Below are 57671 nucleotides of genomic sequence, written 5' to 3'. Positions count from 1 at the left end.
ACGTTGTAACTTGTTACCGTTATTGTCTAAGTTAACAGTCAACGCATCTGCATATCCTAACGCGGGACTATGGCAAGTGACACAAGCCATGCTGTTATTAGCAGATAGTTGTGTGTCAAAAAAAAGTTTTTCACCTAACGCGATTTGTTTGTCACTAGGATTTCTGTTTGTTGTTGTTGTAAAATAGTTTAAGTTGAAACTGTTGCTTTCAAAAAAAGTAGGCGCATCAAAATTAAAAGGCTCTGTATTGGTAGGCTTCCAAATATCTGCTGTTTTACGGATAGAAACCCAATGACGTGTGATTGGATTCAGGTAATCGCGTGTAAATGTAAACCTATCAAAACTATCAAAATCTTGATTTTGTTTGATGTAATTAATAGCCTTTAAAATTGAATTATTAAACGTGTCATCTAAGGTTTTGTTTTTTTTTAGAATAGAGGATTTAATGGTGTTATTATAAACGGTTTGTAGGCTTTTTAATGAAATAGCACTCTCTTTTATACCTAAATGGCTAACAGGTGTATCAAAACCCGACATACCTAAGCTTACAATGCGTAATAATTGTTGGTGTGTAGCTATAAAGAAGCGTTGTGGTGTTAACGCTCTGTTTTGCATATTTCCTTTTAGGATGGCAAATAAGCCTTGGGTAACATAAATTTCTTGATTAAAATCGGTGATGGATGTGTCTTGGTTATAAATGCTTTCTTCTATTTTTTGAAGACCAATTGGTTTTAAAATTTTACCAGTATCTTCTTTATAAACAGGAAGCGCAGGTCCATTAGTTCTGTGTCCAACTTCAGGATTTAAATATGACGCAAAAGGCTCTGCTTTTTTAAAAGCTTCTCTTGCTAATGTAAAGTAGTGTTTTGTGTTTTTACCCTTTAGACCTTCGACTTTTAAGCTATCTAAGTATTTGGAAGCAAGGTCTATATTTTCTATATAGTAATTTTGAGCTACCTTCCAATTAATGACATCTATGGTTTCGGTTTTATCGGTTTTACAAGCAGAAAGGCTTAATAGTAATGTTAGAATAATTAAAAACGAATGGTGTGATTTCATGTTAAGATTGTAATAAACAAAATGAATCTCCATTATAAAACGGAGATTCATTATTAATAATAAAAGACGTTGTCTTATCTAGGTAATCCTTGTAATAAAACGATTTGTCCACCTTGATTGTGTGGTAAGTTATTTGAGATAAACTCGTCACTTTTCCAGTAATGTGGTTGTAGGTTTAAGATAAAGGTATCAGGTACACCAACTTTGTCAGAAATATCAATTAATGCTCCAAACTCTCCTGATAAAGAAGTGCTTCCAGTAGGGGATAAGTTGCTTTCAATTTTTAAATCTAAAACGGCAGTTGGGTTGTTTCCTTCTAAATCTGTTTGGTAGATTCTAGCAGCATGTCCTCTAGAAAAAGAGTTAGGATCTTCTTGGATATAAATATAGTTTTCTGTCACACAAATATTATCTGGGCTTTGTAAGCTAGATAAGTTTCCGTCTTGATTGTTAGTGTCTGTATTACCACTTACCACTTGTGTTAATTGACCTTGTAAAGGGTTAGTGGCATCTAAGTTAAGTTTGTAAACTGTACCCCAATCATTGTAAGTTCCTGCTCCAGGACCTCTTCCAGTTACCGCAAAATAGACGTTTCTACCATTGGCATCGCTACCTTTTTGATAATCTACATCTTCTACACGCATAAATTGTGAAGCAAAGACACCAGTGCAAGCTGTTTCCATTTCGTTTTTGGTCATCGATGCACCATTTTCGATTTCTACAAACTCAACATCGTAAGTCATTCCAAAATCTAAGCTTCCTTCGTTATAAACTGTATTCGCAGTGACTGTTTGAACACCATTTGCGCCATCAGAAATTTCTTTTAAACGCAACACATATATTTTACCATTAGTTAAATCTGCATCGCCATTTTCTGATAAGTACATGATGACTTGACCTTCAGACCCACTAGAATCGTCGTCTCCACCAATAATTACCGTTTTACCAGCAAATGAGTTTTGAGGTAATGGCACTGCGTTTTCCCAAGAGAATTCGCCTAAAGCATCTAAACCAAAATCGGCAGTAGGCGTAGGCGTTTCTATCCAAGGATCGATAGCTTTAACATCGTATGCGATACTTTCTGAAGCAGATAAAAAGAAATCTTGAGATCCACCATGTATTGCAGCTTCCCACATTGTTCCCGAGCATTGTCTTGCAAAATCTGCAACTCCAGCGTTTAATAACCATTCTCCTTTAATGGGTCTCATGTTTTCGTCAAATCTGATTCTAGAGACACTATAATCGTCTTCTGCATTAACAACATAAATATATTCGTTACCATCTTTTAATAAACCCGCACCATCTTGTGCACCAACTAAACGGAATCCATTTGGTAAATAATCTGTTGAGCTAATTAATGAGTAAGCATTTACGTTACTAAAATTAGAGCTAATATTTACCAACGGATCTAATACAGATTTGTTAGTGAATAAGCCTTCTGGCGGTGTGTAATCTTGTCCATCTTGACCATCAATTCCGTCTAGACCGTTTGTTCCATCTAATCCATCTTCGCCTTCACAACCCAAAAGTCCAAATCCAAGACTTGTTAGGATACATAATTGAAAAAAACGTTGTTTAAATAATTTCATTTTGATTAATATTTTTAGTGGTTAATTTTAAGCAAAACTACAGTCAAGAGACTAATTGTATGTTACGTTAAAATGAATGAAATTTTAAGAAAACTTTACGCTAATGTTACTATGTAAACACTATGTTAAGTGTTGTTTTTGTGTGTTTAAAATACTGATAGTATGAGTGTTATGTTGTTTTTGATACGATTTTAGTGTTTACGTTTTAATTAAGATTAGTTAATGCTTTGGTAACTTTTATACTTTATAAAATCACGGAATTTGCAGAAAAAACAATGGAATTATTTTTAGTCGTATTTGGTGCTTTATTTTCAATAATGAATCCCTTAGGAACTGTCCCAGTATTTGTAGGTTTAACAGAAGAACTGAGCAAAAAAGAACGGTCTGTCACTGCTTTTTGGACAGCAATAGATGTTTTAGTGATTTTAGTACTTTCGTTTTTTGCAGGTCAATATATATTGTCTTTTTTTGGAATTAGTCTAAATGCTTTGAAGATAGCAGGAGGGCTGATAATTACCTCGTCTGGATTTGCTTTGTTAACGGGTAAGTTTAGAGAGCACAAAGGGATGAAGCGCAAAAAAGTGCAGGAGGATATACATACGCGTGATGCTATTAGTTTAACGCCCTTAGCTATACCTATGTTAGCGGGACCAGGGACCATCTCTTTATTAATAACTTATAATCAAGAATTTGTACTAACCTCTGAAATATTAATTATCGTAGGTGCAATTCTCTTGGCAACACTTGCGATATATATCATATTAAAAAGCGCTTATTTTATAGTTCGGTTTTTAGGTGCATCCGGTATAAATGCACTGTCCAGAATTATAGGTTTTATAGTAATAGCAATAGGTGTAGAGTATATTATATCTTCGGTTGTAGATATACTAACTTTAATTAAAGGATAGCTTCCTGACGTGCTTTTCGTTTTCTAGTGGATTTTATGTAAGTAAATATCATTAATGATAAGGTTCCAAATATGGTAAAACCAATAAATAATGGTAGCGCTGTATCTTTAACATAACTACCAATAAAGTTAGCAATTGGCACCGCCATTATTGTTGATACAAATCCCGTTATAGCAGCGCCAATTCCTGCAATATGACCAATAGGCTCCATTGCAATGGCTCTTAAATTCCCAAAAATAAAACCAATAGTAAAAAACTGAATAGCCATAAACAATAGTATTACAGTTAATGATGGGTTTGTAGCAGCATTCCAGAATAATAACACATATAATAAAGCATTGACACTAAATATTATAATAGCTAAATAAGATAATCGCCACATTCCTAAACGCATCACAAAGCTTCCGTTTAAAAAGGTTGATAAACCGACGCCACAAGCCAATCCTGCAAAGATGTATGGAAACTCATCTATTAAACCGTATTGGTTTTCAAAAATAACTTGAGACGCACTTAAATAAACAATAAAAGCACCAGAGATAAACCCAGAAATAATAGTAAATCCAATGGTTTCTTTATACTTTATTAACTCTTTTAAACCATCAATAAACTCATGGCTACTAAACTTTATTTTGTATTCAGGTTTAAGGGTTTCTGGTTGTCTTTTCCAAAACCAAATGCTGACTATAAATGCCATAACTAATTGGACATAAAATATACCAGTCCAATTATAATGGTTTAATATAAATTTTCCCATTACGGGCGCAATAACAGGAACTAAAATAAAAAACGTCGTTACAAAAGACATGATTTTGGCCATATAATCACCTTTAAACATATCTCTAATAATAGCAATTGCAATAGTTCTTGGTGCTGCTAAACCTATCCCTTGAAGGATACGACCAGCAACCATCATTTCTAAACTGTGCGAAAGTACACAAACAATACTACCTACTGCAAACACAGCAAAACCAATATATACGATTGGTTTTCGACCAAAACTATCGGATAAAGGTCCAAATAATAATTGCCCAAAACCTAAGCCTAAAAAGATCATGGTAATTAGTAACTGATTATTACCCGTATCAAAACTATTAATAGAGATACCAATTGCTGACATTGCAGGTAAAATGGCATCTATTGCTAAAGCTACAATAGACATTAGCGACGCCATTAATATGATAAATTCTAGTTTTACAGTCTGTTTTTCTTGCATGCAGCAAAAGTAGGATAAAAAAGAATTATCCTTGGTTTAATTAGTGTGAAATAGGTGTTAAAATAGACCCAATTAATTAGATTATTATCAAACTTTTATAACAACTTTGCAAAACTATATTTTTAGTGATAAAATTTATATTACTATCTTGTATATTGTAATAAACCTTTGATTATCAATGAGAAATAATGTTCTATTTTGCTTAGTGTTTTTGTTGTTTTCAACACAAATAATTGCGCAACAAATTGCTCCAGAAAAGATAAAAGAGCAAATCAGTATTTATAAGAATGATTTACGTGGTCCTTATAAAGATATCCGTTGGTTTTGTACGGATGGTAGTTTACATCAACCTAAAGATCCTTGTCCTGATAATATTGGACCAGGGAATCAACATGCGCGCTATAAAGATGACGTTGAAAAATTAGCAAAAAGTAACCATATTTATTTAGGGCAAATTTTAACTAACACAACAAATGACGCTTTTTTAGATGTTGATAATGACAATTCTAGGTTAAAACAATACCAAATTGATAAGTATTTAAGAGCTATTGATAATGGTTGGGTTAATCAAAAAAGTCAGTTTTATAGAGGTGCAATCCAGTCGGAAGATGAGGAAGCATGGGGGATTGATTTCTATAAGTGGTTATTGTCTAAGGATAAATTACTTGTTGAAAATTACTTTCTAATCAGACAATCTTTAAAAGACATTCCGCATAGTGGTGATGATAATCTTGCACAATTAATGCGTAGTCAATCTAAAGTGTTATCTGATTTATATCCTTCATTTATGGATTTACGCGTTAAGATACATGCACAACCAGAAATTAATGATATTGAAAAAGTAAAAGCTTTTAAAATAAAGCATGAAGCGAAGTTAAGTGCGAGCCAAATTAAGGTTTTAGATGAATTATTAGTAACCATGACTACTTTTTTTAAACCGATAGATTTGGTGTCATTACAAGCTAAAGCAAGTATAATAAAGTCAACAACGTTTGGCGAAACTTTTAAAAATTATGCCATTCAGAATAATCATTCTAATAATGCGTCGGATTTAATTCAGAATACAGCTGAATTATTAACCACTTTAAGAGCAAGTCTTCTTGAAGAAAAAAGACCTCTTGCGCGTTTACAACTATTAGATATTTCTATTGTACTTGAAGATCTTATCTTTAAAAACGCACCATTATGGCAACCTGAAACAGTAGAGCAGTTAGTTAGTAAGGTGTGTTATTTAGGAATGGCAACAGCTGCAACCGGTTATATTGAACAACATGAATGGGACGCTTTAAACCTAACATTATCAGCTAACAAAGCCAATGAAGCTACTTTAGGAGAGTTAACGTCTGTTTTACAAAATGGAAGAAGTTTGGTAGAATGGAGTTCTGGGATGGTTAAAGCTAATTATCAAAATGAAGTAAATACGTATACTGCTTTTGAACCTTTAGCCTATGGTTTTATAGATGATAAAATTAGAGGATCAATTGCTTTGCATTTAGGTAAAGCGGTAGGAGAATTGGGTGATTTTATAGCTGAAGAATCAGCGTTGACTAATAAAGTATTAAGCATACCAAACCAAAGTACAGTGCGTGGTTTAAACCCAGGGTACGCTTTTGGAGAACTTGTTGTTGTTGCAGGATCACCAGATGCTATTGAGGTGTCTTCAAATAAAATTTATATTTTCCAACGTCCACCAGCAGATTTAAAACCAATAGCAGGTATTGCAACGGTTTCAGAAGGGAACATGGTGTCTCACGTGCAATTATTAGCGCGTAATCTAGGGATTCCAAATGCAGCGTTGTCTGATCAAAATTTAGATGATTTAAAACCTTTTAATGGACAAAAAGTGTTTTATGCAGTGTCTAATAATGGAAATGTAATTATTAAGGCAGAAAAAGACATGTCCGCAGAAGAACGTGCCTTATTTACAAAAACAGAACGTAAAAGCGAAAAGATAGAAGTACCGGTAGAATCTATTATATTAAATGAATCTAAAGTGCTTAATTTACGAAATGTAAACGCTAGTAATTCTGGTAAGATTTGCGGACCAAAAGCAGCCAATTTAGGTCAGCTTAAACAAATGTTTCCGGAGCAAGTTGTGGAAGGGTTAGTTATTCCGTTTGGGATATTTAGAGATCACATGAATCAGGATATGCCAGAACAAAATCAATCGTATTGGCAGTTTTTAGAAGCTATGTTTAAGGAAGCTACCGCAATGGAAGCCAAAGGGATTGTAGAAGGTGAGATTGAACATTACCAATTACGTCAATTAGAAACATTAAGAGCAGCAATAAAAAAGATGCCTTTAAAAGCTGATTTTATTGATCAGATGGAAGCTGATTTTAAATCGGTTTTAGGTCAAGATTTAGGTGCTATTCCAGTCTTTTTAAGAAGTGATACTAATATGGAAGACCTAAAAGAGTTTACAGGTGCTGGTTTAAATCTAACCCTATTTAATGTGGTTGATAAAACTAAAATATTAGAAGGGATTAAAGATGTTTGGGCATCTCCGTACACAGAACGTAGTTTTAAATGGAGACAAAAATATTTATTGAATCCAGAAAATGTGTTTCCTTCGATATTGGTAATTCCGAGTGTAGATGTCGATTATTCGGGTGTTTTAATTACTAAAGGATTAACTTCTGGTAATGATAACGACTTGACTATTGCTTTTAGTAGAGGTGCGGGAGGCGCAGTGGATGGACAATCTTCAGAAACGTATTTATTAAAAGACGATGGCGGATTACAATTCTTAGCACCATCAAGAGAGCGTTTTTACAATAGTTTGCCAATTACAGGCGGAACATTTAAAAAGTCATCAACCTTTGATAAACCAATATTAAATACGCAAAATATTAGTGATATAAGAGCACTGGCTAAAACAATTAGAGCAACCATGTCTCAAGCCACTAATTCTGATTATCAAGGCGCTTATGATGTAGAATTAGGGTTTAAGGATAATAAATTATGGTTGTTTCAAATTAGACCATTTGTAGAAAATAAAAAGGCATTAAGTTCTACATACTTACAATCCATAACACCAGTAATTGATAATAATAAAGTGATAGCACTTTCAAAAAAGATATAAATGAAAAAAATAGTAATTGTTTTAGTCTTAGTACTGATTTGTTCTGCGTTTACAACCGCAACCTTTTATCCTATTGATGGTTATGAGCATACAGGCATTAAACGTTTAAAGCGTTTAGAGTTAATTAAAAGTGGCGAAATTGTTGAAAAACAAACCTTACCAGAAGGTGCTTTTAAATCGTATTTAGATATTAAATTGAATCTAAAAGAAAAGGCATCCGATAGTCTACATTGTTTTTTCAAGGAAAATGACGCTTTTCAAAAGGAAATTAGTAGCCTTTTTAGAGGTTTGGATAAAAGTTACTCGTTAACTGTAATGGATATTACCGATTTAAACAATATTAGATACGCGCACCGAAATGAAACCTCAGGGTATCAGCCAGGAAGTGTTGGTAAATTAGCTGTTTTGATTGGGTTGTTTAATCAGTTATCTAAAATTTATCCTGATGATTTTGATAAACGTATTCAATTATTAAAAACAAAAGTGGTTAAAGCTGGAGTTTGGGGTTTAACGGATGAGCACACAATACCAATTTATAATATAGAAACAAAAAAACTAGTGAAACGCCAGGTGATTGCTAGTGACACGTTTACTTTATTTGAATGGGCAGATCATATGTTATCTGTAAGTAATAACGGAGCAGCAAGTATTGTTTGGCGTGAAGTATTGTTAATGCAAGCTTTTGGAGAGAAATACCCAGAGTTAACAGAGGAAGACGCGTTAACCTATTTTAAAACCACAGAAAAAAAGGTGTTAACTGACCTAGGAAATGACGTTGTGAATTTACCACTACGTGATTTAGGGATTACTGCAGACGAATGGCGTTTGGGGAGTTTTTTTACTAGAGGTGCAAATACCTATGTTGGAGATAAAGGTGGAAGTATTGGAACGCCTTTTGGTGTCATGAAATTTTTAGTACAACTAGAACAAGGTAATGTAATTGATGCTGAGTCTAGTTTAGAGATGAAACGCTTGATGTACATGACGGACAGACGTATTAGATATGCACAAGCACCAGCTTTAAAAGAGGCAGCAGTCTATTTTAAATCAGGTAGTTTATATAAATGTGATAGAAGTAATGGACAGGTTTGTGGCAAGTATATGGGTAATGTTCAAAATTTCATGAACTCTGTAGCAATTGTGGAGCATCCAAATAAAACGACGTATATGGTTGTTTTGATGACTAATGTATTAGGCAAAAACTCAGCAACTGACCATATGAACTTAGCAGCCAATATTGATAAGTTAATTAAGAAATAAGACGTAATAAGTTTTCAGTTTGTGTCCTGATTTTTTTATTAGTTTCATTAATTAAAACCAATTCTAAAAGAGGCTTATAATTTGCAGTATTAGACTTTTCAATAAGGTATAATACTGCAAATTTTAGTTTAATATCTTTTCGTTTTAGTAACTCATTATAGCATTCTAATTCACTTAAAACCTTAAGATTAAGTTTTTTTATTTTTTCTTCAGAATTAGAATCTAATAACATTGATTCTGCTACCGGAATTAGTTCTTTTTTAAGTTGACTGTTTAAAATATTATCTAAAAACTCAATAGCATGTAAGCGTTGTTCTTCCTGACCGTGTATCATGGTATTAAATATTGGATCCACATCGTTTGGTGGATATTTAATTCCTAAAAACCTAAATATACGTTGTAATTGTCTGTCTAATCGCTGCTCTAAAAGGTGTATAAGTCCATTTCTAGCTTCGGTTTCGTCTTTAGACTCAGTAACACCAGATTTCTTTTTATACTGCAGTACAATTTGAGTATGAATAACCGCTAAGGTGTTTTGGTACAATTGACATTCGTCTAGAATTTTATCGACTATAAATCGATCCTTGATTTTTAAGTGTGGATATTTCCATTTTAAACGTTTTAATGCTTCAATTGCCTCGATTTTAACAGCATGCTCAGTATCGTTAGTTAGAAGAATTAACGTGTTTATTGCTTTTTGAGATTTAAATTTTTCGATTACTAAAATAACATAGGCTGCATCTTCAAAATCAATTGTTTCTTTTATGACCTTTTGATAGAGTACATCTATAACAGGTTCTTTGTAAAAAAACAAAGCATCTACAGCGGTCTGTCTGGTTTCTTTTACCGATAAATGCGATATAATAGCATCAATAAATTCAGAATCTAAGGTCTTGGCAGCACTAGTTATCGCTGTTTTTAAAATGTCTAAATCTTTAGATAATAGTTGTGTTTTTAGCACATTATAATAAGCACTTATTTTAGCATTACCTATACTTTCTAGAATTGCTGTAATCTTGTTGGTTTTTAACTCAGGATCCGCTAACTCTAAATATTTACTTAAAGCAGCGTCTATTTTTGAGTCTAAGTTAAATCTGTTTTGGAGTAATTGATTATGACTAGATTCTAAAGATAATCCTACTAGAGCAGCATTAGCAATGGTGTTATCGTCACTGTTTATATACTTTTCAAATAAAACAATAGTATTTTGCTTGTAGTTTTTTAATAGATATCTAAATGCTGACGTGGTAACATCTTGATCTTTATCGTAAACCATGGTTTCAATTTGAGACGATAGGTTTTCAGACTTTAGAAAATATAAATTATCTATAGCCAATGTTTTTATCCTTGGCGATTCATTATTCAGAAGATTTTTAATACTATTAAAAAAACGTTCGTCTTTTACGTCTAACGTTCTTTCTAACATATTAATAATTTGGTTCTCTTTTCCTGTATTTAAAACTCTTAAAACACTATCTATAATTGATGTTACTTTAATAACCTCTTTATGATGCTTATCTTTTTTAATTCCAGAATTATCAAGTAAATCTTTAAAAGCAACGATGTATTCTTTTCTAAGGAAATAAATTAAAACCAACCAAACAGCGATTAATATGATAATAATTACACTGATGTAAGTAGAAGAAATATTTAAACCGTTTATAAAAAATATTAGAATAAAACCAGCAAGACCTGTAGCGATACTGTCTACAACAACATCTGTAAAGGTTTTTGTTTTCTTTTTAATTTCTATAGGAATAGGGATTGATAACAACTCTGTAGATGCTTTATTAACGGATTGTTTTAAACTACCGTCCACAATTTTAATAAATACAATCACCCATAATTGTGGCAGTAATAGTAGAATTATTGAACCAATTAAAATCCCGGTTGGAAGCCATAATAAAGCTTTTCCAACACCAAAAGTACCAACAATTCGCTTGGTTAAAAATAGTTGTACCAATAATGAAATAACACTTAAGGTAGAAAACCAAAATCCAAAAAAGGAGGTCAATTCATCTTGGTTATCAATAAGTCTTGACGCATAGTCACTATATTGGTAATCTACTAATTTGGCAACAAGTACGCTTAAACCTATTACTAAAGCGATAAGACTAAGTAATTTTGATTGTTTTATTAGTTTTAAAGGCGACTCTCCTTTAGCATTACTTTTTAAAGTGAGCTGAAAGGTATTAAGTTTTGCTATTTCGGTTTTCCATATGTATCGTGTAATAAAAACACAGATACAAAGTAGTAAAGCTGCAATAAATAATAAGTTTACAGAGTCAATAAAAGTAGTTAGTAAAGACGTTAAATACCCACCAAAGATACCTCCAGCAATAGCGCCAGCACCTATAAAACCAAACACACGTTTGGCTTCTCTAATATTATAAACTAGGTTGGCTAAAATCCAAAATTGTGAGGCTGTAAGCAATCCAAAAATAGCCACCCAGATGTATGGAATGTATAATAAAAAACCAGTAATTAAATTAAAGTTTAAACCAACACCAAAGAGTATTAGTGATATTACAGAACCAATAATGGTTTTGTCTATTATAATATTTAACGGGTATTTTTCTAAGGCTTTGTCATAAAAGTAAGAGCCTACAATTGCCATGATAGCAGTTAAAACATAGCCTAATGGAAGTGCATCTGATGTTAACTCTGATAAAAACAACGAGTTAATTGTAGGTTTTACAATTAATAGTGTTGTAATAATTATAAAAATATTTAATTGTAATAGAAGGGTCTTTTTAAGCTCTTCTTCCTTTAAATCAAATGCTTTTAAAAGTATGGTTTTTATAGGTTTTAATACCGAATTTGTTAAGTCCAATGTTTTGTGTCTAATGCGTAATGATTAATAGTTTACAAATGTAAGGTATAAACTATCTTTTATATTTATTGAAAAGGGTAATAAATAATATCAAAACTTAATTAGCTCTTAAGACTTTCTCTACTGGTTTTATCAAGTCTCTAATAATTTGTTCTCCTGAAGCGTCTTCTATTAAAGCTACTAATATATAACGTCTGTTAAGGTCTTTTCCCCAAACTAAAACAGAGTCTGAATGATAGTTTTTCCAAGAGCCCGATTTTCTAAATATTCTTGCATCAGGTGCTATTTTGTCAAGTGTATTTACAAATTTATGATGCAACGCTGTGTTTTCCATAATATCTAACATTTGCTTAGAGCGTTTTTGATTAACCAATTTACCATTAGCTAACAGGTAATAGTATCTACAAACTTGTGTAACAGTAGCTGCATGACTTAAGTTTTTTAAAGGTTCTCTGTTTGTGTTTCCACCACCACCGTAGCGTTTTCCTACCCACAGACCACCACCAATAGCTTCGTCATAAAACTTATATTTTTTACTCCTCATTACCGACTCAATCTTATCATAACCAACACGATCAATCATTCTAGTGGTTGCCGCATTATTAGATTTACTAATCATAAGGCGCATATCTTTTCTAATGTCTGCAGTCTCAGTTAATTCTTTTTTATCAATAGCATCCATCGCAGCTAATAATACTGCAATTTTTGGTAAACTGGCAGCATACATCATGTGGTTGCCATTTATTCTAGCAAACTTTACATTATTGGTATCTCTAAGGTCTACTAAGCCAATCGACATCTTTTTTTGATTGATTAGTTTTTTCCAAAGGGGATTTTTATTAATCTCTGATTCTAGTGTTTTTTGAAGATCACTATCTGCTAAAGAGGTTAACATCGCAATTTTGCCATCACTAGTTGGTAATGGAAGCTCATTTTGAGCAAAGCTTTTAGTTACAAATAGAGTAACTATGGCGATAAAAACAAGGTGTAATTTCATTAAAATAAACGCGTTAAATATAATTAAGCAAATGTAGTTAAATAACTAGTTATTAAAGTGTTAAAATTTTATTTTTGAAAGAAATAAAATTATGAGCAATTGTAATGGTTTTGTGATTGTTACACTAAATTTTAGTTAATATTTTAGCTTTAGATTTTAAAATAGTATTAATAATCTAGTTGCTATTTAGTAAAAATCATAATCCATTAGTAAAGCTGTAATATTTTTATAAATTTGTTTTAAACTTATCCCTTAAGTCTAATTTTAATGATAAAAAAACAAAGCATTACGGTTGTTAATGCTCTATTTTATAGTGTAATCTTTTTATGTGTAGGTCTTGTATCTGCTCAAAATTATCGTACACCTAACTTTTATAGTTTAATAGACTCTGCTGATGTTTATATAGATGATTTCCCAAAAAAAGCAGAACAATTTTTAGATAGTATTCCAAAGCCAATCACATCTACAATTAAAGGGCGTTTAGCTTCCTATTATCAGTTGCGTGGATTAATTAATGATAAGTATGAAGAGCCTATTAAGGAGTTTCAAAACTTCTCTTTAGCTTTAAAATATGCCAAATTAGAAAATGAATATGATATTGCTGGCATGGTGTCTTTGGAGTTGTTTTTTAATACTTATATAATTAAAAGGGATGCAACAGCATTTAAATACTTAGACGATGCCAAAGCATTTTACGCCTTAGCAAAAAACACAAATGGTTTAGCAGAAGTTAGTCAAATGTATGCTTATGTACAGTTTAATCAAAATAACTATGCCAAAAGTAATGCCTTACTTTTACCAAATTTAGAGCGCTATAAAAACATAAAAGACGATCAGTATTATTATATGTATGCGTTGTTTATGTTGTCTTCAAATTATGCGCATCTTAATAATTTAGACAAAGGACATTACTATTTTAATTCGCTTAAAGCACTACAAAACGACAGTACACTTTCTCCATCATTATACGCATCTCATGTAGTAACTATTAATACGTGTTTTGCAGAAGTGCACTTACAGCATAAAAATTTAGATTCGACGTTGTATTATCTTGAAGCTTCAGGTAAAATGCGTCCAGCTATGAATGTGTCTGACACTAAGCAGTATTTTAATTTGTATGCCGATTATTATAAGCAACTAGGAAACAGTGCATTTAAAAATAGTTATTTAGATTCTTTGCGCGTCTTTAACGACCAACAATTTGATAAAGCATTAAAGGCTAGTCTAGATATTAATACAGCTTTAGTAAGCAAGGATGAAGCTTTAGTAGATGCAACAGATAAAAGAAACACTAATAGATTATGGATTATAATTTTAGCAATTATTTTAGTGGCTTTAGGTATTGTTATAACAATGCGTTACAAAAAGATTAGATTAAAGATTGTTGAGTTTTCAAAACGAAAAGACGAATACCAGTTTATGCAAACCAATCATGAAAAGCTTAAAGTTAAGGTAAGAGGGTTGGAGGATTATATTAAGGAGCTTAAAAAGGAATTGAGGGCAATTTCAACCATAGATAACTCAAGAGAGCAGAAAGAAAAAACGAAGGCGTTATATAAAAATTTACATCATCAATCATCTACATTTTTAGCAAAAGAAGAAAATTATTTAGAGTTAATCAATGATGTAAATATTGAATTTTTCACACAAATAAAAACATTACATCCTACGTTAACTGATTCGGAAATCATCATTTGTTATTATTTGTTTTTAGGATTTAAAAATAAGGAAATCGCAGCTTTTTTAAATACGTCTACGCGATCTGTAGAAAGTAAACGCTATCGACTTTCAAAAAAAATAGAGGCTTTGGATAGTAATCTAACTTTAATCGATTATTTAAATGTGACTTTTAAGAATTCTAAAATCAGTGCTTTTTAGTCTCCTAACGTCCCATTAGGTCTTAGTTTTTAATAGTGCGTAGTCAATGCGTAGTCTTTGTTTACAATAGTATATATAGGTTAATTGATATTTGTGTTGTTCTAATAATTAAATAGAAAAACATGAAAAAAACAATTACTTTTTTATTCTTGGTCTTCACGATTGTATCCTATTCTCAATCTATAGACTACAAAAAGACACCTTATTTAAAAGGTAGTAATTATTACCAAATCATAAAACAAGTTAGAGAGGATTTGGGAGCATTCAATAAAAATGCATCTAAAACCGAAATTAAAAAGCATAAGCAATTTGAACGTTGGGCTTATTTTTGGAAAGATAGAGTGGACCTAAACGGAAACTTTCCTAATGCCTTTTCAGGTTATTATAATGCTGGTATTATTGATGCTAATGGTAAATTTAAAGACAATATAAGTTTAGCAAGTCAGACTAGTAGAGCTTCAAATACAGGACAAACATGGACAAATATTGGACCACAAGAAGTACCTGATGCTAACGGTTACCCTAATCAACCACAATTAGGACGATTGACTAACTTTTTAAGGTACACACATGCTACTGATCCAAGTCAAAATGTATTGTTTGTAAGTGCTCCAGTTGGAGGTGTATGGAAATCTACAGATAACGGAACCTCTTGGACACCTAAATTAGATCATTTAGCAGGTATTGGTGTTACAGATATTAAAAGTAGTAGTGCAGATATTAATAATCCAGGCACTATTTATATCTCCACTGGAGATTTTGATGCAGGACATATCAAATCCATAGGTGTGTATAAGTCAACTGATTTTGGAGAAACCTATCAGCCTACAAACTTGACTTTCAATTTAAATCAACAAGAATCAACTTCTAATTTAATTGTACTTGATGCTAACACAGTAATTGTTGGAACAAACAAGAACATTAAAAAAACAACAGATGGTGGGGCAACATGGACCAATGTTTATGCTCATAATTATGACGATGCTGTTTTAGGTAAGTTTCATAGAAACGGTAATAATATTATGTGTTCTGATAGTTGGGGTGGATTATTTTTCTCTTCTAATAGTGGAAGTACATGGAGTGTTTTAGTGTCAGAAGGCACAAGTAGCCAGCGTCACGCTATTACATCAGATCAATCAGGGGTGTTTTATGTACAAAATGATAATGGACAAGTGTCTACATATAATACAACATTAGCATCACCAGTGTTAACGACTATTGGTGTGCCAGCAGTTGGTTATAGTACACAAGGCTCTTATAACCAATGTTTAGCAGTAAAAGATGGTTTAATTATTAGCGGAGTAGTAGACGGAATAAATTCTGATGACTCAGGAAACACATGGTATGTAACTTTAAACAATTCTTGGTCAGATAACACTTCTGCTGGTTCTTATGGACATGCAGATATACATGAAATGGGACCTTTAGATGATGGGTATTCTTTTTGGAATGTAAACGATGGTGGTTTAAATTTTGTTACTTACAGTAGTATTGCGGACGAAAAACCTACCGTAGAATATAAATCTAACGGAGTGATTGTAACACAATTATATTCGGTAGCAATAACACCACAAACTAGTACAGATAACATTATTATGGGAAACCAAGATAATGATGGTTATAGTTTAGAATTAGTTGGTGGTACACCAACATGGGTAACAGCAGGAGCAGGAGACGGTACGTGTACAGCAGTAGATTATACTAATCCTCAAATTAGATATTTAGGGTCGCAAAATGGTGGATTGACAAGAGCAGATAATGGCTTTTTAGGTGATGTTTGGGGGACAAGTTTAACAACGCCAACAGCTGGAGCGCCTTTTGTTTGGACATTAAAAATGCACTCCACAAATTCTTCAATATTATATGGTGGTTTTGCAGATGTTTATAAATCGGCTAATAAAGGTGATACTTGGACCAACTTAAACTCTGGAGCAGGAGCAATAGAGTATATCGAAACTTTTGGAAATAATTTAATTGTTATTGGAGAAACTTCGGTTAGAAAATCAAGTAATGATGGAAGTACATGGACTACAGTTAATCAACCTGAAGCTGGTGCTAAAATGAATTCTGTTGCATTAAACCAAAATAACACTAATATTTTATATGCAACAGTAAATGGTTATGTAGACGGATCAAAGGTTTTTAAATCTATAGATGGTGGAGCTACTTGGACTAATATTTCAGCAGGACTACCTAATATAGTTGCCAAGCAAGTTGTTTTAAAACAAAATCAAGGTCAAGAGATTTTGTTTTTAGGTACAGAAATAGGCGTGTATTTTAAAACAGGAACTGAAGATTGGGCTAAGTTAGGCGAAGGATTACCAAATGTGGTTATTAATGATTTAGAAATTAACTACACGCAAGACAAATTAGTAGTTGGAACATATGGTAGAGGACTTTGGGAAGTTAGTATTTTAAATGAAACCTTAGGTGTAGAAGAAGTTCAATTATCAAGTAAAACCGCACCTTTAGTGTATCCAAACCCAGTAAAAACTGGAGTTCTTAATATTAAAATGAATACGACTAATACCAATTTTAAATATCAAATGTACAATGTTATTGGAGGTTTGGTTAAAAAAGGAAGCTTAGCCACAGGACTAAATACGCTAGATGTTAGCACTATTGCATCAGGTATTTATGTTGTAAGAATGACAGATGGAACCACGGTATCTGCTCAAAAAGTGATTATTGAATAGAGTATAGCTAGTAATCTCTAATTTTTTTAGGGAAACTAAAAAGAGCCTCAATTGAGGCTCTTTTTTTATGCTTTCTTTATGTATTATTTTTTTCTATAAAGGAATATTACCATGTTTTCTATTTGGTAAAACTTCTTCCTTATGTTCTAACATTTTAAACGCTTTTATTAATTTACGTCTTGTGTTTTCAGGAAGAATAACTTCATCTATAAAACCGCGTTCTGCAGCTTTATAAGGATTAGCAAACAGCTCAGCATATTCGGCTTCTTTTTCTAAAAGTTTGTCTTCAGGATTATCTGCTGCTTTTATTTCTTTTCTAAAAATAATTTCACTGGCACCTTTTGCTCCCATAACAGCAATCTCAGCACTTGGCCAAGCGTAATTTAAGTCCGCTCCAATGTGTTTAGAGTTCATAACGTCGTAAGCACCACCATAAGCTTTTCTTGTAATTACAGTTACTTTAGGCACTGTAGCTTCGCTTAAAGCATATAATAGTTTTGCACCATGCACTATAATTCCGTTCCATTCTTGATCTGTTCCTGGTAAAAATCCTGGTACATCTACTAACACTAATAACGGAATATTAAAGGCGTCACAAAATCGTGTAAATCGTGCTGCTTTACGCGAACTATTTACATCTAAAACACCTGCTAAAATCAATGGTTGGTTAGCTACAATACCAACACTTTTTCCACCAATTCTTGCAAATCCAACAATAATGTTTTGGGCAAAATCTTTATGGATTTCAAAAAAGCTATCCACATCAATTATGCCTTTTATAACATTATGCATGTCATATGGCTTGTTGGCATTTAAAGGAATGATTGTTTTAAGTTCGTCTCTAATTTCATCACCTAACTTAAATGGTAAATCTTTTGGTTTTTCTAAGTTGCTTTGTGGTAAATAGCTAAGTAAACGTTTAACATCTTCTAGACATTCTATATCGTTAGACGATGTGACGTGGGCTACACCAGATTTAGTGGAGTGTGTACTTGCACCACCAAGCTCTTCGCTGGTAACTTCCTCGTTAGTTACTGTTTTAACAACGTTTGGACCTGTAACAAACATGTAACTGGTGTCCTCTACCATCATTGTAAAATCCGTCATTGCAGGACTATAAACAGCTCCTCCAGCACATGGACCCATAATAGCTGATAGTTGTGGTATTACACCAGATGCTTTTACATTTCTATGAAAAATATCAGCATATCCACCTAAGGATCTAACACCTTCTTGGATACGTGCACCACCAGAATCATTAAGACCAATAAAAGGCGCACCAACTTTAAGTGCTAAGTCCATTATTTTACAAATTTTTTCGGCATGTGTTTCAGACAAAGCACCTCCAAATACTGTAAAATCTTGTGCAAAAACATACACTAATCTTCCGTTTATTGTTCCGTAACCTGTAATAACACCATCACCATAAAATTTTTGATTTTGCATTCCAAAATCAACCGTTCTATGTGTTACTAGTGCACCAATTTCTTCAAAAGAACCTTCGTCCATTAAATAGGTAACACGTTCTCTTGCGGTTAATTTTTTCTTTTGGTGTTGTTTATCTATTCTATCTTGACCACCACCTAATTTGGATAGCTCAAGTTTTTCGTTTAGGGTTTTTATTTTAGATTCCATATCTCTATTTTAATCACGTATGGTCGTAAACGCTATACGTTATGTAATTATCTAATTAGTTGGTAGTCTTAATTGCTTTTGGTCCTCTAGATACTGTTTTACAGCAAAAAGAGCAGCTAATTTAGCTTCGTGTTCTGCATCTTGTTTTAAAGCTTCAGGAGAATAGTACTTTTTTACAAAATGGGTGTCAAAGTTTCCTGATTTAAACGCCTCATGATTAAATACAAACGTCCCAAAAGGCAACGTGGTTGCGATACCTTTAACATCGTAATCTGCAATAGCTTGACGCATTAATTGCATGGCTTCTTCACGTGTTTTACCGTAAGTAATTAGCTTGGCTAACATTGGATCGTAGTAGATAGGAATATCCATACCTTGTTCAAAACCATTATCCACTCTTATCCCTTTTCCTTCTGGAAGTTTATAAACGTCTAAATGTCCAACACTAGGTAGAAAATCGTTTAAAGGATCTTCAGCATAAATACGTAATTCTAAAGCGTGACCATTAATTTTTAAATCAGATTGTTTTATGTCTAAAGCTTCGCCACGAGCCACTTTTATTTGTAATTCTACTAAGTCAACACCAGCGATAATTTCTGATACAGGATGCTCTACTTGTAGTCGTGTATTCATTTCAAGGAAATAGAAGTTTTTGTTTTCATCTAATAAAAACTCGACCGTTCCAGCACCAACATAATCACACGCTTTTGCTACTTTAATAGCAGCTTGTCCCATTTCTTCTCTTAACTCTGGCGTTAAAACAACACTTGGCGCTTCTTCGACTACTTTTTGATGGCGACGTTGTATACTACATTCACGCTCAAAAAGATGTATCACATTACCATGCGTGTCTGCCATGACTTGAATTTCGATATGACGAGGCGATCCAACGTATTTTTCAATAAAAACAGAACCATCTCCAAAAGCATTAACGGCTTCACTGATAGCACGGTTCATTTGAGATTCAAATTCGTCTTCGTTTTCCACAACACGCATTCCTTTTCCACCACCTCCAGCAGAGGCTTTTATTAAAATAGGAAAGCCAATAGTCTTAGCTATTTTTTTAGCTTCAGGAATATCTGTAATAGCTTGATCTGTTCCTGGTACCATTGGTATATCATAACCTTTAACAGCATCTTTAGCTGCAAGTTTACTACCCATGACTCTAATAGCATGCGATTTTGGTCCAATAAAGGAGATGTTGTTTTTTTCGCAAAGCTCTGCAAAATCTGCATTTTCACTTAAAAAACCATAACCAGGATGTATACCGTCAACATTTAAGCTTTTGGCTACTTCTATAATTTTATCGCCTAATAAATACGACTGATTAGAAGGTGCTTCTCCAATTAAAACAGCTTCGTCAGCAAATTTTACGTGAGGCGCATTACGATCTGCAGTAGAGTATACTGCTACGGTTTTAATTCCCATTTTCTGGGCTGTACTCATAACTCTTATTGCGATTTCGCCACGATTGGCGACTAGTATTTTTTTCATTTTATTCGAATTCAATTAACAATTCACCTTTGTCTACAGTACTTCCCTTTGTTCCTGTAACAGACTTTATAACACCATCTCTAGGTGATACAATGCTGTTTTCCATTTTCATAGCTTCAAGGATAAGTAAAGGTGTATTTACAGAGACTTCGTCACCAGGCTTTACCATAATATCCAAGATTAATCCGGGCATTGGCGCTTTTATATTATCAATAACTTTGGAAGCACCAACTTCAAATCCCATTGCCTTTATTAAAGCATCCAATTGGTCTTCGATTTGGACTGTATATAGGTTATTGTTAACTTTTACGGTGTACGCTTTTTTTAGAAAATCACTTTCCGTGATTTCGATTTTAAAAGGTTTGTTATTATCTAAAAGATGAAATGTATTCTGTTTAACTTCAACAGAATCAATGCTATTTATAACATCTGAATCTATCTCAAATTGATTAAGACCATTTGTTTTTACATTAAATTTTTGGCTCATTTTGTCTAAAATTATGAGGTATAAAGATAAGTAACTATATCGTTTTAGTAAAACAGAAACTCATTATATTATTCTATATTAGTTAACAATTACATCCATTAGGTTTATTTTTACGTACTTAAGTTATAAACAACATAGATTATGAAAATAAAATTACTTCTTTTAATATGTTTATTATTTCAGGTTAGTTACGCTCAGGACTTGTCTTTAGGATATAGTGCAAACGACTTAGCACAGCATCCAATGCAAGATTTAGCTAAACCAGGTTACTTGCAATCTGCAGCAGATCCATCTTTTCCAGCAACACAAATACGACGTATTACAAATGCAGGAACAGGTAACTCTATTAAACCCATGTATAGCACAATACAGGCTTGGAATGCAGATGAAAGTTTAATGATAGTTTATGGCGGAGGTACGCACCAATTATTAAATGGTCAAGATTATACTTTTATAAGAAACTTAACGGATGTCAATCCTGATGATATTGAGACTATTTTCTGGTCTTTTTTAAATCCTGATATATTTTTTTATATGGACGGCGCTACGGATGATTTGATTAGTTACAATGTGCAAACCCAAGTAAAAACGGTATTGGTTAATATTAGAACAATTAGTAGTTGTGTTTCTAGTAACGGTTTAACAGGAGGTAATGATATCCAAATGATGTCTTGGGATGATGATGTATTTGCTTTTAGATGCGGAAATACTGCTGCATATTATTACAGAATCTCTACAGGAACGCTAACACAATTTAATATATCAGACGTTGCTTATACAGCACCAATGCCTTTTCCTAGTGGTAATTTGTTTTTTCATAGAGGAGATGTTTATGATGCTGATGGTGATTTTGTAAGAAGTTTAAATATAGCAGGCGTACAGCATTCTTGCTTAGGAAAACTAAGTAATGGAGACGATGCTTATTACAATGTTAATTTTGAAGAAGGTGTAAATGGTGGTTGTCAAGGGACTTTAGTGGCGCACAATGCGACAACAGGAGACTGTTTTGCTGTTACAACTTATAGTGATTATGCATATCCAAAATCAGGAACACATATATCGTCTTTAGCGCATAAAAACACAGGAGATGGTTGGGTTGCAGTTTCTTGTTTAGGTTTTCAGCGTGATGGTATACAGATTTTAGATCAAGAATTATTTATCGCGAAGGTCAATGAGTTTGATGCCGATGTTTATAGAGTAGCACATCATAGAAGTGATCCTGATGAGTTTGGTTATTTTGCAGAGCCACATGTGACTATCAGCCCAACAGGGACCAGATTATTATTTGGTAGTGATTGGAGTGGAACAGAAGACGGAGACTCTGTAGATAGTTATGTAGCTGAACTAAATAGTTATACGCTATCAACAGCGCAGGCTGTAACCACTACTAAGTCAATAGATTTATTTCCAAATCCAGTTAATAATACGCTACAATTACAGTCTACTTTAAATAGAACCATACAATTTTCTATTACTGATATTACAGGAAAGCAAGTTTATGATGCTAGCTTTTATAACGATGTATCAATAGACGTTAGTGCCTTAGCTAATGGTTTGTATTTTGTTACTTTTAATAATGAAAGTACTTTGGATGCGATAAAATTTGTTAAGAAATAGAATTTAAATCGTCTTTAAAAACAGAACTATTTTGATGGTATCTAATGGCTCTTCTAGATAAGAAAATTCCAATTGCTAGAGATACAAAAGCACCAACCCAAATACCTGGGACAAAATCTATAAATAAGAAAAAGTCATAGGCTCCATGAAATAAAACAGCAAAAAATAAGCCTAATAAATTTAAGTATAATTTGTTAGGTGCAAATTTTGCTTTACCCATAAAGTATCCCATTAAAATTCCAAAGGTAGCGTGAGCAGGCACTGCGGTAAATGCTCTGGCAATTGCTGTTGCTGGCCCACTTTGCATGACGTACATGATGTTTTCGGTTGCTGCAAACCCCATAGATACCATAACAGCATATACAATACCGTCAAAGGGCTCATTAAACTCTTTATGGCGTTGCGCAAAAAGCAATACGATTAAAAACTTACTTAATTCTTCAGAAAAACCAACCACGAAAAAGGCTTGTTTAAATTGTTCCCAAATGCTTAGTTTATTCTCTAAAGGGACTAGTATATTAAATACAGAGTAGAGTAGTGTGGTAATAATAATACTAACAATAGCACCCAATAAAAACGAAATTATTAATAAACGTTTAGGTTCTTTCTCGTACTTATCTTTTAGATAAATGTAAAATATGATAATAACAATTGGCGCTAAAGCCATCAATAGTAGTTGCATAGTTCAAAAGTAATTAAAAAAGGGAAACTAATTCCTTTCTGCTTTTAGGGTCTAAAAAAATATACCCAATATTAGTTATAAAATGACTTATTAAAACAGCAATTGCAGCTCCAGAAACTTGCCAAATAGGAATCAATAGATAACACAACACGACATTAAATGTGCAACCAATTATAAAGCGATAAACATTTTTTTGTAGTTGATTTGTGTTAATTAAGTGCTTTTCATATATCATTCCTATAAATATAATAAGCGGTGCCCAACAAAATATTAATAACGGACTTTTTGCTTCGGCATAGCTTTCTGAAAAATAGGCGTTTAATATTGCGCTGCCAAATAGCGTATAAAGTATACCAATTAATACCCCTAAAAAACACATGATTTTAAATAGCTTTTTTAACTTTCTGGCATATAGTATACTGTCGTCTTTATATGATTCTGCTAAAGAAGGATATAGTGCATTAATTATCGAAAACCCGATATTCCAACTTAAAGCAATCACTAAAAATTGAACAGTTGCAAAAATTCCGTTAGCATGATCGCCTAAAAAATGTTTCAAAAACAGCTCGTCAATAGAGATATAAAACATAATTAAAGCACTGGACACTATAAGCGGAAAAGACATTTTTAATAAAGACTTTCCTAAAGGCCATGAAAAGCGCCATTGCTTAAACAAAAATTGTTTTTTATATTTTAAAATGAAGTAATAAATAACGCCTTGAATTAGAAAATCTAAAGCAATAAGCTTCGCAAAATAATTAACATTCAAATTGTTTTTAACTCCATAATATTGCAAAGACACAATAATAATCAGACTGGATATTTTACTAATAAATATAATCTTAGTCCATTTTTTTGCGAGCAAATAGTATTCAAAAACGTCTGTGAGTTTAAAAAAATAACTGACAGCAATAATTAGATACAAACTGTTTAATGGACTATTTTCAGTACTATAAAAGTAGATTACAATACCAATAAATATTGCAATCCAACTTGCAAGTCTTAAATAAAAGGCAGTGGCTAAAATTTGCTCGCTTCGCTTTGGGTTAAAGACTATTTCTCTGATGCATATAGCAGAAAGACCTAGAAAAAATAAAGGTGTTAATAGTCCTAAAACGGACTCGACAAACTTAAGTTTTCCGATGTCAATCGTACCTAAAGTGCTAAATATTTGTGGTACAATAAATACACCTGTTACAAACTGAATAAGTTTTTCTAGTGTAAACCATTTGGTGGCGATAAAGTCTTTTTTGCTAAAAACGTTGGTCATGAATTGTCTATAATTTTCAAATATATAAAACGGTTTCCATTAGCTGTTTGATAGATTAGTATTACTTTCGTTTTCATTATTTTAATATGACACCAGAGTTTTTAAGACGCTATTATATTTTACGTGTTATTTCAAATCCTAAGGTTTATGGAATTGAAAAAAATGGCTATGTCCCGTTAGAAGATTTACAAAATGCGTTAGACCAATTACGTGTAAATAATATTGATGATCCGCTATATGATAAACTCAATCAGTTTTCTCAAAAAACGATTAAGCGTGATTTAGAGAAAATAAAATCCTATTTTCAAACTATAATTTTACACAAACGTAATTATGGCTATTTTTTAGAAGGCTATGAAATGACTGATGGTTTAAAGGAAGTTTATGAAAAAACAGAACTTTATCTTTTACATCATCATGCCCATTCTTGGAAAGATCATGTTACGACTGCTCGAAGTTCTTTAAGTGCCTATATAGATTTAGTCCCTTTAATACAAGCTATTGAATTGCAGGTTTTAGTGGAAATTACTTATCATGGTTGGTATGATGATAATGGTTTTGAAACCATTACAGGTTTTTTTCAACCATTGCATATTAAAGAGATTAATAAGGCTTGGTATTTAATTGCACATAATGACAAATATGGTATTTATGCCTTTTGTTTAGATGATAGAATTAAGTCTTTAAATATAACCAACCATCAGGTTAAAAACCCTATAAGTTTTAATCCTAAACAGTATTTTAAAAATGCTATTGGTATTTTAAAAACAGATATAAAAGCAGAATGGATATATATCCAAGTAGCTAATCATCATTTTAAATATTTAGAGAGTAATCCTTTGCATCATTCTCAAGAGATAGTAAAACGTCCTAAAGCAGCTGAAACAGAGTCATTAGACTACAAAAACGCTAATATTTGGGGAGAAATAAGGATTTATATTGAACCTAACTACGAGTTTTTAATGGAGATTTTAAAGTATAATCTTTGGGTTAAAGTGGTTAGCCCTGCGCACGTCAAGTCTTATGTTAAGAAGCATTTGGAATATATGATAAACTATTATTAATTAAAAACGGGTCTTATTGTTTTCTGAGGTATCTGTGGTTTTTAATGTTTTTTTTATAATTTCTAAACTAAATTTAAAACGGACACATTTTGTCTGTTTGATAAGTAAGTTTGCTGTAGGAAAGATAGGGAACAGATAAATTTAACCAAATTAACTGATTTTTTCTAAATATTCATGGTGTAAAAAATAACAGTAGATAGGGAAGCTATTAATCTAAAGGGACTTGTTATTTTATTATGGATGGCATATAAAAACCTCAACTTGTAAAAGTTGAGGTTTTTGCTTTTAGGTACTATTTTTAAATAGTATTATTTAAGTTATTCTATTTAAAATAGCTTCTGAGACTTTTATGTAATAGTCGTAATTACTTGCTACAAAATGCCCATTAGTTTTACTATTTTCTAAAAGATCTAAAAAATCGTACATACTAACTAGTTTTAAAGCGTTGACCTCTTCCTCTTGAGGTATTAGAGACACAATAGGGAGGTGTAACGGAACAATGTAAGTATTATGAAACTCGTTGTCCTTTATCCCATTTGGATAGCTTTGAAAGCACTCAAAAACACCAATTTTTTCTAAATCAGTCTGTTTTATTTTTAAACCAATTTCTTCCTTAATTTCTCTTATGGCCCCATTCTCGATAGATTCTCCTGCATCAATGTGCCCAGCAACAGATACATCCCAAAGTAATGGATAGATTGATTTTGATGCTGCACGTTGTGCGAGTAATATTTGACCCTCATCAGTATAAAACCAAATGTGTGCGGTATTATGTAAATAACCTTTAGTATGAATGACAGATTTTAAAGCGGTCTCTCCAGTTGGAAGTCCATTTTTGTCAACAATATCAATTGTTTCGTCCATGTTAAGTTGTTTTAATTAAAGCTGAAAAGCAAGCGATTAATGTTTTAAAATCTTCAGTTGTATTAAAAACATGACTAGACAATCTAATGTAGTTTCCCCGGAAGGAAACATAAATATTATGATTAGCCAATGTTTGTTTTACACGTTCTGGCGTTATGTTTTCTGGTAATTTAATGCCGAATAAATGATGCGTTCTAAAATCATCATCTTCAATCTGAAATCCTAATGCTCTTAATTCTTGAACAGCTTTTTGTGTTATTGTTTTACAATAGTGTTGGATGGCTTCAGGTGTCCATTCTAAAACTTGCTGTAGTGCTGCGATTTGCATTTTTACGTTTAAAAAGCTGGCACTTTCTCCTGCAGAATAGCGATTGGCTAATGGTTTATATTGTTCTTGGTAGTTTGTTAAGCCTGAAAAGTTGTCGCTATCTAAGCGATTAGTCCAATTTTCTTCAAGCGGAATTCCGTTATCAAACGTTTCACTAAAATAAGCATAACCACAACCATACGGACCAAATAACCATTTGTAGCCTGCACAAATCAATGCATCGGGTTGTAACTCTTTAACAGAGAATGGTAAAGCGCCAATACTCTGGCTACCGTCAATAATTAATAAGGCTTCGTGTTGTTTAGATTTTTCTCGTATTTTTTTTAAATCGAATAACGTTCCGTTAGACCAATGGATATGTCCCATGGCTACCACAGCGGTATTAGTATTTATAGCTTTTATGATATCTAAATTCCATTGTTGACCAATGTTTTCTTCATCTAAAGGTGCTTTTACAACTCTAATAGTTGCTTGATATTGATCTGCTAATCTTTTCCAGGAATAGTAATTACTAGGAAACTGCTCGTCAATAATCAAAATTTCGTCGGTTGGTTTTAAAACAATATTATTTGTCACTGTTGCAATACCATAGGATGCTGACGGAATTAAAGCAATACGGTTATAATTGTCTTCATCAATAAGTTGTGCAAATAAGGATTTAAGTTGTTTAACGGGTTCAAAATAATCAGAGCCCGTTATTAAGTAAGGCCTTCTTTTTTGTAGTAATCCATCTAATCCGGCTTGATGCATCGTGTTAAATGCAGGCGATTGCGACGCGATATTTAAATACGTGACGTCTTCTGGTAAATCAAATAAGTGTTTTTGTTGTTTTAAATGCATAGTATAAAGATAAAAAAAAGCCTCAAAAAGAGGCTTTAATTGTTTTATGTTATTTGTATTTAAATGATCAAAACTGATTATTTAAAATAAGAAAATGTTTCACCATCTTCAATTTTAAGTAATGTTTCATAAATTAATTTAATAACGTTTTCTACATCATCTTGGTGTACCATTTCTACAGTCGTGTGCATGTAGCGTAATGGTAAAGAGATTAATGCCGATGCAACACCACCATTACTGTATGCAAATGCATCAGTATCAGTTCCTGTTGCTCTACTTAAAGCAGCACGTTGAAACGGTATTTTATTATCATCTGCAGTATCCGTAATTAAATCACGTAATTTTTGTTGTACAGCAGGCGCATAGGCAACTACAGGACCTTTACCAATTTCGACATGACCTTGTACTTTCATGTCAATCATTGGAGTAGTAGTATCATGCGTTACATCTGTAACTATTGCTACGTTTGGTTTGATTGTTTCCGCAATCATTTGTGCACCACGTAAACCAATTTCTTCTTGAACCGAGTTGGTTATGTAAAGTCCAAATGGTAATGTTTTCTTATTTTCTTTAAGCAAACGTGCTACTTCAGCAATCATAAAACCACCCATACGGTTATCTAAAGCACGACAAACAAATTTGTCTCCGTTTAAAATATGAAACTCATCTGGATAAGTAATGACACATCCCACGTGCACACCCATTTTTTCAACTTCTTCTTTGTCTTTAGCACCAACATCAATAGTAATGTTATTAGGCTTTGGTGCTTCTTCTTTAGCTTTATTACGTGTGTGTATTGCTGGCCATCCAAAGACACCTTTTACAATACCGTTTTTAGTATGTATATTAACTATTTTACTAGGTGCAATTTGATGATCACTACCACCATTTCTTACCACATAAATTAATCCGTTATCAGAAATATAGTTTACGTACCATGAGATTTCGTCTGCATGACCTTCAATTACAACTTTAAATTTAGCATCAGGATTAATAACCCCAACAGCTGTTCCGTAGGTGTCAGTAAAAAACTCATCTACATATGGTTTAAGGTAATCCATCCATATTTTTTGACCATCCCATTCGTATCCTGTTGGAGACGCATTATTTAAATATGTTTCTAAAAAGTCCATTGACTTTTTATTAAGTATGCTTTTTGTTGCCATTTGATTTAATTTTTGTCTAAAATAAGAATATTCACACTTTTTAATCGTTAGCAAGACGTTAATTATTAATTTTGTGCAATAAAATGTTCTATTTTGGAATAGTTTTAGCAGTTAAGTCACTATGAAGTATATTATTTGCCTTTTTTTATGTCTCCCTTTTGGACTTTTTGCACAGGAAGTTAATGAGGTTGTAAAAGATTCCACAGAGGTAGAGTACATTATTATTGCTGGAGATTCTATCCCACATACTTCTATTTATTTAGATGAAGTTATGCTTTTGGATAAGCTAAGTTTTAAAGATAAAGCAGACAGAAGACGTTATTATATTTTAAGACGAAAAACAATAAAAGTGTATCCATATGCTAAGTTGGCAGCAGACCGTTTAAACGCATTAAATACTAAATTGAAAACGTTGACTAAAAAACGCGAGAAAAAGAAGTACGCTAAAAAAGTCCAAAAATATATAGAAGAAGAGTTTTCTGAAGAGTTAAAAAAGTTAACTAAAACGGAGGGTCAAATTTTAGTTAAATTAATACATAGACAAACCGGAGATACAGCCTTTAACTTGATAAAAGAGTTACGTAATGGATGGCGTGCCTTTTGGTATAATAGTACGGCGTACTTATTTAATATTTCTTTAAAACGTGAGTATGACCCTGAAAACGTAGAGGAAGATTATTTAATCGAAGATATTTTGGTTAGAGCCTGGCAAAGAGGAATACTTAAATTGGTAAAATCGCCTTTAAATTTTGAATACTATAAGTTATCCAATAAATGGGAAACAACAGATAAATCTAATAATAACTAATGCGTAAGCAAACCCCTTTTGAAGAAAAACTAAATGCATTAACACACGGTATAGGTGCTGTTTTTGGTATTGTAGCACTAGTGCTATTGATGGTTTTTGAAACTAAAAAAACAGAATACAGTTTGTTTAGTGTTGTGGTATACGGTTTATCAATAATCATTTTATTTACAGCGTCAACACTATATCATATTATTACTGAAGAAAAAAAGAAACACTATTTTAGAATTGTAGATCACGTTAGTATTTATCTGCTAATTGCGGGAACATATACGCCAGTTTTACTTATTACTTTAGAGCAAAGTTTAGGTTGGACATTATTTTATACCGTCTGGGCAATTGCTGCTTTTGGTGTTGTTTTAAAACTGTTTTTCACAGGGAGATTCAACTTTTTTTCCACACTATTGTATTTAGTTATGGGCTGGTTAATAGTGTTTGATTTTGCAACGCTATCAAATATTTTGGAGCCTAACGGTATTGTATTACTTATGGCAGGAGGCTTGTCTTATACTGTCGGTATTGTATTTTATGCTATCGAGAAAATACCATACAATCATGTTATTTGGCATTTATTTGTTTTAGGAGGTGCCATTTGCCATTTTTTTATGATTTTACTTTACGTGATTTAAACGGACAATTCTATACCTGCCTTAATTTGTAATAAAGCCATGTCTACTAGCGTATCCTTTTTAAATTTAGTGGACCATATCGATAGCTCCGTGCAGGCAACCAATACAATACTGTTTTTACTGTATTTTTCCATAAGTGCTTTGTACTCTTCAAAATCGGTATTAGTTTCAGAATAATTATATAATTTTTTACGACAGTTATCAATTGTAATTTGATCAGATTTAGATGGCAATGTTACCGTAATATTTTCTGAACGTAATTGATTAGTAATATAATCCGAGCTCATTGTGTATAAAGAGCCAAAAACGATCACGTTACTTATATTTTGAGCTTTTAGGTGTTCTGTGCTTAACGTTATAGGATGAAGTATAGGCTTGTCAAATTGTAATTGATCTATAGTTTCATGTAAAGTAATATTAGGTACAATACAGCTATGTACATTGTCCTTAAAAAGTGATGTTATTTGTTGTTTAACAACGGGTTTAAGTGTATTGAATTGATTTGGTAAATACGGATTTATAGTATTAAAATCTACAGTATGTGTAATAGAAGGGAAGGTATGATAATCGCCTTTTAGGGTGTGGAATTGTGTGTTCAATTGTTCTAAATAAAACAAAGTACTTCGGCTTCCAAGCCCTAATATTCCTAATACTTCTGATTGTTTTTTAATCATTTTTTATCCAATATATAATCTGCGAAATAAGTATTACTATCCATTAATTTGTCAATAACTTGTAATGATGTATTCTTTAAATAAGAGTTTAAAATGGTATCATTATATTTTCTAGAGGTCTCTGTATGTACGCGTTCTCCTTCCATAAAATGGAATGTTTTATTTAAGCTTTTAACCGTAACATTTTGATTTGTTGTGCTTACTATATAACTTCTGGCTATACCTTCTTCTTCTGTGTATTCTGGTTGGTGTATAAAGGTGTTCGTGTCAAAATCTGCACCTAATTCGTTATTAATTCTATCTAATAAGTTTAAGTTGAAACGTTTGGTTATTCCTTGACTATCATTATAAGCAGGTAGTACAATGTCTCTAGATTTAATAAGGTCTAAACCTAATAAAACTTTATCATTTGGTCTTAATGAATCTGATAATTTAGAAAGAAAATCTTCCGCTTGTACATCACTTAAATTACCAAGATTTGAACCTAAAAATAAAATTATTTTAGGATGATTAGATTGTTTTAATGATGCCAAAACATTAAAATAATCACCTTGTTTGGTGGTTGTTTTAACGTTAGGTAATTCTTTGTTTACACTTTGCTTTAATTGGTCTAAGGCATTTTGAGAAATATCTATTGGCACATAATTAAAATCGTAATTTTCAGTATCTAAAACTTTTAATAGTTCTTTTGTTTTGGTTCCGTCTCCAGCTCCAAGTTCTATCAATTCAAAAAAAGTATTTTTATTAAGTTGTAGCGCTTTAATGATATTTTGGGTTTGATTTTTAAAGATATCAAATTCAGCTCTAGTCAAATAATACTCGGGCATATTCATAATATCTACAAATAAAGCATCTCCTTTTTTATCATAAAAATATTTGGATAAAAGGTATTTGGGTGTGCTACTTAGACCTTTATCTACGTCGTTTAAAAAATTGTTATTCATATTTATTTAGCTAGTCTAATGCCTGAAAATTGCCATTTAGTTTGTGGAGGAAAAAAGTTTCTGTAAGTTGGTCTGCTGTGGTTTTTGGATGTAGCAGAAGATGCCCCACGAAGCACCATTTGGTTAATCATAAATTTACCATTATACTCGCCAACAGCACCTTTTGCTATTTCAAAATTAGGATAAGGTAAGTAAGCGGAATTGGTCCATTCCCAACGCTGTCCCCAATTTAAGTTTTCAGAGGCTATTTCCCATTCAAACTCTGTTGGTAAGCGCATACCTTTCCAAAAAGCAAATGCGGCAGCCTCATAATAAGATATGTGCGTTAAAATGGCATCCGGATTAACTGGTTTTAAACCAGACAGTGTATAATGGTGCCAAGTTGCGTCTATCTTAACCCAATATAAGGGTTTGTCAATTGCGTTGTGATTAATCCAATACCAACCTTCGTCTAGCCAATAATTAGCGGTTTGATAGCCTTTGGCTTCAATAAACTCAATATATTCTTTATTAGTTACTAAGGCTTTACTAATACTGTAGGGCTGAAGGTAGACTTTATGTAAACCTAGCTCATTATCAAAAGAAAACGAATCTGTGTTATGTCCAATACTGTAAACACCCTCTTGTATTGATAACCAACCGGATTCTGTATTGGTGGCTTCAATCAAATTATGGTCTGTATATTTTGGATTAATTGGATTTAAAGAAAACGTGTATTTTAAGTCGGTAAGCAATAACTCTTGATGTTGTTGCTCATGATTTATGCCTAAAACAGTCAATTTTACAACTTCTGGATCCGCTGCTGTTTCTAAAAGCTGAGTCATATGTTTATCCACATAAGCACGATATTTAAAAATCACATCAATACTTGGACGTGTAATTAAACCACGGTTATGACGCTCTATACGTTTACCTATGCTATTGTAATAACTATTAAATAAAAACGAATACTCACTGTCAAAAACAATATAATTTGGATAAAACGATTTCAAAATCATTTCTTCAAAAAACCATGTGGTATGTGCAATATGCCATTTAGGCGGACTTGCAAAAGCAGCAGATTGTGGTGTGTAATCTTCTATTTTTAGAGGATTACAAATAGTTTGAGTGTAATTTCGAGTGTTTTGGTAGTGTTGTAATATGGTATCCATGCTTCTCAAATATAACAAGTAATTGGCTAAAGGTTTAATTATTAGTCCGAATTTAAATTTATTTTAACGTTATTTTACACATCAATACTATTGGTTTAAAAAGAATAAATATATTTTTAAACCAATAATTAAACGTGATATATAGCGTATGAAAATAACACTAAAACTGTTATTTGGTATTGAGGAAACTTTGTCAATTGACTATAACTAGTACTGTATACCATTTACTTTTAAAAAGATTAAAATAGTAAAACGTACTGTAATTAATCTTTTTAAAATAAAACACACAAATACTAAGTCGTTATTTTTAATTGTACCTAACACAATTAAAACAGCTATTTTTGATAAAAAATGGAGTAGGTTTAATCTTCTAGAATATCTTTATACTCTTCAAAAAAGTCTTCAAAAAGCGCCATGTGTGTATTAAAAAACACCATTACTTCTTGCCAAGAGTTTTTGTTATGTATAGATACTTTTTGCTCTAAGGGCACATAAATTCTAGAGATTTCTTTTCCATTATCTAGTATATATTCTTCGTCATAAATAGCTTCGGGAAGATATTGATCTAACAAAATAGATTTTAGAGATACTAGTTTTTCCCAGTAATTAATGCGGTTTTCAAGATCATCTTCAAGGTCTAATGTTACAAAAGCTTTTTTATTATCAAAATAAAACTTGAAGCTTAAGCCTTTTAGTTTAGTGTTGTATAGGGTCCATTTTCTTGGAAAAGATTTTCCAAAACTAGTCCAAAACAACTCTTTTATCTCTCTTGATTCTTCTTTTGAAAACATAGATATATTACTGTATTAACACGGTTAAAGTTTATAAACGTGTTAGTTTATATTTTTATAAGGTTAACGCTTCGTTATATTAAATAGGCAATTATAATACCTAAAATAATGGTACTTAGTTTAGCTAAATTAAATTTATGCCCTTCGCTACTTTCAAATAAAATGGTGGTACTAATATGTAAAAATATACCAATAACCAAAGCAGAAACTTCATAATAATAGTTTTCAAAAAACTGAAATTGCATTGATAAAAACACTCCTAAAGGCGTCATTAATGCAAACAGTAATAAAAACATAATACTTTTAGACTTGCTTAAGTTTGAAGCTAGAAAAAAGGTTGATAATATTATAGCTACAGGTAGTTTATGGATAATTACACCATAAATTAAATGGTCATGTGCCTCGATAGGGATGCCTTCTAAAACACTATGTATACTTAAACTTATAAATAATAACCAAGGAAAATCAACACTACTTTTGTCAATATGGACATGACCATGTTCTGCTCCTTTAGAGAAAAACTCTAGTATAATTTGTAATAATATACCAATCATGATAAACAAACCAATAGGTTTATCAAAACTATTATACACTTCAGGTAAAAAATCAAAAACGGTAATTGACAGTAAAAAAGAACCACTAAACGCTAGTAGTAATTTAAGACTGCGGTTATGTTTAGGCTTAAATAATAAGACTATTAAATACCCTAAAACAACAGCTATAATGGGAAAAATAAAATTTTGCATTTGTTTTACTAAATTACTTACTTGATAATCATGATTAAGCGATCAGATGTTTTTTTATGAAATTTATTTAATTTATAATCTCCAAAAATATCTAATAAATAAACACCGGCTTGTTCAAACAAAGCTTCAAAATCAGCTAAGCTAAAAGCTTTAACACGCTCTTGAAACTGATACTCTTCGCCATCTGCCGTAAAGCTAATGTCTTTAATAATGTATCCGTTTTCTACTCGTCTTTTTTGTAAAAAGTCAATACCCTCTACCGTTTTAACGTTTTCGGGAACCAGGTTGTCAATAATAAACTCGGTATTCATAAAATCAATAACACCAAAACCAGAATCGTTTAAATTGGCTTTAATAGCTTTTATAGTCGCTAAATTGTCAGATTCGTTTTCAAAATATCCAAAACTAGTAAACAAATTAAACACAGCATCAAAAGTTTCGCCGAAAGGCTCACACATATTATGCACTTTAAAATGCAATGTGTCATTTTCAAATTGCTTAGCATGATTAATACTGTTTTCTGATAAATCTGCACCAGTAACATTGTATCCAATCGAGTTTAAATACAGCGCATGTCTACCTTTACCACAAGCTAAATCCAATATTTTACCTTCCTCAGGAAGATTTAAATATTCCGTTAAACTAGTCATAAAATGCTCAGCTTCAGTATGATCTCTATCTTTGTAAAGTATGTGGTAAAATGGACTATCAAACCATGATGCGTACCATTTTTTATCGTTTTTATTCATATTTTATTTTTGGGGTTTAAACTTCCGCTTAAGCTACAGTTTATCAGGCTCTCACAACTCGCTCTCTCCGAGGAGCTCAAACAAATTGCTCCATCCTTAACCCAATTATTTATAAAGGTTATATTTCCGGCAAAAATAGAGTATTTTTGCAAAGTATTAGACGAAAAGAATGGAAGAAAATTTCAAGATGGTTGCCAAAACTTTATTTGGCTTTGAAGAGTTACTAGCAAAAGAGTTAACACAATTGGGTGCGCGCGATGTAAAAATCGGTGTTCGTAACGTGTCATTTGTTGGGGATAAAGGATTTATGTACAAAAGTAATTTGGCTTTGCGTACAGCAACAAAAATTTTAAAACCGATACATAGTTTTAAAATTCAAACAGAAAAAGATCTATATGATCAGGTTTATAAAATGGACTGGACGCCTTATTTGAAGTCGTCAGGAACATTAGCTGTTGATGCTACAATAAATTCTACGGTGTTTACACACTCTTTATATATAGCACAAAAAACTAAAGATGCCATTGTCGATAAGTTTAGGGACGAAACTGGAGAGCGTCCAAATGTAGACTTAAAGTTTCCGGATGTTAAAATTAACGTCCATATTGATAGGGAAGAGTGTAATATTTCCTTAGATTCTTCTGGAGATTCTTTACACAAACGGGGTTATAAATTAGCAACCAATATTGCACCTATTAACGAGGTGTTGGCAGCAGGGATTATTATGTTGTCAGGTTGGGATGGACAATCCGATTTTATAGACCCAATGTGTGGTAGTGGAACTATTTTAGCAGAAGCTGCTATGATTGCTTGTAATATACCACCAAATTTAATGCGTAAAGAGTTTGCTTTTGAGCGTTGGAACGATTGGGATGTAGATTTATTTGAAAAAATAGAAGAGTCTTTAATTAAAAAGACTAGAGATTTTCATCATAAAATAGTAGGCTATGATAAGTCTCCAAGTGCAGTTACAAAAGCTAAGGAAAACATTGCAAATGCGCACTTAGAGGATTTTATAACAATACAGCACGAAGACTTTTTTAAGACACAAAGAGGAGGGGAGTCAAAATTACATATGGTATTTAACCCACCGTACGGAGAACGTCTTGATATTGAAATGGAGAGCTTTTACAAGAATATAGGAGATACTTTAAAGCAGAATTATCCAAATACAGATGCTTGGTTTATTACTTCTAATTTAGAGGCTTTAAAACATGTTGGTTTAAGACCATCAAGAAAAATCCATTTAATGAATGCTATGTTGGAATCACGTTTAGTTAAATACGAGATTTACGCAGGAAGTAAAAAAGGAAAGTACATGAATAAGTAGTTATTACAAATAGCTAATAAAAAAAAAGGAAGTTGATTAATTATCAACTTCCTTTTTTGTTTTTACACTGTTTTTGTTTTTCTTAAAAAGCGGTATTAGATAGGAAACACTGTATCCGTAACCAACTCCGATACGACCAGAATCAAACGTTTTGTTAAATCCAGGAACAAATAAATTTTCAAAATCTACAGGTTGGTCTTGCGTAATCATTCCTTTTAATTGCGCATTAATACCAATATAAAAATTAGTAAAAACTTCAGCTTTAATTCCTAATATTAATTCAACCCAAATGGCAGACAAGCCACTAGATTCTATTGACTCTGTTGATGAGAATTGAGGTTGCCAATATTGATTGGTAGAATAAACAGTGTAGCTAGTTCTAGTTTGACTAAAAGTACTAGCTCCAATTCTAAAACCTGAATAAATCATATTATCCGCTCCTGCCCAATTATCATAAAGGTTATAGTCAAAACCAACTTTAAAGTAGCTTCCTTTAGCAGTAACATCTAAAAAGTCATTGGTGGTTGTTTTTTCTTCATTACCAATTTCTCCCGCAATAAATAGATCTTTAGTCAAACGGTAATCACCATTAATTTCAAAACCAGAATAGTCATCGTCTAAAGCTGTTCTAATTAATTTACTAGCGTCTGTACCTAAACGCAAACCATAGCGCAGTTGGATACTATCTTTTTTGATTGCGACCTCTTCTTTTTCTTCTTGTGCGTGTAATGTTATACTACAGCACAAAAACAGACTAATGATAAAAGAAATAGTGTGTTGTTGTTTCATCTTCAATTGTTAAATTATCATTTTCTGGTTGTGCAAATATGATCCAATTAGCATCCGTACCTCCATCTATTGTTACTACTACATTTTTAAATATAGTTTTATAACCACAAGCTCTAGAGACATAAACGTCTTCCGTAGCGTAGGTTATAGTAACTGTATCTGTATTACCTGAGGTAATATTACCATCGTCATCTAAAACTGTATTACGGGTTAAAGAAAATGTTGTAGTATCTGTGTCTGTTCGTAATGGTAACACAACTTGGTTTACGGTTGCAACATTATAACCATCTAAAACGTCTTCATTATCCTGACCAATTACATATAGGTTTGTTGCATTTTTCCTACTGTCCTGCGCATTATTGTTGTAAAAATCAATAATTAGACTTGGCGTTGTAGGTGTTGTTTCTGGACATAAATCGTCACGCTCACAAGTCAAAAGACTAAACGAGGCAACCAATACTACTAAGTAAAGTTTTAAATGTTTCATTTACGTTGTAAATTATTTCTTTTCTAAAAGTACAATATTTTCTACATGGTGTGTTTGCGGAAACATATCTACAGCTTGCACTTTAGTAATGTTATAGATGTCTTTCATTAACTCTAAATCTCTAGCTTGCGTCGCACTATTACAACTTACATATACTATTTTTTGTGGCGCAATATTTAGTATTTGTTGTACCACATCTTTATGCATTCCGTCTCTTGGTGGATCTGTAATAATAACGTCTGGTTGACCATGAGTATTTATAAACTCTTGGTTAAAAACGTTTTTCATGTCTCCTACAAAAAACTCGCAATTTGTAATATTATTGCGTTCAGCATTTTCTTTTGCTGCACTAATAGCATCTGGTACAGCTTCTACACCAACCACTTTTTTAGCTTTTTTAGATACAAATTGAGCAATAGTTCCGGTACCTGTATATAAATCGTAAACTAATTCGTCTCCTTTTAAATCGGCAAACTCACGGGTTAGTTTATATAACTCGTAGGCTTGATTAGAATTGGTTTGATAAAATGACTTCGCATTTATCTTAAATTTCAAACCTTCCATTTCTTCAAAAATATGATCTTCACCTTTAAAGCAAATTACATCTTGATCGTAAATAGTATCGTTAGCTTTTTCGTTAATAATATATTGTAATGATGTTATTTCTGGAAAAGTTTCGGCTACATAATTTAAAAGCAATTCACGTTTTGCAACATCTTCTTTAAAAAATTGAATAACAACCATTATATCGCCTGTAGAAGACGTACGTATCATCATAGTACGTAATAAACCGGTTTGGTTTCTAGTATTAAAGAATTCTAGTTCATTTTTAATAGAAAAATCTCTAACTGCATTTCTAATAGCGTTAGAAGGATCTGCTTGTAAATGACATTTTTTAATATCTAATATTTTGTCCCACATTCCAGGAATATGAAAACCAAGTGCATTTCTGTCTCCTAAATCTCTATCAGATTGTACTTCTTCTAAAGTTAACCATCTAGCATCGCTAAAAGAGAACTCCATTTTATTTCTATAAAAATATTGTTCTGCAGACGGTAGGATAGGAGTTACTTCTGGCAACTCTAAATGACCAATTCTGGTTAGGTTATTTGTAACTTCATTTTGTTTGTAATATAATTGGTGCTCATAGCCCATATCTTGCCACTTGCAACCCCCACAAACGCCAAAATGCTCACATTCTGGAGTTGTACGTTTATCACTTAATTTATGAAAAACAGTGGCCTTACCTTCAAAATAAGACTTACGTTTTTTAAATGTTTGTACATCTACTATATCTCCTGGTACTGCGTTTGGTAAAAATATAACACGTCCATCAGGTGCTTTAGCTACAGTCTTTCCTTTAGCTGCAGCATCTAAAACTTCTACATTAGTAAAAATTTGTTTTTTTGTATTTCGTCTTGCCATAAGTGCAAAAATATCAAAAAAAAACTGCTCTAATGTTTTAGAGCAGTTTTAAATTTAAAGGAAATTTAAATTATTTTTTATTAAATCTGTCTAAAATGTTAGACATTTGTTTTCCTGCAGCTTCACGACCACCAAGTCCAAAAGATAATACCACTGTAAGTGCTACTGTACCTAATGTAATTCCGAATGCTAAGTTTACAATTTCATCAGCAATTCCCATAGAGCGTAATCCGATAGCTAGAAAAATAGCGATAATTGCTATTTTAATAATAGAAGTTACAAAAACGTTGTTACCCTTTGCTATTGTAGAAGTTAATAAATTAGCTAACCACATACCAAGTGTAATAATTACAATTCCGAAAAGGATTCTTCCACCGTAAGAAATTACTGTGTCAACAATAGATGTTAATTGAGAGAATTCTAATTTTTCTAGAGCTGTAACTAATCCAAAAAGGATAATAAAAACATAAACTATTTTAGAAATAGCAGTTGCTACATTGGTGTTACCAAATAAGCTTTTCATATTCATTTTTTCTAAAGTACTGTCTAAGTTCATGCTTTTTAAAAGGTCTTTTAATAAAGAAGAAATAAATTTTGCAGCGACAACAAATACTATTAAAATAATTGCAGCTAATAATATTTTAGGAATAGCAGCAAAGAACGTACTTAACATTTGTGTTGCTGGCTCTGAAATAGTTTCTATATTTAAAATGTTTAATGCAGAAATTAATAATGGTATAAATATTAAAATGAATACTACTTGTTTTAAAATTTTAACAAGATTAATATTTTCTGGTAATTTTAATTTTGGTGTAAATTTTTGAATAGTATCTCCAGATAATTCTACTAATTCTGAAACTACATTAGCAAGCATGTAACCTATGTAAGCTACTAATCCTGCTCCTATAATATTAGGAATAAAACCTAAAAATTTATTAAGCATTATTTTTAATGGCTCAAGAACGTTAGTCATTCCTAATTTTTCTAATGCTAGCATAAACACAATTATCATTAATAAAAAGTAGATAAGCTTACCAATTAGTTTTGACAATATTACTTTATCGCTTTTAAGTTTTGCATCTATACCACTTTTTGCTACTAATTTTGTAATTATTTTTTTTACAAATTTAGCGACAAAGATTCCTATTATTAATATAAGTAAAGCACCCAAAGCATTAGTCAAATTATCTCCAAGTGAGTTTGAAATACTTCTTTCAATGTTTTTTAAAAATTCCATTTTGTGTTATTATTTTGTTGATTAGTTAATGATTTAAGCTAAAATAGAATTTATAAGACAGTTGTAATTATTAATAGAACTACTAAATGTCACATCGGATAAAGTGCGCTTTTGTCTGTTAAAAGGAATTTAGAATTGGTATATATTACTATAATAAAGCTGATTTTTATTTCTTTGAAGGTTTTATTTATTAATTTGCGTGTTCTTAGGGATGATTTCTCTCCCACGCTGAATTTTCGAGCTTTCGAAAGGATAAAGGTACAGAAGGAATGGCTACTTTATAACTTTAAATATTGAAAAAATGGCTGTTTTAAACCAATTAACATCGCAAGAAGCGATGGACTTAGAAAACAAATACGGAGCACACAACTATCATCCATTACCTGTTGTATTAAGCAAAGGTGAAGGGGTATATGTTTGGGACGTAGAAGGAAAAAAATATTATGATTTTTTATCTGCATATTCCGCAGTTAATCAAGGACATTGTCACCCGAAAATAGTAGGAGCAATGGTTAAACAAGCGCAAACATTGACATTAACGTCTCGTGCTTTTTATAATGATATGTTAGGTAAATTTGAAAAATATGCTACCGAAACATTTAATTACGATAAGTTATTACCAATGAATACTGGTGCTGAAGCGGTAGAGACTGCTTTAAAGCTATGTAGAAAATGGGCTTATGAAGTAAAAGGTATTGATGAGAATGAAGCTGAGATTGTTGTTTGCGAAAACAATTTTCATGGTCGTACAACTACTATTATATCTTTTTCTAACGATCCAGTAGCACGTAAAAACTTTGGACCTTATACAAAAGGATTTATTAAAATTGAATATGATAATCTTCAAGCATTAGAAGATGTGCTAAATAGTAACAAAAACGTTGCAGGTTTCTTAGTGGAGCCTATCCAAGGAGAAGCGGGTGTATACGTGCCAAGTGAAGGGTATTTAGCAAAAGCTAAAGCATTATGTGCAAAACATAACGTTTTATTTATTGCAGATGAAGTACAAACAGGTATTGCAAGAACAGGACGTTTATTAGCAACTTGTGGTAATTGTACTTGTTCTGACAAACATTGCTCTGGTACTCCAGAAGTAAAAGCTGATATTTTAATATTAGGAAAAGCACTGTCAGGAGGAGCTTACCCAGTAAGTGCTGTGTTAGCAAACGATAACATAATGAATGTTATTAAGCCAGGTAACCACGGTAGTACATTTGGAGGTAACCCAGTTGCAGCAGCAATTGGAACTGCAGCTTTAGAAGTAATTAAAGATGAAAAATTAGCACAAAACGCTTTTGATTTAGGAGAATTATTTAGATCTGAATTAGCTAAATTTATCGAAACTTCAAATATTGTTAACTCGGTAAGAGGTAAAGGATTGTTAAATGCCATTTTAATAAACGATACAGAAGATAGCGAGACTGCCTGGAACATTTGTATTGCATTACGTGATAATGGTTTATTAGCAAAGCCAACGCACGGTAATATTATCCGTTTTGCGCCGCCTTTAGTAATGACTAAAGAACAATTGTTAGATTGTGTTGGTATTATTACAAAAACATTAAAACAATTTGAAAAGTAATTTTTAAATTGTTATAAACTAAAAAAGACTGTCAATTTTGACAGTCTTTTTTTTGTTTAAACAGTAATTAATTTTATTTTTTGTTAGCGACAATTACTTTTTTAGTAGTTGTATTGCTATTAGATAATGTGGTTTTTACTAAATACACACCATCACTTAGGTTTTTAGTAGAATAGCTTAATCTTGTAGTTGTATTGTTAACTAATTTATTAAAAACTAGCTTACCAGTTATATCAAATAACTCAATACTATTAATTTTTAAATTTTTAGGGTTTAGTACTACTAATTCTGCATTGGCATTGTTTTGTAGTACATTAAAATTATTATCTACAAACTCATCACTTGATAATGTATTTGCTTCTTCAAAAGTAATTTCAAATCTATTAGAATAAAGACCAATAGGTAAAATAACATCAAAGTCTTGCTGTCTTAAGTCTACGTATAAATCGTTGTCTTTATCGTGTAAAAATATTGGCTGTCCATTGTCAAAATTTTGAACATCCGTTAATCTAAATTTTAGCGTTTGTGGCGCATCTATATTTAAAATGATTGGAATTATTAATTCAATTTCAAATTTATCGGCCTTAGTAACATAAGCATCATTGCCTTGTTTCCAGTTAGCATCAGCACTTAAAAGACTATTCACTTTACTTTCTAAGCCATAATCCATTCCAGGTGTTGCTGAGTCGTGAAAATTATGTAATAATTGTCTTGTGTATGCAACTCCAAAATCTACGTTTAATCTAAAGCGTTTGAAAGCTTCAGGAATAATTTGATATCCATTGTCGTTGTATACCATTTGGTATTCTGAGGCATCATTACTAGTACTTCTTTGCGAAGTTGTTCTGTAAAATTCACTATTCACTCCAGTTTTCTTATAAAATACACGGTGTTTATCTGATATTAAAAGTGTACCTGTGGCTGCACCTTTGACCATGTATCCTTGACCAACAGGGATATAACGTCTGGCTCTTTTTCCTGTGGTGGATGTCGATCCGGCTGTATTTAAAGTACCATCGCCATTATAAGCATTAAAAGCAGGAGGGACGTAAGATCCAAGTGTACCTGAAGCATCAATAGTATAAGCACCATAACCTGCTCTGTAGTCTACTAAAACATGAGAGCTTACAGATTGGTCTTGTTCCCAATAATATAACGAGCCAGTATCTAATAGAGGCACATTGTTGGCATCATGTATAAAAGCTTTTGCATCTAAAGCGGAAGGAAAAGGATTTCCTATTAAAGTTTCTTGACCTAAGGTAACTTCAGCACCAATTTCACCTTCGTTCGGCTTTCCTCTAAAATCATATAATTGCCCAGAAGCAGGAGTAGATCCAGTGGTCCCTTTCATCGTAAAACCATAACCTGCGTCTACGGTTCCTGATTGACCAACAAATATCCAATCACTATAAGATGTACCAGGGTTATACTTCCATAACCAATAACTTTCAATATTTAAAGGTGCACTTGTACCATTGTATCCAGAAGTAGCATAACCAGCTAAATTACTGTTGGTTAAATCTACAACATCAAAAATGTTTTGATTAGGTATAAACGCAGAATTACCTGTCGTATTAGTTGATACATTACCTACAGGAGAGGCCCAATAGTTATAAGCATAATTATGTACAGTACCTTGTTGATAAACACTTAGTTTACCTAAACCAGAATTACCTGTTGATTTAATACCTTGTATTATTTGTGCTTCGTTTCTTAAATAAATAGTACTGTTTGCTTCTTGTAGGTTAATGTTGTCCGTTACAAATAATGGAGCGACATCCGCTACAGTGTCGTCAAATCCAGTACCGTCAACAAAAATGTAAGCATCGTTTCTAACTGTCAGTTGCGCAAAGCTCATATATATAGGACATAAGAGTAGTGCGAATATTAGGTTTTTTTTCATGATTCTTTGGGGGATGAATATTCTATACAAAAATATTGAATTTATCAATATGATTGGTTTAATTCAGTATAATAATTTCATTTTTAGTCTTTTGACTATCCTTTATGTAAGGTATTGCGGATTAATGATTTGTTAATTGGTGTTTTTTTACTAAGCTAATCGACACAAGTATTATAAAAATATATAGATTTGTTTAAATAATTAAATATATCGCAATCGTGCAAAAAAAGACTACGCTTTACTATATCTGTATTTTACTAGGTGCAGTTGTTGCCATTTATGCCAATGCTAATGAGAAACAAAACATATTACTCTTAGTTGGTGGTGTTGCTGTATTAATGTTTGGTATTTTTAATTTGCAGTCAGGAATACCGAGTAAAAAAGAAAAGGAGACGTTTGTTGAATCAGAACTAATTGAAGACGAAGAAGAATGAATTTAAAGATTGGAGATGTAGTAGATGTTTTGGATGATGCTTTGTCTGGAACAATAATAGCTATAGTGTCAAATACTGTAACTATTGAAACAGATGAAGGTTTTGAGCTTGAATTTAAGCCTTCTGAATTAGTTAAAACTAAATCAGCTACACTAAGAAATAATGTTTTTAATTCGGCATCACTACAACAAGTATTGTCTGAAAAAACAGAGAAAAAACGCCATTCTACAACCAAAGTTAAGGCTAAGGAACGTTATGAGCCAACTATGGAAGTGGATTTGCATTTACATAAGTTAGTTGACCACGAAAGAGGTATGACTAATTATGACAAATTAACCATTCAATTAGATACCGCTAGACATAAGTTAGAATTTGCTATTAAAAAGCGTCTTCAAAAAATTGTGTTTATACACGGTGTCGGAGAAGGTGTTTTAAAAATGGAATTAGAAACCCTATTTAGTAGGTATGACAATGTTAAATACTACGAAGCCGACTATAAAAAATACGGTTTAGGAGCTACGGAGGTTTATATTATGCAAAATGCTAGCACTACTAATTAATCCTAAATAAAAGGTGGTGTAATTGTTCTAGTTTTAGACGTTAAACCATCATCTAAGGTACCAAAATTAGTTTCGTCATAAATAATTTCAGGAAAAGAAATATTTTCAAATTTAAGAGTAACTGTAAATTCCTGAGAAATACTATGACTTCTAAATGATGTTGGTTGATGATTATTCATGAATATTGGGTTTAAATAATCAGGACCAAAAGTACTGTCAGAAACATCATTGGTTGGGTTATTATCAAAAGTTGTAACTTCTTCATTTCTGGTTGGTATACCATCGCCATCATCATCGTTATCTAAATAATTTGCAATACCATCTCCGTCAGTGTCCAAAGCATTATTTAGGCCATCAGTTTCTGTGTAAGCAACACTTTCACTTGCTGTTAAAACATTATCACCATCATCGTCTGCATCTAAATAATCTGGCAAACCGTCACCATCTGTATCTAAAGGATTTGTTGTGTGGTCGTTATCACCATCTAAATTATCATCTTCTAATTCGGCAGGTATTCCGTCGTTATCATCTTCAATTAAACTTACAGTAAAATATGCAGTTCCACTTGTAGTTGTATACTCTTCAACTATTTGAATACCGTTTGGAGGGACATCATTACAGAAAAAATCAGTAGGATCACTAGTGTAACTTCTAAACTTAAATAAACCAGCAACACTAGCTACGGTAACATCTGTTGTTACCAAATCTACTAGTAACGTGTTATCAGCGTTAGCTTCAGTTTCAAGCAAAGAAGCAACAGTAAAACTAGGACTATCTAATTGTAATGAAAGCGTTTCGTTAGGTTCCGTTTTTACTTTAAAGAAAACTAAATCACCACAAGCCTCAAAAGTATCATCAAAGTCTAGTTCTGTGGTAATAATGTCGCCATCATCACAAGAAAATAGACTTAATAAAAAGATAAATAAAACTGAAATTTTTCGCATTGCTAATAAGTTTAAAAGACAAAAATAAGAGAATTGTCAAACTTATAACGTTGGTTAAGCTAATTAATTTTATTTAAACTATTTTTGTGCTTCTTAATAGCAATAAACGCAATGAAACCAGTATATTTTGATAGTGCTGCCACTACGCAGATAAGACCAGAAGTTATAGCTAAAATGACTAAAGTTATGCAAGAGTGTTATGGTAATGCATCCTCGACGCATAGTTTTGGACGTTCTGCTAAAGCATGGATTGAACAAGCTAGAAAAACAGTAGCTAAGCTTTTAAATGTATCTGCGTCAGAAATTGTATTTACATCAGGTGGTACGGAAGCTGATAACTTAGCATTATTAAGTGCGGTTAGAGATTTAGGTGTAAAAAATATTATTACTTCAAGAATAGAGCACCATGCAGTTTTGCATACCGTACAACAATTACAACGTGAGTACGATATTACCATCAACTATGTAGATTTAGATGTAGATGGTCATGTAGATTATAAGCATTTGGAGCAATTATTACAAGCATCAGAAAAAACCTTAGTTAGTTTAATGCATGTTAATAACGAGGTTGGTAATATATTAGACATCAAGCGTGTTGCTGATATGTGTAAGTCTAACCAAGCATTATTCCATAGTGATACTGTACAGTCTGTAGGACATTATAAATTGGATTTACAAGAAATCCCGATAGATTTTATGGCAGTAAGTGGTCACAAATTTCATGGACCAAAAGGAGTTGGGTTTGCATTTGTTAGAAAAAATTCAGGTTTAAAACCTTTAATTTTTGGAGGAGAACAAGAACGTGGACACCGCGCAGGGACAGAAGCAGTGCATAATATTGTTGGATTGGAAGAGGCTTTAAAATTGTCTTACCAAAATCTAGAAGAAGAAAAAGCATATATCACAACGCTTAAAACATATTTTATAAAGCAACTAGAAACTAATTTTCCTGGTGTAGGATTTAATGGTAGTAGTGCCGATTTTGAAAAAAGCACATATACTGTTTTAAATACTTGCCTACCAATTGCGCCAGAAAAAGCATTGATATTACTTTTTCAATTAGATTTAAAAGGAATTGCATGTTCTAAAGGAAGTGCTTGCCAAAGTGGAAGCTCTAAAGGAAGTCATGTATTATCTCAAATTTTAAGTGATGATGATATGCAAAAACCGTCTTTACGTTTTTCTTTTAGTAAGTATAATACAACAGAAGAAATAGATTATGTTATTGAGGTGTTAAAAGAATATATTTAAGTCTTTTTATATCGTATTTTTGTAACTCATAAAAAATATTTGCTAAACTACTCTACATATTTAAATGCTAATTCTAATCAATGGGTGACTTTTGTCCATGGAGCAGGAGGGAGCAGTTCCATATGGTACAAGCAAATTAGAGATTTTAAAGCAGAATTTAATGTGCTTATTTTGGACCTTCGTGGTCACGGAAATAGCAAGCCTAGATTAAAAGACACCTTTAATTCTAAATATACTTTTGATTCTATTACTAATGATATTCTTGAGGTTATCAATCATTTAAAGATTGAAATGTCACATTTTGTTGGTATTTCTTTAGGAACCATTTTAATAAGAAATTTAGCCGAAAAACATCCCAAACGCGTACAAAGTATGATAATGGGAGGTGCTATAATGAAACTTAATGTTAGGTCTCAAATCTTGATTAAGTTAGGTGTTATTTTTAAAAGTGTAGTGCCTTATATGCTATTGTATCGTTTTTTTGCATTTATTATAATGCCGAAAAAAAATCATAAAAAGTCAAGATCTTTGTTTGTTAACGAAGCTAAAAAACTATATCAAAAAGAGTTTATCAGATGGTTTAAGTTAACCTCTGAGATCAACCCTTTACTTCGGTTTTTTAGAGCAAAGGATATTCAAATCCCAACACTTTACGTCATGGGAGCAGAGGATCATTTGTTTTTACCATCCATAAAGGATATAGTAAAATCGCATTCATCTTCAATATTATATGTAGTTGAAAAATGTGGACATGTGGTTAATGTGGAACAACCGTTATTGTTTAACAAAACAAGTTTAGACTTTCTTAGAAGCAAAGCAATAGTAGTTTAATTTTTTTGAAGCGCTTCTATTTGCTCTAATACAACTTGTGCTTCTGCTTGTTTTTTATCACTCTCACTTCTATTAGTAGTTGATAATTTAAACGACTCTTCTAATAATTTTTTGTATTTATCTTGAAGTTTATCTAACTCACTTTTCTTCTTAAATAATCCAAACATAGCTTTTATTACAAAGATAGGTGCTAAGATACTTTAGATTGTCAAGGATCTGTTAATCTTTATATTAGGTAAAAAATAAGGTATGCATATAACGCCCAGGAACAAAAGTAAAAGCACCAGCTATTAGCATTGCGCCAACGTATAAGCCAATCATTTTTATTTTATGACGCCTTACATCTCCCTTTTTTATCGCGGTGTATGCAGTTGGTACAGTGTAAATAGTTAGGAAACTAAATAAGTGTATCCAACCAAAATGGTTGAATAATTGAGGGCCAATAAAAGAGGGCATAAATAAAGTAATGAATGCTGTTAATAGCATTAAAATCATATAAATCCGACCAATTATTTTATGAGTTACTGTTCCTTTTTTTAGTATAAAACTAAGTGTTCCTAAAACAAAAGCAGGAAGTATAGTGGCTAAATGAAGGTACATTAAAATAGTATAAGACATAATTTTGGGTTGTTAGATACCCAAACTTATACTTATTTTAAGGCTTCTGTAATTTTGTTTTACTCAAGTGTTGTTTTTTTAGGATGGAGTGTTTTTATCTTCTAAAAACGCATTGTAGTTCTGACATTAAAAACACGTGGCGTTAAATAATTAGGTATTGCATACTGACGTTTACTGTACACATCTCTAACCCAAGTATTGGTTATTGAGTTTTGGACATCAAACACGTTAAAGATTTCAAATCCAAAAGACAATTCTTTAAACGCTTTTTTCCAACCACTGTCAAATTGTTTGTCTGCGTCTACTACAACAAATTGAAATCCTATATCAGCACGTTTATAGTCAGGAAGTCTATTTTGAAACACGTAAGGATCGGCGTAACTTGGTGATCCTCCTGGAAGTCCTGTATTATAAACTAAGTTTAAATACATTTTCATACTAGGGATATTTGGTACGTAATCCTGAAACAATGCAGCAAATTTTAAGCGTTGATCTGTTGGTCTTGCTATAAAACCTTGATCATTAATATTTTCTTCTGTTTTTAAATATCCAAAACTAAACCAGCTTTCTGTACCAGGTACAAATTCGCCATTTAAACGTAAATCTAAACCGTAAGCATACGCTTCTGCATTATTAGTAGCACGATATCTAATACGTACGTTTTCTAAAGTATATGGATTAACATCTGTTAGTTTTTTATAATAGGCTTCACTAGTTAGTTTAAAGGGTCTGTCCCACATTTTAAAACTATAATCGTTACCTAATACTAAGTGTATGGATTTTTGAGCTTTTACATCTGCTTGGACAATACCTTCTTGATTACGTAATTCTCTGTAAAAAGGAGGTTGGTAATATAAACCACCACTAAATCTAAATAGCATGTCTTTATCCCAGTTTGGTTTTATAGCAAATTGTGCACGGGGACTAAAAACATTTTGAGATACACTTTGGTTTGTAGCCTCATCATTAACAGTCCAACTATGGCTTCTAACGCCGGCATTATACCATACATCATGTGCTCCAATGGTGCTACGCTTGCTCCATTGTACATATGCTTGCAATCTATCTATTGTAGTGTTGTTTCGTGCTCTAACGTCCTGATAAGCTTCTAGAGGACCTTCGTAAGGCTCATAAGGTTGATTATTAAAAGCGTCTGATCTTGGAGGATTTATTGAGAACCCGGCAGAATCAATTACTTCCCATTCTACCAATCTATCTCTAATATCCTCATTGGTATATTTTATTGAAAATTTAAATTCGTTTTCATTTTTAGTATACGTTCCTTTTGCTTCCACTGTCGTGATTAAAGCATCTAAATCGTTACGCCCGTGATTTAGTTGACTTCCGATACCTTCAGCAAATTCGACTTCACCTAAATTTTCATCTCCAATATTACTATTAACTTCCCCTAAAGCATACTGTGCTAAAATGTCAAAGTATTCTTCTTCTGTAGTGTGATAAGTAGACGTGACTAATGCTAGCGATAAATCGTCATTAACATCATAATTAGCACTTAAAGCACCAAAAAGGGTTTGGTATTTATCTTTTTCTTGACCTTGATATTGCACAATTAACGCTTGTGGGTTATCTAAGGTTCCAAAATTTGTTTGCCTAGTTAATGGCGTATAATCATATTTATTAAGTGCAGCATTTCCTAAAAAGAAGACTTCTAATTTATCTGTAAATTGATACGTTAAATAACTTTGCACATCTGCAAAGGTTGGTTTAAAATTAGTTTCCGTTTCTTTAGCGTTAACCAATAAGCTATTGTCCCTGTAGCGTAGTCCGACGATACCTGTAAATTTAGAATCTTTACTAGTAGTTTCTATAGCTACACTAGCGCCTAATAAGCTAGCGTCTACAGCTACGCTATTGTCTACAGGTTTACGATAAGTAATATCTAAAACAGAAGATAATTTGTCTCCATATTTGGCTTGAAATCCTCCAGCAGAGAAATCTACATTTTGAACCAAATCCGAATTAACAAAACTTAATCCTTCCTGCTGTCCAGAACGTATTAAAAAAGGACGATACACTTCAATGCCATTAACATATACTAGGTTTTCGTCAAAATTACCACCTCTTACAGAATACTGTGTACTTAACTCGTTATTACTACTAACACCAGGTAGCGTTTTTAATAAATTTTCAATACCAGCTTGTGCACCTGGGATTTTTGTTAATGTAGCGGGATCAATATTAACAATACCTTCCACATCTTTTCTTTTACGACCATTTATGACAACGGTCGAAATTTGTTCTACGTTTTCTTTTAAGACGGGATTAAACTCTAATTTTTCACCATTTTTTAAGTTGAAAGTAGCCGTTATGTTTTTATGTGATACATGAGAAAAAATAACTTTTACATCTGTGTTAGCCGGAATTTTAATTTCGAAAAAACCATTTTGATTGGTTTGTCCGCCAAACGCTCCACTCTTAATATTTACGGCTTCTACTGGTTGGTTCAATTCGTTTAAAATCACACCTTTTATTGTTCCGGTTTGTGCAAAACAGAACAGAGGGAATAAAAAGGCTAATAGTTTTATGGTGTAGTTAGGTTTGTCCAAGGGTAGTTGTTTTATTTTCTAAAAAAGCTTGCTTCAAATGTAGTGCTATTTCCTACATTATCTGTAACAATAACTTTTAAATTGTTCTTAGTACCAGTAACGACTTTATCGTTAAAATCGTATGTTAAGGTCTTCTTTTTGTAGTCATATTCCATTAAAATCCACTCATCATTAATGGACGCTCTGTAATTAGAAATACCGGTTTCTTTATCATCAATTTTGATTTTCAAAAAACGGTATTTACTTAACCATTGTCCATCTTTAAAACTTACAGGTGTTATTGTGGGATTTACAGTGTCTCTTGCTAAGCAATACGTCCCCAAGTTTTTGGTCCTCGTTAGTAATGTATTATCTTCTCTGATAGTAGAGGAGTAGCTTAAATAATTTTTGTAACCCACTAATCTAGCAATGTACATTTGTTTTAAATCTTCAGCACTATAATTGCTAACATCATAAGATATAGTAAAATACTTTTTAGCCGCAAGATTGTTTTCGTGAAGCTTTAATGTGTCACCACTAACTTTATAATCCATAAAAAAGTCTTCGTAAAAGGTCTGTTTCGGGATTTCTACTTTTATATTTTGATCTTCTAATAAATTTACTTCTTCTGATTTAATATAATAAGGCGAAGTAAAACGATCCACAATATCTGTAGGTTGTGTGTTTTCTCCTTTGATATTAATATTTATACTAGTTTCATTACCATCAAAATCTGTAATTTTTACTTTATAAACATTAGAAACGGTATCGTAGATAATTAAATATCCATCGTCAATTATATTATCATACATGCTTAGAGGATTGTTGGTGTCTTTAAATAACTTTTGAAGACGTTCCTTTTTATCCTTATAATGTTTGTAGTCAATTAATCTATTAAGATGTTTTGTTTCGTTAAACGAAAACTTTTTAAAATCGATTGTAAAATTTTGCATGCCATTATAAAACGTTTCAATTTTATAAACACCATTTTTATTAGCAGCTAAATCGTGTCTATCAATACTATTAATAGCAAAACCAATTTTACCGTAACCTGTCAAGTCTTCGGTTTTATAATCCCCGTTTTTTAAAGGGATAAGTCTAATTTTTTGCTTTTGGTTAGAACCATTTACATGAGATAAGTCGTTAATTGGATACGCATAAACACTACTAACTGTCGGTTTTTTGGAGTCCTTAATTTTTAAACCAAAAAGCAATGGATTGATTGGACGTTCTTGGTTATCTCTAATCTCAAAATGAAGGTGAGGACCACCAGAACCACCAGTATTCCCAGAATAAGCAATAACGTCACCTTTTGTAACTACCAAATCGTTTAAATCGGGAAATAACTCGATTTCATAACTTTCTTCTGCATATTGACGTTGTTTAACATACGCTTCAATTTTATCAGAAAAGCGTTGTAAATGCCCATGTACTGTAACGTAACCATTAGGATGCGTCACATAAATAGCTTTACCATATCCGTAATGTGATACTTTAATTCGGCTAACATAACCGCTAGCAGTTGCATAAATGTTTAAACCTTCTCTTTGTTTAGTTTTAATGTCCAAACCAGAGTGGAAGTGGTTGCTTCTTAACTCAGCAAAAGTACCGGATAACACCAGTTCTATATCCAAAGGAGATCTAAAATAGTCTTGAGGGTAAATGCTTTGTGCTTGGCCAAAAGTTGAAATAAAAATGAGTAATAAAAGTGTATATCGCATAAAATATTGATTACGGCTAAAGTATAAATAAGGTTTTAAATACCAAAGTAAAATCAAAGACTAAGCCATACTATTGATAATGAGCATAATTAAAGGCGGTTTAAAAAATTATCAAAAATTAATTGTATTGTGTTAAGGTTTGATTAACTTTGTGAGATAAGTATAGTATTAGTTCATGAGTAAGATTGAAAACATTGTTGATGCTCTAGAAGGTAAAATTAAAAAAGTCTTACATAGGCAAGAGATTTTAAAACTAGAAAACGAAAAGCTTAAAAAGGCTTTAGAACAATCCCAATCTAAAAGTGTTGCAAAGGATTTAGAATTAGAAACTTGGCAAGAAAAGTATAACACTTTAAAAATGGCTAACACAATACTTGGCAGTGACAATGATAAACGAGAAACAAAGCTCAGAATAAATACATTAATAAGAGAGATTGACCATTGTATAAGTCAATTATCAAGTTAAAGTTTATATAGTTTTTATGGCAGACACGCTTAAAATAAAGTTATCTATAGCAAATAGAGTCTACCCGTTAACTATAGCACCTAGTCAAGAAGAAGGACTGCGTTTAGCAGCAAAGAAGATTGAGGCTATGATTACCAAGTTCGAGCAAAGCTACTCTGTTAGGGATAAGCAAGATGTATTAGCCATGTGTGCTTTACAATTTGCAAGTCAAGTAGAACAGAAGGCACTAGATAAAGACCATGTGACGGAACATGTACAGGATAAGTTAGAAGCTTTAAATGATATGTTACAATCACATCTTAGTTTATAATACGTTCATATAACATAGAATATTAGGTTACTGCCTACATTAATTATTTTTTTGATAAACTCAACGTTAATTCTTTAAAAAGGGTGAGTTTTAAGCTGTAAAAGCGTGCTGCTAATAGTGATTTATTACTATTTAGGTAGATTATTGATCAGCTTGTTAGCCCTAAACTTGTTTTTAAGGAGTTTATACAAAAGCAAATTAGTGTAGGCTTTTTTTATATATAAACAATCAAAAATGGATAAAACAATTTTAATTATAGCAGGTATTGCAATCGGAGCCATAATAGGCTTTATAGTCGCTAAAATATTAGAGCGCAATAACGCATCAAAGCTTATCAAAGGTGCTAAAAAATCAGCAGCAGCTATTCTCAAAGAAGCTAAGGTAGAAGGTGATGGTATCAAAAAAGATAAAATACTTCAAGCAAAAGAAAAATTTTTAGAGCTTAAAGCAGAGCACGAAAAGGTTATTTTAAGTCGTGACAAAAAAATGGCTGACACAGAAAAACGTGTTAGAGATAAAGAGTCTCAGGTATCTAGTGAGTTATCTAAAAACAAAAAGCTAAATACTGATATAGAAGTAAAAGTAAAAGACTACAATCATAGACTTGATGTTTTAGATAAAAAACAAGAAGAGCTAGATAGACTGCATAAAAGCCAGGTAGAGCAATTAGAAGTTATTTCTAGTCTGTCTGCAGACGAAGCTAAATCTCAATTAGTAGAGTCTTTAAAAGGTGAAGCAAAAAGTGATGCTATGGCTTACATCCAAGATAAAATGGAAGAAGCTAAATTAACAGCTCAGCAAGACGCTAAAAAAATAATTATTAATACGATACAACGTATTGGAACAGAAGAAGCGGTTGATAATTGTGTTTCTGTATTTAATATTGAAAGTGATGATGTTAAAGGACGTATTATTGGTCGTGAAGGACGTAATATTCGTGCAATTGAAGCAGCGACAGGTGTAGAGATTATTGTTGATGATACACCGGAAGCAATTATTTTATCATGTTTTGACTCTGTTAGAAGAGAAGTAGCACGTTTGTCACTTCATAAATTAGTAACGGATGGTCGTATTCATCCAGCACGAATTGAAGAAGTTGTTAAGAAAACACAAAAACAGATAGAACAAGAAATTATTGAAGTTGGTAAACGTACAGTTATCGATTTAGGTATTCATGGATTACATCCAGAACTTATAAAAATGGTAGGACGTATGAAGTATCGTTCTTCTTACGGACAAAACTTATTACAACACTCGCGTGAAGTCGCAAAATTATGTGGTGTAATGGCAGCAGAACTAGGTTTAAATCCAAAATTAGCAAAACGTGCAGGATTATTACATGATATAGGTAAAGTGCCAGATGCAGAAGCAGATATGGAAACACCACATGCTATTTTAGGTATGCAGTGGGCTGAAAAGTATGGCGAGAAAGATGAAGTGTGTAACGCTATTGGAGCTCACCACGACGAGATAGAGATGAAATCGTTATTATCTCCAATCATTCAAGTCTGTGATGCTATATCAGGAGCACGTCCAGGTGCTAGACGTCAAGTATTAGACAGTTATATACAGCGTTTAAAGGATTTAGAAGAAATTGCTTTTGGATTTAACGGAGTTAAAAAGGCTTATGCTATACAAGCTGGTAGAGAATTACGTGTTATTGTAGAAAGTGAAAAAGTAACTGATCAAATAGCATCAGACTTATCATTTAATATCTCTCAAAAAATACAGACAGATATGACTTATCCTGGTCAAGTAAAGGTTACAGTAATTAGAGAAACTAGAGCGGTAAATATTGCTAAGTAAATTCTAAAACTATTTATAAATAAAAAATCCAGCTTATAGCTGGATTTTTTTATGATTGGGAATTCGTATTTTAAACGTTGTACCGACATCTATTTTACTATCGATGGAGATTGTACCTCCAAAAGCTTCAACTTGATTTTTGACCAAGTATAAGCCTACACCTTCTGCATCTTCATTATGATGGAACGTTTTGTACAACCCAAAAATATCTTTACCAAATTTCTCTAAATCTATACCTTTTCCATTATCACTAATCGTCAATTCTAAATCATCATCAATACAATCAGAATCAATAGTTATTACTGGGTTACGGTCAGGATGTTTGTATTTTATAGCGTTAGTAATTAAATTTTGCAGAATACTATGTAAATAACTAGCACTAAAGTAGACATTACAGTTGCTTCTAACATTATTATAAATTATAGTACTACTTTCTGAAATTATAAAAGTAAGTTCTTCTATAACAGCATTTACCTCTTTACCTATTTTGATATTTTTATCTCTAATACTTTCTTTAGACTGAAGTGTAACAATTTGACTTAGACTATTTAATGTCTTTGATAAAGATTTAGAAACAGTTCTTAAGTGTCTAACCATTTCCTGTTTTTCAGCATCAGAATCTGCCTCTTCGTGAAATTTTAAGATACTCTCAAAATTACCAGCATGTTGTTTTAGGTTATGAGAAACAATATGTGCAAAACTTTTCAATTTATTATTTTGATCAGTAATAACATCAATTGATTTTTTTAATGATAATTCAGCTTCTTTTTGTTTAGTAATATCTGTATGTGTACCAACTATTCTTAATGGATTACCAGCGGTATCGCGCTCAATTATTTTACCTTGATCCAAGATCCATCTATAAGTATCATCTTTATGTAAGACGCGGTGTATATTAACATAGTTTGAATTTATACCTGTAATATGATCATTAAAATCTTCATAATAATCGGCTCTATCTTCTCTATGTACACGATTATCCCATTCTGATGCTTCAGAGCTTATTTCGTCATCTTTAAAACCTATAATTTTTTTTGATTCTTTAGAGTAAATGACAACGTTAGTTTTTGCATTCCAATCCCAAACTCCAATTCCTGAGTTTTCTAAAGCGAATTTCCATTTCTGGTTTTCAAGAGTGTTTTCTTCCGTTATCTGTTCCATTTCTCTAAATATTAATACATTACAGTGCAAATATCTGATACAAGAATTAATTTGAGGATTTTTGTGTTTGTAGAAATGTTAACATCGATTAAACACCAGTTAATTAGATTAACTGCGTGTTTTACCGTTTAATTGCTTTTGGTTTTTTTTGGAATAACTTTAAAACTGTTTGTTCGGGATAGTAATGGTAAAGGTTGTACCAGAATTGACAACACTAGACACTGTAATGGTACCATTAAAAGCTTCAATTTGATTTTTAACAAGATATAAGCCAACTCCTTCAGAGTCATCGTTATTATGAAACGTTTTGTAGAGTCCAAAAATGGCATTACCAAATTTTTCTAAATCGATACCAATACCATTGTCTGCTATTTTAATTTCTAAAATATCATTTATAGTTTGAGATGTTAAAGTTACTTTAGGTTCACGATTTGGATGTTTGTACTTAACCGCATTATTAATTAAGTTTTGTATTATACTTTGAAAATAAGAGGTATTAAAATGGACATAACAACTAGGGCTAGCGTTATTGGTCACTATTGCATTATTGTCTGATATAAAATATGCTAAATCCTTTAGAATAGCATTTATTTCATTAAATACAAATAGTTTATGTATTGAAGTTTTTTCTTTAGATTGTACGGTTACAATTTCACTTAAATCGGTAATTGTTTTTGATAAAGATTGAGAAAGTGTTTTTAAGTAATCTAACATTTCTGTTTTTTCACTTTCGGTATCTGCTTCTTCATATAACCCTAACAGACTTTCAAAATTACCAGCATGTTGCTTTAAATTATGAGTAACAATGTGTGCAAA

The 57671-nt window shown here is 32.1% G+C and carries 49 protein-coding genes and 1 other RNA gene (2 of these 50 cut by a window edge); 19 read left to right on the top strand and 31 right to left on the bottom strand.

Annotated features, from left to right (window positions below; genetic code table 11):
• Together BMZ09_RS06400 and BMZ09_RS06395 are read right to left on the bottom strand one after the other, a co-directional pair.
• Positions 1-1059, bottom strand: the 5' portion of a protein-coding gene (locus BMZ09_RS06400; RefSeq protein ID WP_090838663.1) for a cytochrome-c peroxidase. It extends 768 nt beyond the left edge of the window; only the first 1059 of its 1827 coding nucleotides appear in the window; its start codon is at positions 1057-1059; its stop codon lies beyond the left edge, outside the window.
• A gap of 74 nt (positions 1060-1133) precedes the next feature.
• Entirely contained in the window at positions 1134-2648 is a 1515-nt protein-coding gene (locus tag BMZ09_RS06395) for a hypothetical protein (protein WP_090838661.1), read from the bottom strand.
• Between the two features lie 275 nt (positions 2649-2923).
• Between BMZ09_RS06395 and BMZ09_RS06390 the strand changes: the two genes are divergently transcribed.
• On the top strand, positions 2924-3556 hold the full coding sequence (locus tag BMZ09_RS06390) for a MarC family NAAT transporter (protein ID WP_090838946.1): 633 nt from the start codon (positions 2924-2926) through the stop codon (positions 3554-3556).
• Here BMZ09_RS06390 and BMZ09_RS06385 read toward each other — a convergent pair.
• Entirely contained in the window at positions 3546-4769 is a 1224-nt protein-coding gene (locus tag BMZ09_RS06385; protein ID WP_090838659.1) for a multidrug effflux MFS transporter, read from the bottom strand. The two genes, BMZ09_RS06390 and BMZ09_RS06385, sit on opposite strands and share 11 nt — an antisense overlap.
• A gap of 178 nt (positions 4770-4947) precedes the next feature.
• Here BMZ09_RS06385 and BMZ09_RS06380 point away from each other — a divergent pair, with 178 nt between their 5' ends.
• Positions 4948-7854 (top strand): PEP/pyruvate-binding domain-containing protein, encoded by a 2907-nt coding sequence (locus tag BMZ09_RS06380; protein WP_090838657.1) that lies wholly within the window; start codon positions 4948-4950, stop codon positions 7852-7854.
• Positions 7855-9114 (top strand): serine hydrolase, encoded by a 1260-nt coding sequence (locus BMZ09_RS06375; protein ID WP_090838655.1) that lies wholly within the window; start codon positions 7855-7857, stop codon positions 9112-9114.
• Here the strand turns inward: BMZ09_RS06375 and BMZ09_RS06370 are convergent.
• Positions 9104-11947 carry an Npt1/Npt2 family nucleotide transporter gene (locus tag BMZ09_RS06370; protein WP_090838653.1) on the bottom strand — a complete coding sequence of 948 codons (2844 nt, stop codon included), beginning with the start codon at positions 11945-11947 and terminating at the stop codon, positions 9104-9106. The two genes, BMZ09_RS06375 and BMZ09_RS06370, sit on opposite strands and share 11 nt — an antisense overlap.
• Before the next feature lie 97 nt (positions 11948-12044).
• Positions 12045-12944, bottom strand: a complete 900-nt coding sequence (locus BMZ09_RS06365) for a serine hydrolase (protein WP_090838651.1) — start codon at positions 12942-12944, stop codon at positions 12045-12047.
• Positions 12945-13211: 267 nt separating this feature from the next.
• Between BMZ09_RS06365 and BMZ09_RS06360 the strand changes: the two genes are divergently transcribed.
• Complete coding sequence (locus BMZ09_RS06360) at positions 13212-14822, top strand: helix-turn-helix transcriptional regulator (RefSeq protein ID WP_090838649.1); 1611 nt, start codon at positions 13212-13214, stop codon at positions 14820-14822.
• A 122-nt stretch (positions 14823-14944) separates the two neighbouring features.
• Positions 14945-17518: a T9SS type A sorting domain-containing protein gene (locus tag BMZ09_RS06355; RefSeq protein WP_090838647.1), complete on the top strand. Its 2574-nt coding sequence runs from the start codon at positions 14945-14947 to the stop codon at positions 17516-17518.
• Between the two features lie 93 nt (positions 17519-17611).
• On the opposite strand, the gene BMZ09_RS06350 is transcribed toward BMZ09_RS06355, so the two are convergent.
• From BMZ09_RS06350 to BMZ09_RS06340, 3 genes are read right to left on the bottom strand one after another with little or no spacing between them, the layout of a single operon-like run.
• Positions 17612-19153: an acyl-CoA carboxylase subunit beta gene (locus BMZ09_RS06350; protein WP_090838645.1), complete on the bottom strand. Its 1542-nt coding sequence runs from the start codon at positions 19151-19153 to the stop codon at positions 17612-17614.
• 51 nt (positions 19154-19204) lie between these two features.
• Positions 19205-20647 carry an acetyl-CoA carboxylase biotin carboxylase subunit gene (gene accC / locus BMZ09_RS06345; protein ID WP_090838643.1) on the bottom strand — a complete coding sequence of 481 codons (1443 nt, stop codon included), beginning with the start codon at positions 20645-20647 and terminating at the stop codon, positions 19205-19207.
• Between the two features lies 1 nt (position 20648).
• Positions 20649-21134: an acyl-CoA carboxylase biotin carboxyl carrier protein subunit gene (locus tag BMZ09_RS06340; protein WP_090838641.1), complete on the bottom strand. Its 486-nt coding sequence runs from the start codon at positions 21132-21134 to the stop codon at positions 20649-20651.
• Between the two features lie 141 nt (positions 21135-21275).
• Here BMZ09_RS06340 and BMZ09_RS06335 point away from each other — a divergent pair, with 141 nt between their 5' ends.
• On the top strand, positions 21276-22751 hold the full coding sequence (locus tag BMZ09_RS06335) for a T9SS type A sorting domain-containing protein (RefSeq protein WP_090838639.1): 1476 nt from the start codon (positions 21276-21278) through the stop codon (positions 22749-22751).
• Here BMZ09_RS06335 and BMZ09_RS06330 read toward each other — a convergent pair.
• A complete protein-coding gene (locus BMZ09_RS06330) occupies positions 22741-23433 on the bottom strand; it encodes a PrsW family intramembrane metalloprotease (protein WP_090838637.1) in 693 nt (230 codons plus the stop codon). The two genes, BMZ09_RS06335 and BMZ09_RS06330, sit on opposite strands and share 11 nt — an antisense overlap.
• Before the next feature lie 13 nt (positions 23434-23446).
• Complete coding sequence (locus BMZ09_RS06325) at positions 23447-24703, bottom strand: flippase (protein ID WP_090838635.1); 1257 nt, start codon at positions 24701-24703, stop codon at positions 23447-23449.
• A gap of 86 nt (positions 24704-24789) precedes the next feature.
• Here BMZ09_RS06325 and BMZ09_RS06320 point away from each other — a divergent pair, with 86 nt between their 5' ends.
• A complete protein-coding gene (locus BMZ09_RS06320) occupies positions 24790-25767 on the top strand; it encodes a helix-turn-helix transcriptional regulator (RefSeq protein WP_090838633.1) in 978 nt (325 codons plus the stop codon).
• 312 nt (positions 25768-26079) lie between these two features.
• Here BMZ09_RS06320 and BMZ09_RS06315 read toward each other — a convergent pair whose 3' ends face one another.
• The 3 genes from BMZ09_RS06315 to BMZ09_RS06305 form a co-directional block, all read right to left on the bottom strand.
• Positions 26080-26631, bottom strand: coding sequence for an NUDIX hydrolase (locus tag BMZ09_RS06315; protein WP_090838631.1), 552 nt, complete (start codon positions 26629-26631; stop codon positions 26080-26082).
• A 1-nt stretch (position 26632) separates the two neighbouring features.
• Positions 26633-27799 (bottom strand): aminotransferase class V-fold PLP-dependent enzyme, encoded by a 1167-nt coding sequence (locus tag BMZ09_RS06310; protein ID WP_090838628.1) that lies wholly within the window; start codon positions 27797-27799, stop codon positions 26633-26635.
• Positions 27800-27876: 77 nt separating this feature from the next.
• Entirely contained in the window at positions 27877-28965 is a 1089-nt protein-coding gene (locus BMZ09_RS06305) for a M42 family metallopeptidase (protein ID WP_090838626.1), read from the bottom strand.
• Positions 28966-29086: 121 nt separating this feature from the next.
• Between BMZ09_RS06305 and BMZ09_RS06300 the strand changes: the two genes are divergently transcribed.
• Positions 29087-29773: a DUF4294 domain-containing protein gene (locus BMZ09_RS06300; protein ID WP_090838624.1), complete on the top strand. Its 687-nt coding sequence runs from the start codon at positions 29087-29089 to the stop codon at positions 29771-29773.
• Positions 29773-30399, top strand: a complete 627-nt coding sequence (gene trhA, locus BMZ09_RS06295; RefSeq protein WP_090838622.1) for a PAQR family membrane homeostasis protein TrhA — start codon at positions 29773-29775, stop codon at positions 30397-30399. Before BMZ09_RS06300 ends, trhA begins: the two co-directional genes overlap by 1 nt.
• Here the strand turns inward: trhA and BMZ09_RS06290 are convergent.
• The 6 genes from BMZ09_RS06290 to BMZ09_RS06265 all read right to left on the bottom strand — a co-directional run bounded on the left by BMZ09_RS06290 (position 30396) and on the right by BMZ09_RS06265 (position 35454).
• Complete coding sequence (locus tag BMZ09_RS06290) at positions 30396-31073, bottom strand: aspartate/glutamate racemase family protein (RefSeq protein ID WP_090838620.1); 678 nt, start codon at positions 31071-31073, stop codon at positions 30396-30398. The two genes, trhA and BMZ09_RS06290, sit on opposite strands and share 4 nt — an antisense overlap.
• Entirely contained in the window at positions 31070-32017 is a 948-nt protein-coding gene (locus BMZ09_RS06285) for an L-histidine N(alpha)-methyltransferase (RefSeq protein WP_090838617.1), read from the bottom strand. The genes BMZ09_RS06290 and BMZ09_RS06285 overlap by 4 nt, the downstream gene beginning before the upstream one ends.
• A gap of 2 nt (positions 32018-32019) precedes the next feature.
• Positions 32020-33168 carry an ergothioneine biosynthesis protein EgtB gene (egtB, locus tag BMZ09_RS06280; RefSeq protein ID WP_090838615.1) on the bottom strand — a complete coding sequence of 383 codons (1149 nt, stop codon included), beginning with the start codon at positions 33166-33168 and terminating at the stop codon, positions 32020-32022.
• Positions 33169-33530: 362 nt separating this feature from the next.
• Positions 33531-33959, bottom strand: a complete 429-nt coding sequence (locus BMZ09_RS06275; protein WP_090838612.1) for a DUF4268 domain-containing protein — start codon at positions 33957-33959, stop codon at positions 33531-33533.
• A gap of 74 nt (positions 33960-34033) precedes the next feature.
• A complete protein-coding gene (locus BMZ09_RS06270; protein ID WP_090838610.1) occupies positions 34034-34705 on the bottom strand; it encodes a ZIP family metal transporter in 672 nt (223 codons plus the stop codon).
• Between the two features lie 17 nt (positions 34706-34722).
• On the bottom strand, positions 34723-35454 hold the full coding sequence (locus tag BMZ09_RS06265) for a class I SAM-dependent methyltransferase (RefSeq protein WP_090838608.1): 732 nt from the start codon (positions 35452-35454) through the stop codon (positions 34723-34725).
• Positions 35455-35623: 169 nt separating this feature from the next.
• Here BMZ09_RS06265 and BMZ09_RS06260 point away from each other — a divergent pair, with 169 nt between their 5' ends.
• On the top strand, positions 35624-36784 hold the full coding sequence (locus tag BMZ09_RS06260) for a THUMP domain-containing class I SAM-dependent RNA methyltransferase (RefSeq protein WP_090838606.1): 1161 nt from the start codon (positions 35624-35626) through the stop codon (positions 36782-36784).
• A 36-nt stretch (positions 36785-36820) separates the two neighbouring features.
• Here BMZ09_RS06260 and BMZ09_RS06255 read toward each other — a convergent pair whose 3' ends face one another.
• From BMZ09_RS06255 to BMZ09_RS06240, 4 genes are all read right to left on the bottom strand, one after another.
• On the bottom strand, positions 36821-37573 hold the full coding sequence (locus BMZ09_RS06255; RefSeq protein WP_090838604.1) for a DUF6048 family protein: 753 nt from the start codon (positions 37571-37573) through the stop codon (positions 36821-36823).
• The gene (locus BMZ09_RS06250) at positions 37539-38060 is read right to left on the bottom strand and encodes a DUF6452 family protein (RefSeq protein ID WP_090838602.1); all 522 of its coding nucleotides are present in this window, start codon (positions 38058-38060) and stop codon (positions 37539-37541) included. Before BMZ09_RS06250 ends, BMZ09_RS06255 begins: the two co-directional genes overlap by 35 nt.
• Positions 38061-38072: 12 nt before the next feature.
• Positions 38073-39485: a 23S rRNA (uracil(1939)-C(5))-methyltransferase RlmD gene (gene rlmD, locus BMZ09_RS06245; protein WP_090838600.1), complete on the bottom strand. Its 1413-nt coding sequence runs from the start codon at positions 39483-39485 to the stop codon at positions 38073-38075.
• A 70-nt stretch (positions 39486-39555) separates the two neighbouring features.
• A complete protein-coding gene (locus BMZ09_RS06240; RefSeq protein ID WP_090838598.1) occupies positions 39556-40722 on the bottom strand; it encodes a mechanosensitive ion channel in 1167 nt (388 codons plus the stop codon).
• Between the two features lie 301 nt (positions 40723-41023).
• Here BMZ09_RS06240 and rocD point away from each other — a divergent pair, with 301 nt between their 5' ends.
• Positions 41024-42304, top strand: a complete 1281-nt coding sequence (rocD, locus tag BMZ09_RS06235; RefSeq protein ID WP_090838596.1) for an ornithine--oxo-acid transaminase — start codon at positions 41024-41026, stop codon at positions 42302-42304.
• A gap of 73 nt (positions 42305-42377) precedes the next feature.
• Here rocD and BMZ09_RS06230 read toward each other — a convergent pair whose 3' ends face one another.
• A complete protein-coding gene (locus BMZ09_RS06230) occupies positions 42378-44207 on the bottom strand; it encodes a T9SS sorting signal type C domain-containing protein (protein WP_090838594.1) in 1830 nt (609 codons plus the stop codon).
• Between the two features lie 218 nt (positions 44208-44425).
• Here BMZ09_RS06230 and BMZ09_RS06225 point away from each other — a divergent pair, with 218 nt between their 5' ends.
• Both BMZ09_RS06225 and BMZ09_RS06220 read left to right on the top strand, forming a co-directional pair.
• The gene (locus tag BMZ09_RS06225) at positions 44426-44641 is read left to right on the top strand and encodes a hypothetical protein (RefSeq protein ID WP_090838592.1); all 216 of its coding nucleotides are present in this window, start codon (positions 44426-44428) and stop codon (positions 44639-44641) included.
• Positions 44638-45201 carry a Smr/MutS family protein gene (locus tag BMZ09_RS06220; RefSeq protein ID WP_090838590.1) on the top strand — a complete coding sequence of 188 codons (564 nt, stop codon included), beginning with the start codon at positions 44638-44640 and terminating at the stop codon, positions 45199-45201. The genes BMZ09_RS06225 and BMZ09_RS06220 overlap by 4 nt, the downstream gene beginning before the upstream one ends.
• Before the next feature lie 2 nt (positions 45202-45203).
• On the opposite strand, the gene BMZ09_RS06215 is transcribed toward BMZ09_RS06220, so the two are convergent.
• Positions 45204-46145 carry a hypothetical protein gene (locus tag BMZ09_RS06215; RefSeq protein ID WP_090838588.1) on the bottom strand — a complete coding sequence of 314 codons (942 nt, stop codon included), beginning with the start codon at positions 46143-46145 and terminating at the stop codon, positions 45204-45206.
• Between the two features lie 111 nt (positions 46146-46256).
• Here BMZ09_RS06215 and BMZ09_RS06210 point away from each other — a divergent pair, with 111 nt between their 5' ends.
• Together BMZ09_RS06210 and BMZ09_RS06205 are read left to right on the top strand one after the other, a co-directional pair.
• Positions 46257-47396: a cysteine desulfurase family protein gene (locus tag BMZ09_RS06210; protein ID WP_090838586.1), complete on the top strand. Its 1140-nt coding sequence runs from the start codon at positions 46257-46259 to the stop codon at positions 47394-47396.
• A gap of 39 nt (positions 47397-47435) precedes the next feature.
• Complete coding sequence (locus BMZ09_RS06205) at positions 47436-48227, top strand: alpha/beta fold hydrolase (protein ID WP_090838584.1); 792 nt, start codon at positions 47436-47438, stop codon at positions 48225-48227.
• On the opposite strand, the gene BMZ09_RS16045 is transcribed toward BMZ09_RS06205, so the two are convergent.
• The 4 genes from BMZ09_RS16045 to BMZ09_RS06190 all read right to left on the bottom strand — a co-directional run bounded on the left by BMZ09_RS16045 (position 48224) and on the right by BMZ09_RS06190 (position 53112).
• Positions 48224-48394, bottom strand: coding sequence for a Lacal_2735 family protein (locus BMZ09_RS16045; RefSeq protein WP_143067789.1), 171 nt, complete (start codon positions 48392-48394; stop codon positions 48224-48226). The two genes, BMZ09_RS06205 and BMZ09_RS16045, sit on opposite strands and share 4 nt — an antisense overlap.
• 64 nt (positions 48395-48458) lie before the next feature.
• Entirely contained in the window at positions 48459-48845 is a 387-nt protein-coding gene (locus BMZ09_RS06200; protein ID WP_090838582.1) for a DUF2306 domain-containing protein, read from the bottom strand.
• A gap of 101 nt (positions 48846-48946) precedes the next feature.
• Complete coding sequence (locus BMZ09_RS06195) at positions 48947-51412, bottom strand: TonB-dependent receptor (protein ID WP_090838580.1); 2466 nt, start codon at positions 51410-51412, stop codon at positions 48947-48949.
• A gap of 11 nt (positions 51413-51423) precedes the next feature.
• Positions 51424-53112 carry a M23 family metallopeptidase gene (locus tag BMZ09_RS06190; protein WP_090838578.1) on the bottom strand — a complete coding sequence of 563 codons (1689 nt, stop codon included), beginning with the start codon at positions 53110-53112 and terminating at the stop codon, positions 51424-51426.
• Positions 53113-53287: 175 nt separating this feature from the next.
• Here BMZ09_RS06190 and BMZ09_RS06185 point away from each other — a divergent pair, with 175 nt between their 5' ends.
• The 4 genes from BMZ09_RS06185 (at position 53288) to rny (ending at position 55694) form a co-directional block, all read left to right on the top strand.
• Positions 53288-53578 (top strand): hypothetical protein, encoded by a 291-nt coding sequence (locus BMZ09_RS06185; protein ID WP_090838577.1) that lies wholly within the window; start codon positions 53288-53290, stop codon positions 53576-53578.
• A 16-nt stretch (positions 53579-53594) separates the two neighbouring features.
• On the top strand, positions 53595-53888 hold the full coding sequence (locus tag BMZ09_RS06180; protein WP_090838575.1) for a cell division protein ZapA: 294 nt from the start codon (positions 53595-53597) through the stop codon (positions 53886-53888).
• A gap of 58 nt (positions 53889-53946) precedes the next feature.
• A non-coding RNA gene (gene ssrS, locus BMZ09_RS06175) (6S RNA) lies at positions 53947-54073 on the top strand.
• A gap of 49 nt (positions 54074-54122) precedes the next feature.
• Positions 54123-55694 carry a ribonuclease Y gene (rny, locus tag BMZ09_RS06170; RefSeq protein WP_090838573.1) on the top strand — a complete coding sequence of 524 codons (1572 nt, stop codon included), beginning with the start codon at positions 54123-54125 and terminating at the stop codon, positions 55692-55694.
• A 33-nt stretch (positions 55695-55727) separates the two neighbouring features.
• On the opposite strand, the gene BMZ09_RS06165 is transcribed toward rny, so the two are convergent.
• Positions 55728-56855 carry a sensor histidine kinase gene (locus BMZ09_RS06165; protein WP_090838571.1) on the bottom strand — a complete coding sequence of 376 codons (1128 nt, stop codon included), beginning with the start codon at positions 56853-56855 and terminating at the stop codon, positions 55728-55730.
• A 159-nt stretch (positions 56856-57014) separates the two neighbouring features.
• A protein-coding gene (locus BMZ09_RS06160) for a sensor histidine kinase (RefSeq protein WP_090838569.1) crosses the window boundary here: on the bottom strand, positions 57015-57671 show its 3' portion. Its footprint extends 486 nt past the window's final position; the window shows 657 of its 1143 coding nt (coding positions 487-1143); the start codon falls outside the window, past its right edge — the gene reads right to left on this strand; its stop codon occupies positions 57015-57017.

Source organism: Olleya namhaensis (genome assembly GCF_900114005.1).
Taxonomy (GTDB): Bacteria; Bacteroidota; Bacteroidia; order Flavobacteriales; family Flavobacteriaceae; genus Olleya; species Olleya namhaensis.
This window is presented reverse-complemented; position numbering and strand designations above follow the sequence as displayed.

Coding starts and splice junctions, on each gene's coding strand:
- BMZ09_RS06395 (WP_090838661.1), bottom strand. CDS start 2,648: ATGAAATTATTTAAACAACGTTTTTTTCAATTATGTATCCTAACAAGT.
- BMZ09_RS06390 (WP_090838946.1), top strand. CDS start 2,924: ATGGAATTATTTTTAGTCGTATTTGGTGCTTTATTTTCAATAATGAAT.
- BMZ09_RS06385 (WP_090838659.1), bottom strand. CDS start 4,769: ATGCAAGAAAAACAGACTGTAAAACTAGAATTTATCATATTAATGGCG.
- BMZ09_RS06380 (WP_090838657.1), top strand. CDS start 4,948: ATGAGAAATAATGTTCTATTTTGCTTAGTGTTTTTGTTGTTTTCAACA.
- BMZ09_RS06375 (WP_090838655.1), top strand. CDS start 7,855: ATGAAAAAAATAGTAATTGTTTTAGTCTTAGTACTGATTTGTTCTGCG.
- BMZ09_RS06365 (WP_090838651.1), bottom strand. CDS start 12,944: ATGAAATTACACCTTGTTTTTATCGCCATAGTTACTCTATTTGTAACT.
- BMZ09_RS06360 (WP_090838649.1), top strand. CDS start 13,212: ATGATAAAAAAACAAAGCATTACGGTTGTTAATGCTCTATTTTATAGT.
- BMZ09_RS06355 (WP_090838647.1), top strand. CDS start 14,945: ATGAAAAAAACAATTACTTTTTTATTCTTGGTCTTCACGATTGTATCC.
- BMZ09_RS06350 (WP_090838645.1), bottom strand. CDS start 19,153: ATGGAATCTAAAATAAAAACCCTAAACGAAAAACTTGAGCTATCCAAA.
- accC (WP_090838643.1), bottom strand. CDS start 20,647: ATGAAAAAAATACTAGTCGCCAATCGTGGCGAAATCGCAATAAGAGTT.
- BMZ09_RS06340 (WP_090838641.1), bottom strand. CDS start 21,134: ATGAGCCAAAAATTTAATGTAAAAACAAATGGTCTTAATCAATTTGAG.
- BMZ09_RS06335 (WP_090838639.1), top strand. CDS start 21,276: ATGAAAATAAAATTACTTCTTTTAATATGTTTATTATTTCAGGTTAGT.
- BMZ09_RS06330 (WP_090838637.1), bottom strand. CDS start 23,433: ATGCAACTACTATTGATGGCTTTAGCGCCAATTGTTATTATCATATTT.
- BMZ09_RS06325 (WP_090838635.1), bottom strand. CDS start 24,703: ATGACCAACGTTTTTAGCAAAAAAGACTTTATCGCCACCAAATGGTTT.
- BMZ09_RS06320 (WP_090838633.1), top strand. CDS start 24,790: ATGACACCAGAGTTTTTAAGACGCTATTATATTTTACGTGTTATTTCA.
- BMZ09_RS06315 (WP_090838631.1), bottom strand. CDS start 26,631: ATGGACGAAACAATTGATATTGTTGACAAAAATGGACTTCCAACTGGA.
- BMZ09_RS06310 (WP_090838628.1), bottom strand. CDS start 27,799: ATGCATTTAAAACAACAAAAACACTTATTTGATTTACCAGAAGACGTC.
- BMZ09_RS06305 (WP_090838626.1), bottom strand. CDS start 28,965: ATGGCAACAAAAAGCATACTTAATAAAAAGTCAATGGACTTTTTAGAA.
- BMZ09_RS06300 (WP_090838624.1), top strand. CDS start 29,087: ATGAAGTATATTATTTGCCTTTTTTTATGTCTCCCTTTTGGACTTTTT.
- trhA (WP_090838622.1), top strand. CDS start 29,773: ATGCGTAAGCAAACCCCTTTTGAAGAAAAACTAAATGCATTAACACAC.
- BMZ09_RS06290 (WP_090838620.1), bottom strand. CDS start 31,073: ATGATTAAAAAACAATCAGAAGTATTAGGAATATTAGGGCTTGGAAGC.
- BMZ09_RS06285 (WP_090838617.1), bottom strand. CDS start 32,017: ATGAATAACAATTTTTTAAACGACGTAGATAAAGGTCTAAGTAGCACA.
- egtB (WP_090838615.1), bottom strand. CDS start 33,168: ATGGATACCATATTACAACACTACCAAAACACTCGAAATTACACTCAA.
- BMZ09_RS06275 (WP_090838612.1), bottom strand. CDS start 33,959: ATGTTTTCAAAAGAAGAATCAAGAGAGATAAAAGAGTTGTTTTGGACT.
- BMZ09_RS06270 (WP_090838610.1), bottom strand. CDS start 34,705: ATGCAAAATTTTATTTTTCCCATTATAGCTGTTGTTTTAGGGTATTTA.
- BMZ09_RS06265 (WP_090838608.1), bottom strand. CDS start 35,454: ATGAATAAAAACGATAAAAAATGGTACGCATCATGGTTTGATAGTCCA.
- BMZ09_RS06260 (WP_090838606.1), top strand. CDS start 35,624: ATGGAAGAAAATTTCAAGATGGTTGCCAAAACTTTATTTGGCTTTGAA.
- BMZ09_RS06255 (WP_090838604.1), bottom strand. CDS start 37,573: ATGAAACAACAACACACTATTTCTTTTATCATTAGTCTGTTTTTGTGC.
- BMZ09_RS06250 (WP_090838602.1), bottom strand. CDS start 38,060: ATGAAACATTTAAAACTTTACTTAGTAGTATTGGTTGCCTCGTTTAGT.
- rlmD (WP_090838600.1), bottom strand. CDS start 39,485: ATGGCAAGACGAAATACAAAAAAACAAATTTTTACTAATGTAGAAGTT.
- BMZ09_RS06240 (WP_090838598.1), bottom strand. CDS start 40,722: ATGGAATTTTTAAAAAACATTGAAAGAAGTATTTCAAACTCACTTGGA.
- rocD (WP_090838596.1), top strand. CDS start 41,024: ATGGCTGTTTTAAACCAATTAACATCGCAAGAAGCGATGGACTTAGAA.
- BMZ09_RS06230 (WP_090838594.1), bottom strand. CDS start 44,207: ATGAAAAAAAACCTAATATTCGCACTACTCTTATGTCCTATATATATG.
- BMZ09_RS06220 (WP_090838590.1), top strand. CDS start 44,638: ATGAATTTAAAGATTGGAGATGTAGTAGATGTTTTGGATGATGCTTTG.
- BMZ09_RS06215 (WP_090838588.1), bottom strand. CDS start 46,145: ATGCGAAAAATTTCAGTTTTATTTATCTTTTTATTAAGTCTATTTTCT.
- BMZ09_RS06210 (WP_090838586.1), top strand. CDS start 46,257: ATGAAACCAGTATATTTTGATAGTGCTGCCACTACGCAGATAAGACCA.
- BMZ09_RS16045 (WP_143067789.1), bottom strand. CDS start 48,394: ATGTTTGGATTATTTAAGAAGAAAAGTGAGTTAGATAAACTTCAAGAT.
- BMZ09_RS06200 (WP_090838582.1), bottom strand. CDS start 48,845: ATGTCTTATACTATTTTAATGTACCTTCATTTAGCCACTATACTTCCT.
- BMZ09_RS06190 (WP_090838578.1), bottom strand. CDS start 53,112: ATGCGATATACACTTTTATTACTCATTTTTATTTCAACTTTTGGCCAA.
- BMZ09_RS06185 (WP_090838577.1), top strand. CDS start 53,288: ATGAGTAAGATTGAAAACATTGTTGATGCTCTAGAAGGTAAAATTAAA.
- BMZ09_RS06180 (WP_090838575.1), top strand. CDS start 53,595: ATGGCAGACACGCTTAAAATAAAGTTATCTATAGCAAATAGAGTCTAC.
- rny (WP_090838573.1), top strand. CDS start 54,123: ATGGATAAAACAATTTTAATTATAGCAGGTATTGCAATCGGAGCCATA.
- BMZ09_RS06165 (WP_090838571.1), bottom strand. CDS start 56,855: ATGGAACAGATAACGGAAGAAAACACTCTTGAAAACCAGAAATGGAAA.